The sequence below is a fragment of the Rhodoferax sp. TS-BS-61-7 genome (assembly GCF_002943465.1).
In the GTDB taxonomy this organism is placed as follows: Bacteria; Pseudomonadota; Gammaproteobacteria; order Burkholderiales; family Burkholderiaceae_C; genus Allorhodoferax.
In genome coordinates, this window is the sequence record NZ_PTQY01000004.1 from 223322 (window position 1) to 278607 (window position 55286).

The window sequence follows — 55286 nt, forward strand, 5'->3', positions numbered from 1 at the left end:
GCCAGCAAAGGCGCGATTGACAGCTTTACGGTGGGCCTAGCGCGCGAGGTGGCGGCCGAAGGTATACGCGTCAACGCTGTGCGCCCCGGCATCATCGACACCGACATCCACGCCAGCGGCGGCCTGCCAGACCGCGCCCAGCGCCTGGCACCCCAGGTGCCCATGCAACGCCCGGGCACGGCACAGGAGATTGCCAACGCCATCGTCTGGCTGCTCAGCGATGCGGCCAGCTACACCACGGGCGCGATACTGGATGTGGGCGGGGGGCGCTGAGGCCAGGCCACCCGCCTTCAGGGCGAGGGCAGACCAAACAGCCGGGCCCCGTTGTCCCACGCCACCTTGCGCGCTACGGCGGGTGGCAAGTCGCCCAGCCAGCTGCGGTACTCCTGCATCTGCGCTTCGTAGTACTGCCAGCGCGGGTTGATCCAGGTGTCCGACCCCAGCAAAAAACGGTCGGGGTAATCCAGCAAGAGCGCACGCCACTCCGGGCACAACATGGTGCCACCCTGCGCACTGGAACAGGTCAGGCCAGGGCGGTAAGACAGCTCTCCCATGAGCGCCGGGTATTGGGCCAGCAAAGCCCGTACCCGCGCCACGGGTGCGCCGCCTATGCCAGTGTGTGCCCAGATGAGGCGGGTGGCCTGGCCGGCGGAGGGCGTGGCCGCCATCAGCAAATCGATGGCTGCGTCGTCCACATGCGCCAGCACCACCAGGCCGCGTTGGTCGGCCAGCGCCATGAGCTGCTGCGCCACCTTGCCACGCGCGTTGGCACTGTCGTAGAGGTGGAATTCGCCAATGCCGCGGTAGGGGCCGGCGGCGGTGCCACGGGCCAGTTCGGCCTGCACCATGTCAAAAATTGTGGGGTCCTGGAACCAGTTGGCGTAGTCGTCGCGGTTGCGGTACAGGCGCACCAGCGGCACCACGGTGACGCCTGCGGCACGGGTCTGTGCGCCCGCCTCGGTCAGGGCGCGTGTGCCGTCGTTGGGCCGGGAATTGGCCACGATGGCACGCACCCCGCTGCGCTGCATACGCGCCAGCACATCGGGAATCGGGTGGGGCTGCTGCGCCTCCACGTTGTAGTGCAGGTGGGCGTCAAACAGCGGGCCCGTGTAGTCGGCGGCTTGCGCCTGGCCACTGGTGCCCACGGCGAGGCACAGCGCCGCACAACGGGTGCGCCAGGAAAAACGAGGGGGTGATTGCATGGCTGCCTCCGGCCAACAAAGTGTTTATGAGGTGGTGTGCGGGTTTGTAGCGTGTTTTCCCATTCCTTGCAGCGCACGGGTGCAGTACCATGCCGCCACCCTTCCCTCCCCAGGACACGCCGTATGGACCTCAAACCGCTGGTGACCTTGCTGGCCATCGTGAACCCGCTGGCCATCGTGCCCTTTTTCATCCATTACACACAAGGCTTTGACGCCGCCCAGCGGCGCCACACGGTGTGGGTCTCGTCCTTCAGCGCGTTTGTGGTGATTGCCATCAGCGCAGTGGCGGGTCTGCACATCCTGGAGTTTTTTGGCATCTCGCTGGCCAGCTTCCAGGTAGGCGGCGGCATGTTGCTGCTGACCAGTGCGCTCAACATGCTGAACGCCCAGCCCGCCGAGGCCAAGACCAACACCCACGAGCTGGAGGACGGCGCCGAAAAGGCCGCCATGGGCGCCAGCATTGCCGTGGTGCCGCTGACCATTCCGCTGCTCACCGGCCCAGCCACCATGTCCACCGTGGTGATTTATGCCGACAAGGCCAAAACCTTCTGGGCACTCAGCACGCTGGTGGGCTACGGCGTGGTGGTGGCGCTGGCCACGGCGCTGTGTTTCTCGTTGGCCGAACCGATTGCGCGTTTTCTGGGCAAAACCGGCATCAACGTGATGACCCGGCTGATGGGCCTGATTTTGGCGGCGCTGGCGGTGGAGGTGATGACCGACGGGCTGACCAAGCTGTTCCCGGTGCTGGCGGGTTGACCGGGCTGATCCGCCCAACCGCTTAGCCGCTGATGCCGGCGCGGCTCAGAAAGTCCCCCACCAGCTCCAGCCGCAACAGCGGGTTGTCCAGCTGCATCAGGCTTTGCTTGAGCTCGGGCGGCAGCTGCAGCAGCTCGCACCAGCGGTTGGCCACCCAGCCGCAATCATCCAGCCGGTGGGGCGGCAACAGCGCCGCAGGCAACGCGCCACCCCGGGCCTGCAGCTGGGCGATCACGTTCTGCAGGGCCTGCGACACCAGCTGAAGATCGGGCGGCACCGGCGTGGGCACATCGGCGGGCAGGGTTTGCACATCGGCCACCCACAGCCCGTGCTTCAAGCGGCTGCGCTGGGTGATGCGAAAACGCTCGCCGGCCGTGCAGCGCAGCACCATGAGCCCTGGCTGCGGGCTGGAAAACTCGGTAATGGTGGCCAGCGTGCCAATGTCGACAAAAGCCTCATTCGCAAAACCGTCGCCGCTGGGGGCCTGCGGGTCGGCGCGGCGCACCTCGCTGCCCTGGGTGAGCGCCACCACCCCAAACGGCGCACCGGTTTTGTGGCACTTGCCCATCAGGTCCAGGTAACGCACCTCGAAAATCTGCAGCTGCAGGCTGCCACCGGGGTAGAGCACCGTGTTCAGCGGGAACAGCGGCAGTTGGCGCAGGGCAAGCAGCTCGGGCATGGTGGCGTGGCGGGCCTTAGCGGGGTGGCAGGCTGGCCTGGGTTTGCTGCACCCACTGGTCGAGCTGCTGCACGGCGCTGTCCACCGCGGCGGTCAGCGCACGCACGCCACCGGCCGCGTCGGCGCTGGCTGCGGGCTCGCGCAGCACAAAGCTGCGCTGGGCCACCAGGGCGTCGCCACCGTGGGCCGGATGCGACAAGGTGGCACGCAAGCGCAGCACGCCGGCGCTGCTGGCCGCAGCGTCAAACAGCTGGCTGAACTCTTCGAGCTCCAGGCGCAGCGTGAGGGTGCCGGGCGGGGCCAGCACCCCATCGGCCAGGTTGAGCACCGCGCGGCGCTGGCCCAGGGTTTCGCGCACACGCTGGCGCAGCAGTTGGGCCGGGGGCATGCTCCAGCGCGCCTGCGCGTAGGGGCGTAGCTGCTGGGCGTCGCTGTAGCCCAGGCGGTAGACCACGGGCAGGTTGTCCAGCGCGGTGGGCGCATGCACCTCGCCCAGCGCCAGCGTGGGCAGCGGTGCCATGCGGTTGCTGGGCAGCTCTTGCACCAGGCCGGGGCCGAAGTCGTACACCGCCACCGCAGGGCCGCCCTTGGGCAAGGCGCCACAGCCGGCCAGCGTGGCCGCCAAAATCAAGCCAAACAGGGCTCTAGAGCCCATGGAATATGCGCAAACAGCTATCATTTTCATAGCAAACCAGTCTCTCTAGATATCAAGGGGCCGCGGCGGCCGGTGCCACAAAACCGCGCTCGCCCGGGCCCGGCGTGGCGCTGCCCTTGCCCCACAGCAAGGACTGTGGGTTGTCACCCACCGCGTCGGCCGCGCGGCCGACCTGGCGCACGGCGCGGGCAGTGTCATCGGTGGCGCGGTTCAGGCGGGGCAGCAGCTGGGCGTTGACCTGGCGGCTGGTGTGCGCCAGCGACTCGGTGCTCTGGGAAATTTTGTCCAGCGTGCCACCGGGCTCGTTCATGCGGCGCGACATGCGCTGGAACTCGGAGGCCGAGCTGCGCACGGCATCGGCGCTGGCGCCCAGCCGCTCCGAAGTAGCCTGCATGCTTTTGAGCGTGGCATCGGCCTGGGCCACCATACGCGGCAGGTTCATGGCGTCCGCACCACCCTGCGCGCCCAGCACCTGGTCGGCCCGGCGGGCCAGGGTGCTGACGTTGGCGGCGGCCTGGCCCATTTGCTGGATGGCGCCCATCAAGGCTTTCTGGTTCTCTGCGTCCAGCAGGGTGTTGACGCGCCCGCTGGCCTGCTCCATCTGCGTGAGCAGGTTGCCGCCTTGTTCGGTGAAGCGTGCCACCATGCTGGGGCGCATGGGAATGCGGGCCGGTGCGCGGCCGGTGGCGGCCAGCGGCGCGGGGCTTTCGCCTTTGTCGTCCAACTGCACAAAGGCCAGCCCGGTGACACCCTGGAAGCCCAGCGTGGCAAAGGTGGACTGGGTGATGGGGGCCTGCTCATTCACCGCAATGCGCAGCAAGACATTCCCACGCTGCACCGTATCCAGCGCAATGTCGGTCACCCGGCCCACCAGCACGCCCTTGAAGCGTACACCGGCCTGGGGCTGCAGGCCGGTCACGCCCTCGGGGCTGGAGATCTCGAACACCCGTTGCTCGGACGTGTCACGCGTGAGCCAGACGGTCAGTGCCGTGAGCAGCGCCGCCACCACCAGCACAAAAGCACCGGCAGCAAAGGCATGGGATTTGTTTTCCATAGATATCTGTCTTTCTACACGGCATTCGGGGTGGGGTGCAACAGGGCCTGCGCCCGGTGCCCGCGCCCACCTCGGAAAAAGTCATTCACGAAGGGGTGCTCAAAGTCCACCACCTCGCGCGGTGGTGCATCCACCACCACATGTTTGTCCGCCACCACGGCCACCCGGGTGCTGAGCTCAAAAATCGTGTCCAGGTCGTGTGTGACCATCACCACGGTCAGGCCCAGCTCGCGGTGCAGGCTTTGCAGCAGCGCGCAAAAACCGTCGGCACTGTCCGGGTCCAGCCCGGCGGTGGGTTCGTCCAGCAGCAAAAGCGGCGGGTCCATCACCAGTGCGCGCGCCAGCGCCACCCGCTTGACCATGCCCCCCGACAAATCGGCCGGCATCTTGTGCGCGTGGCGGGCGTCCAGCCCCACCATCTGCAGTTTGACCATGGCCACATCGCGCACCAAGTCTGCGGGCAAGGTGCCGAGTTCGCGCAGCGGAAAGGCAATGTTCTCCAGCACGGTAAAGGCCGAAAACAGCGCCCCGTGCTGGAACAGCATGCCCACGCGGCTGGCCGCACCGGCGCGGCCCAGCTCGGTTGCCGGGTGGCCCAGCACGGTCACACTGCCACGCGCCGGTGTTTCCAGCCCCAGCATTTGCCGCAGCAGCACCGTCTTGCCGCTGCCCGATCCGCCCACGATGGAGAGCAGCTCGCCCTGCGCAATCTGCAGGTCCAGGTCTTGGTGGATGACGGTGGGCACGCCCTCGGCGCGGAACACCGACCACAGCTTGTTGATGTCGACCACCCACGGCGCGCTCACAGGCCCACTCCCTTGAACAGCACCGCAAACAGCGCGTCCACCAGAATCACCACCGTGATGGACGTGACCACGGAGGCGGTGGTGCCCTCGCCCAGGCTTTGGGTGTTGGGCTTGACGCGCAGACCGTAGTGGCAGGCAATCAAAGCAATCAGCACCCCAAACACCGTGCTTTTGGCCAGCGCCAGCCAAAGGTTGGCAATCTGCACGGTCTTGGGCAGAGCAGTAATGAAGTAGGCCGGAGTGAGCCCCATAGCCAGGTCGGCCGCCAACATGCCACCCAACAACGCGGCCAGCGTGGTCCAGACCGAGAGCAGCGGCATGGCTACGGCCATAGCCACGGTGCGCGGCATCACCAGCCGAAAGCCCTTGGCAATGCCCAGCACACGCATGGCATCCAGTTCCTCGGTCACGCGCATGACGCCAATTTGGGCCGTGATGGCCGAGCCCGAGCGCCCGGCGATGAGGATGGCGGCGAGCACCGGCCCCAGCTCCCGGATCAGTGACAGGCCCAGGATGTTGACGATGAAGGCGTCGGCGCCAAACTGGCGCAACTGCTGCGACATCAGGTAGGCCAGCACCACCCCAATCAGAAACCCCACCAGCGCGGTGATAGGCATGGCGGTGGCGCCAATGCGGTAGAGATGCCCCGAGATATCGCGCCACGGCGCATGCAGCGGATGGCGCACCAGGCGCAACAGGTCCAGCAGCAGTTGTCCCAGCAGGCGCACCGCGCCAGCCAAGTGCTGGACCATGCCCATGACACGGCGCCCCAGACCCAGGTACACGGCATGCCAGGAATACGGCACGGGCGCAGGCGCAGGTGCGGTGAATTGCGCTACCCGCTCCAGCATCGTGCGTTGTTCGGGCAAAAGTTGCAGCTGTGCGGGCCACTGCTGGCCCCAGGCATTCCACAACAACTGGGCGCCTGTGTGGTCCAGGCGCTGCAGCATACGCAGATCCCAGGCGCTGCCGTCCTTCACTGACTGCAGCAGCCGTGCCGGCAAACCCTGCCACACGGCAGGCACCGCCAGTTGGTCGGCCGTCCAGCGCCCGTGCAACTGCAGCACCGACAGCGATGGCTCGGTGCGCATTTCAAGGCGGGGGGCGGTGTCCTCCACAGGGGCATTCAGAGAGTGGTTAAGGTGCGCATCGTACCCGCAAGGAAATGCAAGCAAAATAGGCCCCAGGAGACACCATGCCAAACCACGACCCATTACCCAACCCGCTCCACCACAGCAACCGCACGGGCGCATAGCGGCATGGGTACCGAGTGGGTCCATAGCGACCTGATGCACCAGATCGCGGCCGTGCTGTTTGGCCTGGCTTTGTTGCACACCTTTGGCGCCAAGTTTTTTGAAAGCCTGGCCCACCGCCATCCGCAGCACGCGGGCCTGTTCCATTTGCTGGGCGAGGTGGAGGTGGTGTTTGGCTTCTGGGCCTTTGTGCTGATTGCCTGCATGGCCCTGGTGGCGGGCAGTGGCCCGGCCATTGCCTATGCCGAGTCGCGCCAGTTCACCGAACCCCTGTTTGTGTGTGTGGTGATGGTGGTGGCAGCCTCACGCCCGGTGCTGGACGTGGTGGGTCGCAGCATGAATACGCTGGCCCGCCTGCTGCCACTGCCCCGGCCGCTGGCGCTGGCCTGGTTGGGCCTGGCGGCAGTGCCCTTGCTGGGGTCGCTGGTCACCGAGCCGGCCGCCATGACGCTGGCCGCACTCATGCTGGCGCCCCTGTTGTTCACCCCCGCCATGCCAGAGCGCCTGAAGTACGCGGCGCTGGGGGTGCTGTTTGTCAACATCTCTATCGGTGGCACGCTCACCGCCTACGCCGCACCGCCAGTACTGATGGTGGCAGCCACCTGGCAGTGGGACACCGCCTTCATGGCCAGCACGTTCGGCTGGAAGGCCGCGCTGGCGGTGCTGCTCAACGCGACGGTGATGGTGCTGCTACTGCGCAAGCCCCTGCGCGCCGCGCCGCCCGCAGCCCGCGCCGAGGAGGCCCCCATCCCCTGGGTGGTGAGCGCGGTGCATCTGGCCTTTCTGGCTGGTGTGGTGGTGCTGGCCCACCACCCGGTGCTGTTTCTGGGGCTGTTCCTCTTCTTTCTGGGCTACACCCAGGCCTATGCGCGCTTTCAGAGCCCGCTGATCCTCAAGGAGGGGCTACTGGTCGGTTTCTTTTTGGCCGGGCTGGTGGTGCTGGGTGGCATGCAGCAGTGGTGGCTGCAGCCGATTGTGGAGAGCCTGGCCCCCACCGCCTTGTTTTTTGGCGCCCTGGGGCTCACCGCGGTGACCGACAACGCGGCACTGACCTACCTGGGCTCACTGATCGTAGGCATCTCGGACCCGGCCAAGTACATGCTGGTGGCCGGTGCCGTGGCCGGTGGTGGCCTTACCGTGATTGCCAATGCCCCCAACCCCGCTGGCGTAGCGCTGCTGCGCGCGGGTTTTGAAGACCAGTCCATAGGCGCGGGCGGCTTGCTGCTCGGTGCCCTGCTTCCTACTGCGGTGGCTGCCGCCTTTTTTCTGCTTCTATGACCAACGACACCACCTTCGACTACATCATCATCGGCGCCGGCACGGCGGGCTGCCTGCTGGCCAACCGGCTCAGCGCCAACGCTTCCAAACGCGTGCTGCTGATCGAGGCTGGCCGCAAGGACGACTACCACTGGATCCATATTCCCGTGGGTTACCTGTACTGCATTGGTAACCCGCGCACCGACTGGTTGTTCAACACCGAGGCCGAGGCGGGCCTGAATGGCCGCAGCCTGCGTTACCCGCGTGGAAAAACGCTGGGCGGCAGCTCCAGCATCAACGGCATGATTTACATGCGCGGCCAGGCGCGCGACTACGACCAGTGGGCCCAGCTCACCGGTGATGCGAATTGGACCTGGGACAACAGCCTGCCCTACTTCAAGCTGCACGAAGACCACCACAAAGGCGCCGATGCCATACACGGCGCCAAGGGAACCGCCTCGCCGCTGTTGCACGACAGCGGCACCGACTACCGCAAGGTGCTGCGCCACCATCAGGCCGGCGGCGAATGGCGGGTTGAGAAACAACGCCTGCGCTGGGATGTGCTGGACGCCTTTGCCCAGGCCGCCACCCAGGCCGGTATTCCGGCCACCGACGACTTCAACCGCGGCAGCAACGAAGGCGTGGGTTACTTCGAGGTGAACCAGAAAGCCGGCTGGCGCTGGAACACGGCCAAGGCCTTTTTGCGCCCCATGTGTTACGCCCGCCCCAACTTTGAGCTGTGGACCAGTGCTCAGGTCGCCAAGCTGGTGGTAGAGCCGCAAGCCGAAGGTGCGGGCCTGCGCTGCACCGGTGTGCAGGTGTGGGACGGCCGCGAGATGGTGACCGCCACCGCCCGCGGTGAAGTGTTGCTGTGCGCGGGCGCCGTGGCCAGCCCCCAAATCCTGCAGCTCTCGGGCCTGGGCCCGGCCGAGTTGTTGCAGGCGCGGGGTGTGCCGGTGCTGCAAGACACCCCCGGTGTGGGCGCCAACCTGCAAGACCATTTGCAGATCCGCGCCGTCTTCAAGGTCAAGAACACCCCCACGCTCAACACCCAGGCCAACAGCCTCTGGGGCAAAGCCAAGATCGGGCTGGAATACGCCCTCAAACGCAGTGGCCCCATGAGCATGGCGCCCAGCCAGCTCGGCGCCTTCACCCGCAGCGACGCCAGCCAGCCCCACCCTAACTTGGAGTACCACGTGCAACCGCTGAGCCTGGACGCCTTTGGCCAGCCCCTGCACACCTTCAACGCCTTCACGGCCAGTGTGTGCAACCTCAACCCCACCAGCCGCGGCACGGTGCAGATCAAGACGGCAGACTTCAAAGACGCCCCGGCGATTGCGCCCAACTATCTGAGCACCGAGGCCGACCGCAAGATTGCCGCCGATTCGCTGCGCGTGACGCGCACCATCGTGGCGCAACCGGCGCTGGCCAAGTACCAGCCCGAGGAATACAAGCCAGGCACGCAGTTCCAGAGCGACGCCGAGTTGGCCCAGCTGGCGGGTGACATTGCCACCACCATCTTCCACCCGGTGGGCACGACCAAGATGGGCCGGGACGATGACGCCATGGCCGTGGTCAACAGCCGCCTGCAGGTGCGCGGCGTGGCCGGCCTGCGGGTGGTGGACGCGGGGGTGATGCCACTCATCACCAGCGGCAACACCAACTCCCCCACGCTGATGATTGCGGAGAAAGCTGCGCAGTGGATTGCGGAGGACGCAGCGCGTTGAGCGGTAGAGGGTTTGTCCTGATGCCGCTGCCCCCGCAGGGCGGATACATTGCATGGCAACGCAGACCTGACAGCAACTGCGAGGTCTGCCAAGACCAAGCTTGAAACGACGCCGAGGAGACGGCTAAAACCAACAACAAACCCTGCACACCACGATGCAGTTTTACAAAAGCACCGGTATCCCCGGTGCTTTTTTTATGCCTTTTTGGCCTCCAAGCCGCATGGAGTATGCGCAAACAGCTCCTGATTTCATAGTAAATAACCCCATTGAGCCGGATGCGACAATTCCCCCATGGAAATGTTTGTTGTCACGCTGGCCTCGCTGCTGGCCGGTTTTGTGGACGCGATTGTGGGCGGCGGCGGCCTGATTCTGACCCCCGCCCTGTTCGCCACCTTCCCCAACGCCCACCCGGCCACGCTGTTTGGCACGAACAAGGGCGCCTCGGTCTGGGGCACGGCCTTTGCCACCGTGCAGTACCAGCGCCGGGTGCAGATGCAGTGGCACGCCATTGCCCCCGCGGCCGCAGTATGTTTTCTGGCCTCGCTGGGGGGTGCCTGGTTGGTCACGGTGGTGTCGCCCCAGCACCTGCGCAAGGCCCTGCCCCTGGTGCTGGTGCTGGTACTGGCCTACACCCTGGTCAAAAAGGACCTAGGGCGGCACCACACGCCCCGGTTTGCGGGGCAACACGAAGCACTGGTCGCCTGTGCCATTGGCGCCACCATTGGTTTTTACGACGGGTTTTTTGGCCCCGGCACGGGCAGTTTTTTCGTGTTCCTGCTGGTGCGGGTGCTGGGCTACGATTTTCTCAACGCCTCGGCCAGCGCCAAGCTGCTCAACACCGCCTCCAACCTGGCGGCGCTGCTGCTGTTTGCCTACAAAGGCCATGTGTGGTGGCACTTTGTTGTGGCCATGGCGGTAGCCAATGTGCTGGGCAGCCTGGCCGGCACCCACATGGCGCTCAAACACGGCACGGGGTTTGTCCGTGGCATGTTCATCGTGGTGGTGTCGGCCCTGATTCTCAAGACCGGTTACGACGCGTTTGTGCGCGGCCTCTAGGCCGCGGGCTTAACGTGCTGGCGGCCAGGGCAGATCGGCCGCCACGCGGGGCCTGCCAATGGGCGCACCGGCCTGCCCTTTGCTCACGGCGGCCAAGTCTTCTTCGCTGGGGTACTGGCCCAGCAGCCAATAGTCAAACGCGCGGCGCGCAATCGGTGCGGCCGAGGCCGAACCAAACCCCGCGTTCTCCACAATCACGGCCAGCGCAATTTTGGGCGACTCCGCTGGCGCAAAGGCGACGTAGAGGGAGTGGTCGCGCTGGTGCTCTTCCATCGACGAGGCGTTGTACTTCTGGTTTTTACCCAGACTCACCGCCTGCGCAGTGCCGGTTTTGCCACCACTCACATACCCAGAACCCGCAAACACCCGCGTCCCGGTGCCCCCCTGCGTGACGCCGACCATGGCGTCACGGATGACCGCCACGTTCTCAGGCTTGTACCCCAGGTCTACCGGTGGCTCTGCGGGCACTGGCACGCGCACACGGGTGGTGGCGTCCTGGGTCGCAATCACCAGCTGTGGCTTGTGTTTCACCCCGTTGTTGGCCACGATGGCAACCGCCTGCGCCAACTGCAACATGGTGAAACTGTTGTAACCCTGGCCAATGCCCAGCGAGATCGTCTCTCCGGCGTACCACTTTTGTTGCTCGGGGCGCTTGTAGTAGCGGCGTTTCCATTCCTGGCTGGGCAACACGCCCCGCACTTCCCCATGGATGTCGATGCCGGTGTGCTGGCCAAAGCCCAGCGGCTTCATGAAGTCATGCATGGTGTCCACACCCAGCTCGTTGGCCAGCGAATAGAAGTACACGTTGCTGGACTCCACGATGGCGCGGCGCATGTCCATGATGCCGCCCTTCTCGTTCTCGGGGCTGCCAAAGCGGTTGCCACCAAACATGTAGAAGCCGGGGTCGTTGATGAGGGTCTGCGGCGTGCGCGTACCAGTCTCCAGCGCCGCCAAGGCCATGAAGGGTTTGTAGGTGGAGCCTGGCGGGTAGGTGCCACGCAGGGCGCGGTTGAGCAGCGGTTTGTCGATGGACTCGTTGAGCATCTGCCAGTTTTCCTGGTCAATGCCTTCGACAAACAGGTTGGAGTCAAACGTGGGTTTGCTCACAAAAGCCAGCACCTCACCGGTCTTGGGGTCCAGCGCCACCAGCGCCCCCCGGCGGCTGCCAAACATGTCCTCGATCAGTTTTTGCAGCTTGATGTCGATGGACAGCACCACCACATTGCCCGGCGTGGACGGGTTGCTGGCGAGTTTGCGCACCGCGCGCCCCCCGGCCGAGGTTTCGATGCGTTCCACCCCGGTCACGCCGTGCAGCATTTGCTCAAAACTCTGCTCCACACCCAGCTTGCCGATGTACTCGGTACCCCGGTAGTTGGCCTGGTCTTCGCTGTCCTCGATCTTCTCTTTCTCGGACTGGTTGATGCGCCCGATGTAGCCGATCACGTGGCTGGCCAGCTCACCATAGGGGTAGCTGCGGAACAGGCGGGCTTTGATCTCGACCCCCGGGAAGCGGAAGCGCTGCGCCGCAAAACGGGCCACCTCGGCGTCGGTCAGCCGGGTGCGGATCGGCAGGGACTCAAAGTTCTTGGACTCTTCCATGAGCTTCTTGAAACGGCGCCGGTCACGTGGCGTGATGTCGATCACGCTAGCCAGTTCGTCAATGGTCTTTTCCACCCCACCCGTCTTGGACGGTGTGACTTCCAGCGTGTAGGCCGAGTAGTTGGTGGCCAGCACCACACCGTTGCGGTCTTCGATCAGCCCCCGGTTGGGCACGATGGGCACGATGGACGTGCGGTTGCTCTCGGCCTGGGCGCGCAGATCGTCGTGGCGCACGATTTGCAAATACGCCAGGCGCAGGGCCAGCAACACAAAACAGCACAGCACCACCACACTGACCACAAACACACGGGTCCGAAAGCGGGCCAGGTCGGCCTGGACGTTGCGCAGCTCAGTCATGGTTTAGCTGCGATAGTCAAACCGGTCCGCCGCAGGGCCGCCCCAAGGCGAACCAGCCCCCTCGGAGGGGCAGTGCAGCACACGCAGTGGCAAGCGTGGGGGCCATATCACAACGGACGGTTGGCATCGGGATCGGGGGCGCGGCGCTGCGGGGCCAGCAACACAATGCTGGCCACGGGCCACAACGCAGCCTCTAGCACCGGCGCCAGCAGCACCCACCAGCCTGGAAACGTGCCGCCACCCAGCAGGCGCAGCAACAGCTCCAGGGCATGGGCCGCTACAAACAATGGAAACACCTGCGCGGCCTGCGAGGGCACGGTAAACCACAACAAACGGCGGTGCACAGTAATGGCCAGAAAACTCAACACCGTGTAGGCCATGGCATGTTGCCCCAGCAGGCCACCCTGGTGCACATCCATCAACAGGCCAAATACAAAGGCGGCCCCAATGCTCACGCGCAGCGGCTGGTGCACGGTCCAGAACACCAGCACCACGGCCAGCACATCGGGCGCCCAGGCCGCACGCCCCCACAAGCCCATGTTGTTGACCATATTAAGAAGCAGTGCCACCACCACGCTGCCCCAAATGAACAGGGGATTGGCGGGCAACAAAAGCTGCTGACCGGGACGCATGATCATCGCAAACCAGCTCCTTTGGGGGACGCCGCCAAGGCATCCGGCGCGGGCCGCGCAGGCATCTGGCTCGACAACGGATCCAGCACCAGCACATGGGTAGTGCCTGACACCATGGCCAGCGGCACACAGTAAATACGGGCAAACACCGCGTCCACTTGGCGCTCCACTTTTTCCACCCGCGCCACCGGTAAACCGGGCGGGTACACACCATCCACGCCGCTGGTGGTCAGCAGATCGCCCACGGCCACGTCGGCGTTGGCCGCCATGTAACGCAGCTCCAGCGCATCGGCATGGGTAGACGTATCACCAAAGGCCACACCGCGCGCACCCGTGCGTGCATTGAGCACCGGGATCGCATGGTCCCGGTCGGTGATCAGGGTGACCTCGCTCATGGCGGGGTAAACACGGGTGACCTGGCCGATGACGCCCATCTCATCCAGCACCGGTGAGCCCAGGGCCAGCTGGTGCATCAGCCCTTTGTTGATGACCACTTTGCGGGTGAAAGGGTCGGCCGCGTCGTACAACACCTGGGCGGCTTTGGCCGGTGCGGTGAGGCGGGGCGACAGGTCCAGCAGCTTGCGCAGGCGCAGGTTTTCCAGCTCCAGCTGCTCGACCTGGTTGGCCCGCAGGGATTGCAGGCTGAGTTTTTTACGCGCCTCTTCCTGGGCCGACTCGGCGGAGGCTACGGTGGTGAAGTAGGTGGTGGTGGTTTGCACCAGCAGCACAGGCTGCAAGGCCAGCCACTGCACCGGGTACAGCGCGGTGGCCAGTACCACGCGCAGGGGCTGCATCATCTTGAAGCGGGAATCGGCCACCATGAGAAACAGCGCCAAGGCGCTGCAGACGGCCAACTTGGACAGGGCCGAGGGGCCCTGGCGGAAGAAGGGGGGAGGATCTCTGTCCAGCGTACCGAGTGGCATCGCTGTGTCCGGTGCTGCTTATTCGCTCGTGAAAATGGAACCCAGGCGCTCCATCTGCTCCAGCGCAATGCCGCAACCACGCACCACACAGGTGAGCGGGTCTTCGGCCACCAGCACGGGCAAGCCGGTTTCTTCGGCCAGCAGGCGGTCCAGGTCACGCAACAGCGCGCCACCACCGGTGAGCATCATGCCGCGGTCGGCAATGTCGGCGCCCAGTTCGGGCGGGGTTTGTTCCAGCGCGTTTTTCACGGCCGACACGATGTTGTTCAGCGGGTCGGTCAGCGCTTCCAGGATTTCGTTGCTTGATATCGTGAAGCTGCGGGGCACGCCTTCGGACAGGTTGCGGCCGCGCACTTCCATTTCCTTGACTTCGGAACCGGGGAAGGCCGAGCCGATTTGTTTCTTGATGGCTTCGGCGGTGGGTTCACCAATCAACATGCCGTAGTTGCGGCGGATGTAGTTGATGATGGCTTCGTCGAACTTGTCGCCACCGACGCGGACCGAGCCCTTGTAGACCATGCCGCCCAGGGAAATGACTCCGACCTCGGTGGTACCACCACCAATGTCCACCACCATGGAGCCAGACGCTTCGGACACCGGCAGGCCGGCACCGATGGCAGCCGCCATGGGTTCTTCAATCAGGTACACATCGCTGGCACCTGCGCCCAGGGCCGATTCGCGGATCGCGCGGCGCTCCACCTGGGTGGAGCCGCAGGGCACACAAATGATGATGCGGGGGCTGGGCTTCAAGACGCCACGGGGCAGCACCATTTTGATGAACTGCTTGAGCATCTGCTCGGTCACCGTGAAGTCGGCGATCACGCCGTCTTTCATGGGGCGGATGGCTTCGATGTTGCCGGGCACCTTGCCCAACATGGCCTTGGCCTCTTTGCCGACCGCCTGGATGGTTTTTTTGCCCTGTGGGCCACCTTCGTGGCGAATCGCCACCACTGAGGGTTCATTCAGAACGATGCCCTGTCCGCGCGCCACAATCAGGGTGTTGGCGGTACCCAAGTCAATCGCCAGGTCGGTGGAAAAGTACCGACGGAAAGCTCCAAGCATTACGTATCCTCTCGGGCACGGAGGGCGCTTCGGCCGTCCGTCGCCATGGTTTTAGCAGTTCAAACGTGTAAGTTTGGCGTCAAATACCGCGTATCCACGGTACTTTTACCAAAGGCAGGATAATACCCCATCGCCTGTGAATAACTCGTGCAAAAGCCTGCGGCCAGACACGATTTACCCTTGGTTTCAACTCTTCTACACCCATGTCCCTGACATCTTCCGACATCGCCCGCATTGCCAATTTGGCGCGCCTGGAACTGGCGCCCGCCGAAACCGCGCGCCTGCAGACCCAAATGAACGACTTTTTCAGCATTGTGGAAACCATGCGGGCCGTCGACACCACCGGACTGGAGCCCTTGTCCCATCCTGTGGCAGCCATCCAGGACATCGTGCTGCGCCTGCGCGAGGACGTAGTGAGTGAGCCCAACCAGCGGCAGGCCAACCAACAAAGCGCCCCCGCGGTCGAACGTGGCCTGTTCCTGGTTCCCAAAGTCATCGAATAAGAAGATAGCCCGTATGTCGACTCCCCTTTCCCAAACCGCCCTGCATGACCTGTCTGTGCGGGAGCTTGCCCAGGCCCTGCGCGACAAGCAGCTCAGCGCGGTCGAAGCTGCCGAGTATTTTCTGCAGCGCGGCCAGGCCCATGCCGAACTTGGCGCCTTTGTCGCCACCGACACCGCCGCCACGCTGGCCCAGGCCCGTGCGGCCGACGCCCGCATTGCCACAGGCAGCGCAGGCGCACTCGAAGGCGTGCCCATCGCACACAAAGATATTTTTGTGACGCGCGACTTCGCCACCACGGCTGGTTCGCGCATGCTCAAAGGCTACCGCTCGCCATTTGACGCCACGGTGGTGGACAAGCTGGCACAGGCCGGCGCCGTCACGCTGGGCAAGCTCAACTGCGACGAGTTCGCGATGGGCTCCAGCAACGAAAACTCGGCCACTGCGCCCGTGGGCAGCGACAGCGTGCAGCCCGTGCGCAACCCCTGGAACACCACACGTATTCCCGGCGGGTCCTCGGGTGGCAGCGCCGCCGCTGTGGCGGCCCGCTTGGCACCTGCCGCCACGGGCACCGACACCGGGGGGTCGATTCGCCAACCCGCTGCGTTTTGCGGCGTCACCGGGATCAAGCCCACGTATGGCCGCGCTTCGCGTTACGGCATGGTGGCCTTTGCCTCCAGCCTGGACCAAGCCGGCCCCATGGCCCGCAGCGCCGAAGACTGCGCCCTGCTGCTCTCGGCCATGTGTGGTCCCGACCCGGACCGCGACTCGACCTCGCTCGACGTACCCGCAGAAAACTTTGCGCTCAAACTCAACGACTCCATCGAAGGCCTGCGCATTGGTGTACCCCAAGAGTTTTTTGGCGAAGGCCTGAGCGCCGATGTGCGCGCCAGTGTGGACGCTGCACTCAAGCAGTACGAAGCCCTGGGCGCCAAACTCGTACCCATCACACTGCCGCGCACCGAGCTGTCGATTCCGGTGTACTACATCATTGCGCCCGCCGAGGCATCGAGCAACCTGAGCCGCTTTGACGGCGTCAAGTTTGGCCACCGCGCCAAGGAGTATGGTGACCTGGCCGACATGTACAAGAAGACCCGCGCCGAAGGTTTCGGCGACGAGGTGAAACGCCGCATCATGATTGGCACCTATGTGCTGAGTCATGGCTACTACGACGCCTACTATCTGCAGGCACAAAAAATCCGCAGAATGATTGCCGACGACTTCCAGAACGCCTTCAAGGACTGCGATGTGATTGCCGGCCCTGTGGCCCCCACCGTGGCGTGGAAGATTGGTGAGAAATCCGACGACCCCGTGGCCAATTACCTGGCCGACATCTTCACGCTGTCCGGCTCATTAGCCGGTCTACCGGGCATGAGCATCCCTGTCGGTTTTGCCAAGGCCGAGGCCGACAAGGGCATGCCCATTGGCATGCAGCTGCTGGGCAACTACTGCCAGGAGGCGCGCCTGCTCAATGCCGCGCACCGCTTCCAGCAAGCGACCGACTACCACCTGGCCAAGCCCGCAGGATTCTGACCATGAGCGAGACCGTGAATACATTTGAAGCACAACAACAGGGCCGCCCTACCGGCCCGCTGGTGCACGGCTACGAAGTCATCATCGGCTTTGAAACCCACGCCCAGCTCTCCACCCAGTCGAAAATCTTTTCGCGCGCCAGCACGGCCTTTGGTGCCGAGCCCAACACCCAGGCATGCGCGGTGGACCTGGCCTTGCCTGGCACGCTGCCCGTGATGAACAAGGGCGCGGTCGAACGCGCCATCCAGTTCGGCCTGGCGATTGGTGCGCACATTGCGCCGCGCAGCATCTTTGCGCGCAAGAACTACTTCTATCCCGACCTGCCAAAGGGTTACCAGATCAGCCAGTTCGAAATCCCCGTGGTGCAGGGTGGCGCGGTCGAGTTTTTCCTGGGTGACGAAAAGAAGGCGGTGCGCCTGGTGCGTGCCCACCTCGAAGAAGACGCGGGCAAATCGCTGCACGAAGACTTCATTGGCCAAAGCGGCATCGACCTGAATCGCGCCGGTACGCCGCTGCTCGAAATCGTGACCGAGCCCGATATGCGCTCCAGCGCAGAGGCTGTGGCCTACGCCAAGGAACTGCACAAGATCGTGACCTGGATCGGCATCTGCGACGGCAACATGCAGGAAGGCTCGTTCCGCTGCGATGCCAACGTGTCGGTGCGCAAGCCGGGCAGCCCCTTAGGCACACGGCGCGAGATCAAGAACCTGAACAGCTTCAAGTTCATGCAGCAGGCTATCGACTACGAGGTGCGCTGGCAGATCGAGCAGATTGAAGACGGCCACGCGATCCAACAAGCCACCGTGTTGTTCAACCCTGACACGGGCGAGACGCGCGCCATGCGCACCAAAGAAGATGCGGCCGACTACCGTTACTTCCCCGATCCGGACTTGCCACCGCTATACATTTCAGAGCAGTGGGTGCAGGACGTACGTGGGCAAATGGCCGAATTGCCACGCAATATGGCGGCACGCTTCCAATCCGACTATGGCCTGAGCGACTATGACGCCACGCAGCTCACGCAGAGCCTGGCGCTGTCGTCCTATTTCGAGGCTGCGGCCAAGGCCAGTGGCCAGGCCAAGTTGGCCAGCAACTGGATCACCGGTGAGCTGGCACGCCGACTCAATGGCCAGGACTTGTCCCTTGAACAGTCCCCAGTGTCAGCGCCAACGCTGGCGCAGCTGGTCACGCGCATCAGCGACGGCACCATCTCCAACAGCGCCGCCAAGCAGGTGTTCGATGCGCTGTGGGATGGCGCTACCGATGTCGATGCCATCATTGAATCCAAAGGCCTCAAACAAATGAACGACACCGGCGCGCTCGAAGCCATCGTGCAGCAGGTGATCGACAAGAACGAGAAAAACGTGGCCGAGTTCAAGGCGGGCAATGACAAGGCGCTCAACGCGCTGGTCGGCCAGATCATGAAAGCCAGCCAGGGCAAGGCGAACCCACAGCAGGTGAACGACCTGCTGCGCAGCAAGCTGGCTTGACACGCCACGCCCCCGTAAAAAAGGCCTCTTGCGAGGCCTTTTTTACTTGCCGGCAGGGGCCATCTGGGCCCACAGCTGGCGCAAGCGCACCAGTTCGTCGTCAAAACGCGCGTTCAGGCGGCGCGCCTCAGCCTCTTGCTCTGCAATGAAGCGCTTTTGTACGCTCTGGCTCTGGGTGTTTTCTTCGAACTGGCGGCGCACATACGCAGGTGCCTTGGTCGGGTCCTTCTTGTAGAACTCCATCTCTTCGTCGATGGCCACGCGCTGGCGAGTGAGCTCAGTCAGGCGTGTGGTGGCGGCTTTGGCAACGGCCTCAATTTGGGCCAGCGCCTCCGCACGCTCCTGGTCATGCACCCCTTTGTTTGGGTAACGGGTCAGCAAAGCCCGGTCCCGACGCTTTTCTTCGGCCGCGCGACCGCGCTCCTCGGCTTCGCGTTTTTCCTTTTGCTCCAGCTCCAGTTTCTCCTGGGCGGTCAGCGAAGGCCCCACTTTGGCACGCACGGTGCCACTCGGGTTCAAAACCTTTTGTTCGCGGTCAATACATTCCACGATGGGGCGGTCTGCCGTAAGTTTGCGCCCTTTTGCATCGATGCAGGTGTACACCCCACCCGCCAAGGGTTGGCTCTGGGCCCAGACCGACGAACCTGCCACGGCGACAACGGTCGCTGCGGCCAAGCAGTGATAAATCCTCATGCGTCTCCTTCATCGACACCGTATCGCTGGCGGTAGGCCAGCACGCGCTGGTGGTCTGCATCCGAACCGGAAGCATTGCGTGCCGCCAGATACTGCATCAAATCGCCGAGCTTCGCAATTGCACAAACCTGCAGGCCCAGTTGACCGCGCACATACTGCACGGCGCTGTAAGGCACATCCTGGCCATTTTCAGTGGCTTTTTCCTGCCGATCCAAGGCAATGCATACGGCATGAGGCGTCGCGCCCGCGGCGCGGATGATGGCAATCGACTCGCGCGCGGCCGTGCCAGCCGACATCACATCGTCAATCACCAGGACACGGCCTTTCAGCGGCGCCCCTACCAGGGTGCCGCCTTCACCGTGGTCTTTGGCTTCCTTTCGGTTGTAGGCAAAAGGCACGTTGCGCCCGCGCCGCGCCAGCTCAATGGCCACGGCCGCCCCCAGAGGAATGCCTTTGTAGGCCGGGCCAAACACCATGTCGAATTCAATGCCGCTGGCCAGCAAGCGCTGGGCATAAAATTCAGCGAGACGCCCCAGTTTGGCCCCATCGTCAAACAGGCCAGCGTTGAAAAAATAGGGGCTCATGCGGCCGGCTTTGGTTTTGAACTCGCCAAAACGCAGTACCCCGCATTCCACAGCAAATTGCACAAATTCCAGGGCCAATGGGTCACGGTCCGACATGGGGGTTTCCTTGTTCAAATTAAGCAGTCTCAATCTCAACGGCATTCGCTCCGCCACCAGCAAAGGGCTGGAGGCCTGGCTTGCCACAACGCGGCCCGATTGTATTTGCGTGCAGGAAGTCAAAGCGCAAGCCGCTGATGTCGCTGGCAAATTTGAGTCCTTGAGCGGCCTCCAAGGGCATTTTCACTATGCAGAGAAAAAAGGCTACTCTGGCGTGGCGGTCTACACCCGCCATGAACCCAGCGATGTGGTGGTGGGCTACCAATCCCCCGAATTTGACGCCGAAGGCCGGTACGTTGAATTACGGTTTGACACTCCCCAGCGCAAGCTCTCCCTGATCAGCGCGTACTTCCCCAGTGGGTCGTCCGGCGAAGAACGCCAGCAGGCCAAGTTCCGCTTTCTGGATGAGTTTTACCCTCACCTGCAGGCACTGCGCAGCGAGCGCGAATTCATCTTGTGCAGTGACGTGAACATTGCCCACCAGGAAATCGACCTGAAGAACTGGAAAGGCAACAAGAAAAACTCCGGCTTTCTACCCGAAGAGCGCGCCTGGATGGGCAAGCTCTTGACCGACGGCGGCTTGGTGGACGTGTACCGCCAGCTGGAGCCCACCGCCACCGACGAGTGCTACACATGGTGGAGCAACCGCGGCCAAGCCTACGCCAAGAACGTGGGCTGGCGGCTGGACTACCATCTGGCAACCCCCGCCTTGGCGACGCTGGCCCGAAGCCCGCAGATTTACAAGACAGAGAAATTCTCGGATCACGCGCCCATCACGCTGGACTACGATTTTTCACTTTAAAAACCTGCAAGCACAAACACAAAGAGCCCTCGAAGGGCTCTTTGTGTTTGACTGATCCCGAAAGTGTCAGACTTGATGTTTGCGGCGACGGGCCACACCACCCAACAAAGCCAGGCCAGCAAGCAGCATGGCGTAGGTTTCAGGCTCGGGCACCGGTGTAGTGATCGCTACCTTGATTACCATGTCATCAAAGTCGCCGTCACGTCCTTTGTCGTTGAACAACAGCAAAGCACTCTTGGAGTCGTTAGCCATTACTAAGCCAATTGAATGGCTGCCGTTGGCAAACAGGTTCCAGCCGAGGTTGGAATTGAATGCAAACTTCAGGGTGCCACCGGCTACGGATGCCAGCGAGAAGGACGTCCCCATGGGCGAGCCGTTGTTAGTGAGGGCCCCTGCTGCCAAGGGCGAGATTGTGTACGCGCCAAAGGCGTTGTTGAATGCAGCCTCCTCGCCCAAAAAGGTGTAAGTCAGGTCGGCTGTACCGCTCAGGGACAAAGTCGCACCTTGTTGCATGCTGTCCAAGTTGTAAGCGCTGTAGTCACCCGCCAGCAGTGTCGGGTTAAAGGTACCGGGCAAACCGGCCAAGCTTGTCGTACTGCCACCGGCGAATGTCAGCGTAGCTGCCATGGCTGCCGGACTAGCCAACCCCGCCAGCAGTGCGACGGCAGCAGCCGCTTTTGCAATGAACTTCATACGTTCCCCAGAATTTGTAAGTAGTTGTGATTTTCAAGGGATGCTGCACCTGCAGCAATAGTCCAAAGGACCTAAGGTCTTGCCTTGCGGGCCCGTTCGTAGAGCGGCAGCACCTGGGGCAAATTCGCCTCGATCTGGGCAATCCGAGCATTGCCCGAGGGGTGGGTGGACAGCCATTCCGGCGGAGCACCCTTGTTGGCAACCCCCATTTTTTGCCACAGGCTCACTGCGGCGCGGGGGTTGAAGCCGGCGCGGGCCGCTAGCTCCATGCCCACCAAATCTGCCTCGGACTCGTCTTCGCGGCCAAACTTCAGGGTCAGCAGCTGTGCGCCGTACTGCGTCACAGTCTGACCGATGTCACCCATGCCCAGGACTTGGCTCAACAGACTAGCCCCCAGGCCGGTAGCGGCATTTTTGCCCATGCGTTCGCGCGCGTGTTCGCGCAAGGCATGGGCAATTTCGTGTCCCATGACCATCGCCACTTCGTCATCGGTGAGTTTCAGTTCATGAAGAATGCCGGTGTAGAACGCGATTTTCCCGCCGGGCATGCAAAAGGCGTTGATTTGCTTGGCGCCTATCAGGTTGACCTCCCACTTCCAGCCCTTTGCGCGCTCATTCCAGACGTTGGCAAACGGGATGATCTTGGTGGCAATCGCTCTCAAACGCCGTACTTGCGGGTCATCTGCGCCTGCCAATGCATTCTGGGCCCGAGCCTGGGACAGCATCTGCGCATATTGCTGCGCTGCGCCCTGCTCCACCTTGTCGGCAGGCACCAACTTGCTAAAAGCCGAGTTTCCACCCACGTTCACACCATCGCGCGTCTGCGCCCCCGCGGCGCATGCAACGCCCAATGACAGGACTAGGCCCAGCATGGCCCCGGAGAGATGGTGAAAAGTGCGCAAGGTCATGGCCGCTATTATTCCTGCATGTCTGTGCCACGTCCCACACCCTCTACACCAGCGCCAACAAGCTGGCTCGCGACCCTCAAGGTATATGCCGAACCCGCCTCGTTGCGCATGCTGGCCCTGGGCTTCTCGGCCGGCCTGCCCTTGCTGCTGGTGTTTGGCACGCTGAGCTTTTGGTTGCGCGAGGCCGGTGTGGACCGCACCACCATCGGTTTTCTGAGCTGGGTGGGGCTGGCCTACGGCTTCAAGTGGGTGTGGTCGCCGCTGGTGGACCGGTTGCCCATTCCCGTGCTGACGCGGCTGCTGGGCCGGCGGCGCAGTTGGTTACTGTTGTCACAAACCGTGATCATGGCCGCACTGGTCATGATGGCGCTGACCGACCCCACGCTGGCGCTGGCCCCCATGGTGTACTGCGCCGTGGCCGTGGCCTTTGGCTCCGCCACGCAGGACATTGCGCTGGACGCCTTCCGCATCGAATCCGCCGACACCGAGCACCAAGCCGCATTGGCCGCCACCTACCAGGCGGGCTACCGTCTGGCCATGATCTGGGCCGGTGCCGGGGCCTTGTGGATTGCCGCCCGTGCCGAGGTGCCCAACGCCGCGCTCTACCAATACGGTGCCTGGCGCACCGCCTACCTGGTGATGGCCGCCAGCATGTTGCCCGGCGTGCTGACCGTGCTGCTCTCCCGCGAACCCGTGCGCCAGGCACTGGCCCCGGCCCGCAATGCGGCCGAGTGGCTGCAAGGCGCGTTGGTTGCCCCCTTCACCGACTTTGTGGGGCGCTACCGCTGGCACGCGGCGCTGATCCTGGCGCTGATTGCCACCTACCGCATCAGCGACGTGGTGATGGGCATCATGGCCAACCCGTTTTACGTAGACCTGGGCTTTAGCAAGGACGAGGTGGCCGCCGTCAGCAAAGCGTTTGGCATTGTCATGACGCTGCTGGGCGCCTTCATCGGCGGGGTGATGGCCCTGCGCCTGGGCGTGATGCGGGTACTGATGCTGGGCGCCGTGCTCAGCGCGGGCAGCAACCTGCTGTTTGCCTGGCTGGCCACACGCGGCCACGATCTGAGCGCGCTGGTGTTTGTCATCTCGGCCGACAACCTCTCCAGCGGCATCGCCAGCGCGGCCTTCATCGCCTACCTGTCCTCGCTCACCAACGTCCAGTACTCGGCCACCCAGTACGCGCTGTTCAGCTCCATGATGCTGCTGTTGCCCAAGTTTCTGGCCGGATTCTCGGGGCAGTTTGTGGACCACTTTGGTTACCCCAACTTTTTCACCGCCACCGCCTGCTTGGGCGCGCCCGTGCTGCTGCTGGTGTGGCTGGCTTCACGCATCAAAATGGCACCTAGCCCCCGTTAATACTGCGCAAACAGCTATTATTTTAATAGCGTTATTTACCTAACTTTACCGGACCGACAAGCAGCCGGTATACGTCCGCAGTGGTGTGGCGATAGACTGCGACCATGCGCCAACACCTGCTCATGATCGAAGACGACGCCCGCCTCGCCACCATGGTGGCCGAGTACCTGGAGCAATCGGGATTTGCTGTCAGCCACTGCGGCGACGGCCTCAGTGGCCTGGGCCACCTGACCCAGCCCCCCGCCGGCGCCGTGCCCGAGCTGGTCATTCTGGACCTGATGCTGCCCGACATCGACGGCCTGGAAGTGTGCCGCCGCATCCGCTCCCTGCCCGCACCTGCCTCCAGCGTGCCGGTGCTCATGCTCACCGCCAAGGGCGACGCCATGGACCGCATCATTGGCCTGGAACTGGGTGCCGACGACTACCTGCCCAAACCCTTTGAACCCCGCGAGCTGCTGGCCCGCGTGCGCGCCATCCTGCGCCGCAAGGTGGAGAACGCAGCCCCCAGCGGCAAGGCACTGCGTTTTGGCAGCCTGGAGATTGACCGCGACGCGCGCACCGTCACCGTATCCGGCGTCGCCTGCGAACTCACGTCCTACCAGTTTGACCTGCTGGTGGCACTGGCCGAACGCGCCGGGCGTGTGCTCACGCGCGACCAGATCATGGAAGCCGTGCGCGGCCGCGAGCTCGAAGCCTTTGACCGCTCCATCGACGTGCACATGGGCCGCATCCGCGCCGCCATCGAGGTCGACGCCAAAGACCCCAAACGCATCCTCACGGTGCGTGGCGTAGGGTATGTGTTTGCCCGGCAACAAGACTAAGCCTGGTTTTCTCTCCCATGTTTTTCAAGCAGTTGTATGTGCGTATCTGGCTGGCCGTGGTGCTGGCTGTGGCCGTGCTCACCCTGCTGGTGGGTTGGGCCTGGCGCCTGACCACGGAGCCGCCACTGCGCGAAGTGGTGGTGCGCAATGAAGCGGGAGAAGTGATTGGCAACGGGCACGCGCGGCTGCGCCGCCCCCTGCAACGCGGGGACTACCCGCCCATGCTGCGCAGTGACACACCCGGCCCTGCCGGAGACCCGCCGCCAACGCCGCCCGACATGGACGCCCCGCCTGACGACGATATGCCGGGCCGCTTTGGCCGCGGCCCCGAGTTTCTGGTGCGCATGCAGGATGGTCAGACGGTCCATATGCACCTGCCACGTCCGCCAGCGTCCAGCTGGAAGGCCCCGTTTGGCTTCTTCTGGACCCTGGGGCTGGTAGGCATTGCCGTGGCACTGGCCACCTACCCGATTGTTCGCCGCCTGACCCGACGCCTGGAAACCCTGCGCCAGGGCGTGGAACGCTGGGGCGATGGGGACCTGGGTGCACGCGTAGCCTTGGGGGGGGATGACGAGGTGGGTTTTCTGGCCACCCGCTTTAACCACGCGGCCCAACAGGTGCAAAGCCTGGTGCAGTCCCACGAAGCCCTGCTGGCCTCACAAAAATCCTTACTGGCCAATGCCTCCCACGAGCTGCGCTCGCCTCTCGCGCGCATCCGCATGGGCATGGAACTGATGGGCAGCAGCCCCAGCCCCACGTTCAAGGCCGAGATCGCCCGCAACATCAGCGAGCTGGACCAGTTGATTGAAGAAATTTTGCTGGCCAGCCGCCTGGACGCCAAAGACGCCGACATGGGCACCGTGGAATCGGTAGACCTGGTGGGCCTGGCGGCAGAGGAATGCGCACGCACCCAGGCCAACCTGGACACCACCACCGCCACACTGGCCGTGCCCGGCATCACCAAGCTGCTGCGCCGCGCCGTGCGCAACCTGCTGGAAAACGCACGCCGCTACGGCGCCGGTGAAGTCACGCTGGTGCTGGGCCAGGACAACACCCACGCCACCCTCCAGGTGTGTGACCGCGGCCCCGGCGTACCCGAGGCTTTGCAAAACCGGATTTTTGAACCGTTTTACCGCTTGCCCGGGGCGTCCGAGCGCGAGGGCGGTGTGGGTCTGGGCTTGGCGCTGGTCAAATCCATCACCCAGCGCCATGGCGGCACCGTGACCTGCCGCAACCGGCCCGACGGTGGCGCGTGTTTTGAGATTCGCCTGCCGCTGCAGGCGCCCGCCAGCCCGCGCTAAGGCCGGTGGCTCAGGACGCGGCCTTTAAAAACAGGTCGCGGTCCGGGGCAAAGTTTTCATGCAGCGGTAAGAGGGCACCGCCCAGCGCACGCGCGTCCGACCCGATGCTGCCCGCAATCACGGTGGCGGGCCACAGGCCTTCCCAGTTGTAACGGCGCAGGGCCAAACCGGTTTCCTCAATCAAGCGCTGCAACATGCCGCGCGAAAACGAGCCGTCAATCACCACCGCATCAATGTCCAGAAACGCCGTGCCGCTCACCACACACTGGGCCAGGCCGAGTGCGGCGCTGCTGATCCAGGCATCGGTGTGCACGGCAAACGGCGCGGACATGGCGCGGTCGTCATACGCGGCGCTGGGGTCCAGGCCCTCGGCCTGGTAACGCTGCTCCAGCTCCCACAAGGAAGCATGGGCAATCAGCTGCTCAGGCATGCTGCCGGGAGCCGCCACCTGCAGGGGCAAGGAGGCCACGGCGCCCGCATTGCCGTGGATGCCACCGTGCAGGTGCGAGTTGAGCACCAGCCCGCCGCCCACAAAGGTGTCCACGAACAAATACAGAAAACTCTTGAGATCGCGCCCGCGGCCGGCCACCAATTCGGCCACACAGGCGGCCGAGGTGTCTTTGGCAAAACTCACCGGCGCGTCGGTCATGGCCTGCACCTGCGCGCACAGGTCAATATGGTTCCACTGGTCTGACACCGCTTCGGACAGGCCCAGCATCTTGTGCCAACCACCCAGGTTGAACGGTGCGGCCACGCCCACGCCTACCAGGCGCGGCGCCAACGCACCCAGGCCGTCCTGGATGGCACGCATGCGGGTTTGCACCACGGGCAGCAAAGCGTCAGCGTCGGGGAAATCGTAGGCCAGCGTCTCGCGCACACGCACCTTACCGGTGAAGTCCACCAGCAGCCAGTCGGCACTGCGCCGGCCAATCTTGATGCCCAGCGCAAACGCGCCATCCGGGTTCAGCGCCATGGGCACCGAGGGCTGGCCAATGCGGCCACGCACCCGCTCCTGTTTGATCAGCAGACCATCGTCTTCCAGGCGGGTGGTGATGAGGCCAATGGTCTGGGCAGTGAGGCCGGTGAGGCGCGCCAGGTCGGCTTTGGGCAGGCTGCCATTGAGGCGGATGGCGTGCAACACCACCCGTTCGTTGAACTGGCGCATGCCCACATGGTTGGAGCCCCGCGGCCGCAGGACCGGAGGGGAAGCAGCCACCGCCGTGTCGGGGCGGGTGGCAGGTGCGTTGTCAGCAAGGTTCATGGTGGGGCGATTTTGACCCATGAAGCGCCCCACCCGCCAAAACTTTTTGGCGCGCAGGGGTGATTCAGGCCAGCGCCGACGCGGGCAGATCCTCAACGACTTTGGCCCCTGTCATCACCGCCACGGTGTCACTCATGCTGATGGTTTTGGGGTTGACGACGCAGGCCCGTTTGCCCAGGCGCTGGATGTGGATGCGGTCCGCAATCTCAAACACATGCGGCATGTTGTGGCTGATCAAGATGACCGGTAGCCCCTTGTCGCGCACGCGGCGGATCAGCTCCAGCACCATATTGCCCTCTTTCACACCTAGCGCGGCAGTGGGCTCGTCCATGATCACCACGTGCTGGGCAAACGCCGCTGCACGCGCCACCGCCACACACTGGCGCTGGCCGCCCGAGAGCGTTTCCACCGCCTGCGTCATGGAGCGGATGCCGACCTTGAGGTCGTTCATACGCGAGATCGCCTCGTCCAGCATGCGCTTCTTGTCCAGCGAGCGGAACACACTGCCCAGCACGCCGGGGCGGCGCAGCTCGCGGCCCAGAAACAGGTTTTCGGCAATCGACATGGCGGGGGCCACGGCCAGGTCCTGGTAGACGGTTTCGATGCCATGGCGGCGCGCATCAATGGGCGAGCGGAAATGCACGGCCTGGCCGTCCAGCTCCATCGTGCCTTCGTCGGGCACCACAGCGCCCGACAGGGCCTTGATCAGGCTGGACTTTCCAGCGCCGTTGTCACCAATCACGGCCAGAATTTCACCGGCGCGCAGCTCGAAATCCACACCGTCCAATGCGGTCACACCGCCGTAACGTTTGACCAGGCCCGAGGCCTTGAGAATGATCTGGGGCGTGGCCATTAGCGGGCTCCCTTGCGTGAGAGTTGGTCTGCGGCCACCGCAAGGATGACCAAAATGCCGGTGATCAGGGTCTGGTAGACCGAGGCCACGTCCATCAGCGTGAGGCCGTTGCGGAACACACCCACAATGACGGCGCCCACCAAGGAACCCAAAATGATGCCGCGGCCACCAAACAGCGAAGTGCCGCCCAGCACCACGGCGGTGATGGCATCCAGGTTTTCGGTCTGCCCCGCTTGTGGGTCACCCACCCCGGTGCGTGCCACCGACAACAGGGCGGCGATGCCATACAGCACGCCGGCCAGCACATAGACGCCCAGCAGCACACGCTCGACGGAAATACCACTCAGGCGCACGGCCTCGGGGTTGTTGCCCACGGCGTACACATGGCGACCTGCCGCGGTGTCCCGCAACAAATGCCAAGCCAGCAGGTACATGCCCAGCATGACCACGGTACCCCAGGCCACGGATGTGCCACCCAGTGAAAAGGTATTCCCCAGCACCGTCATGCTCTCGGGCAGGTTGCCCACGGTTTGGGCTTCGGAGTAAATCTGGGTGATCGCAAACGCAATGTTCATGGTGCCCAGCGTCACGATGAAAGAAGGCAGCTTGACCCGGGTCACCAGCAGGCCGTTGAGCAGGCCAAACGCCGCCGTCACCAGGATGCCGCACAAGATACCCAGCACGGGTGGCATGCCAAGGTCCATGGTGAACTTGGTCATCACGATGCCGCCGAGCGCCATCACCATGCCGCAGGACAGGTCAATGCCGGCGGTCAGGATGATCAGGGTCTGGCCGATGGCCAGCAGGCCGACCACCATGACCTGCTGCAGCACCAGGGAGAGGTTTTCGCCAGTCAAAAAGCGGTCGGATTGCGTGGCAAAAAACACGCAGGCCGCCAGCAAGGCCAGCCAGGGCCCGAGCAAGGCCCATGGAATAGGTTTGGAAGAATTCGTTGCCATAGGGGCTTACCAGTTGGCGCGCTTCAGCGCAAATGAGAGAGGGAACAAGGGCCCGGCACTGTGGGTAACAGCCGCCGGGCCCCGGGCACTCACAGGGCGCGAGCCCGTGTCAGCTTACTTTTTGCCCCAGCACAGGTCGGTACCGGTCTTGACGTCTTTGCTGTCCACGCCAGCCACTGCTTTGCCGGCAATCAGGGTCACGCCGGTGTCCACATAGCCCGAAGCCTTTTTGCCGCCCTTGGCGTAATCCACACCGGCGGCCACACCCATGGCGGCCATCTTCAGAGGGTATTGCTGCGAGGTGGCGGCAATCACGCCCTTGCCCACGTCGGCCACACCGGCGCAACCGCCGTCCACCGACACGATCAACACGCCCTTCTCTTTACCGGCTTTCTTCAGTGCGTTGTACGCACCGGCCGCTGCGGGTTCGTTGATGGTGTAGACCACGTTGATGGCGGGGTCCTTTTGCAGGCAGTTTTCCATGGCGGTCTGGCCCTTGGCCTGGTTGCCATCGGTGTCGGCCGCGCACACGGTTTCTGCAGTCTTGGAGAGTTCGTTGGACTTGGCGTCATTCGCTTGCAGGCCAAAACCCTTCATAAAACCGTTGTGGCGCTGCGCACCCACGGGGTGGCCGGGGAACAGGTCCAACATGGCGATCTTGGCGGGCTTGCCACCCAGGGCGGCCTTGGCGTACTGGCCAATCAACTCACCGGCCTTGTAGTTGTCGGTGGCAAACAGGGCGTCGGCGCCTTCAAACGGGCTGTCCAGCGCAATCACTTGCACGCCTTTTTCCTGGGCTTTCTTCACGGCGGGCAGGATGGCGTCGCCGGACGAGGTGATCAGGATGGTCTTGGCGCCACGGGCGGTCATGTTTTCGATGGCGGCGATTTGCGAAGCGGTGTCGCCGTCTTTCTTGCCAGAGGCGCTCATCAGCTTGGCACCCAGTTTTTTGGCTTCGGCTTCGGCGCCTTCCTTCATCTTCACGAAGAAGGGGTTGGTTTCGGTTTTGGTGATCAGGCCAATGACGGGCTCACCGGCAGCGAAGGCCGACGATGCGGCCAGGGCCAATGCGGACAGGATCAGGGGGGTGGACTTCTTCATCAGGTATCTCCTCGGTCTGTGCGACCTTTTTCTGGCTGGATGGTCAGGGGAACGGGCCCCCGGGAAATTACGCTCTCTCACGGCGTGGCTGGACTATAGTTCCATTCATTTACTTAAATCAAGTTACTTTAATTATGGAAAACCCTAATCCACCGGTACTTTTTTTATCCCCCGTCGATACCCAGCAGCGCATAGCCGCCCTGCTCGCCACCGGGCAGCGCAAGCTGCTGGGCATCGTGGCGCCGCCGGGGGCCGGCAAGTCCACGCTGGCCCAGGCGCTGCAGACGCAGTACCCCGGCCAGAGCCAGTACCTGCCCATGGACGGTTTCCATTTGGCCCAGACCGAACTGGAACGCCTGGGCCGCGCCCAGCGCAAGGGCGCGCCCGACACCTTTGACAGTGCCGGTTTCATCGCCCTGCTGCAACGCATCCGCCAGCAAACCGCGGGCGAAACGGTCTATGCGCCCGACTTCAACCGCGCGCTCGAAGAGCCGATTGCCGGCGCCATCCCCATCACACCCGGCATCCCACTGGTCATTACCGAGGGCAACTACCTGCTGCTGGAAGACGATGGCTGGGCCGGCGCCCGCGCGTTGCTGGACGAGGTCTGGTACCTGGACGTGGACCCCGCGCTGCGCCACAGCCGCCTGCTGGCGCGCCACATGTTGTTTGGCCGTACACGCGAAGAGGCGCTGCAGTGGATGGCACAGACCGATGAACCCAACGCACGGCGTATTGAGGCCAGCCGGCACCGGGCGGATGGGGTGGTGACAGGGTGAAATGGAAATTTGGGCGCCCTGGCGGCCCCAAAAATGACGACGCAGGTCAAAAACCCCCATTTATTTGCAAAAAAGACTGCAAATTCACCCGAATGGGGGATACCGCTTTTGCCGGCCAAGGCAGAAAATTCATCCCAGCTGCTGTCACAGTTCACAAGGATCGAAGCGAAACCAGCCAAATAGGTTTCCTTCAACAGGTTCCAACGACGTCCCTTCGGGGACTTTACAAAGCCACCTTCGGGTGGCTTTTTTTTTCGGACCTATGGGTGGGCACAGTTTGATGCCAAATTGGCACTTGACGACCGTGGGTATTGCGCAAACAGCTACAAATAAGATAGCACCCGCTCGGGCGCAATGTCGTTCAGGCAGCGCGTATGGCCCAACGGGCAGTCGCGCGCAAAGCAGGGGGCGCAGTCCAGCGGGGGCTGGTAGGCCGAGTCGTTCTTGAGCCAGAGCACCGTGGCCCGCGCACTCAGCGGTGGGGTGTGCAGCGGGCTGGACGAGCCAAACACCGCCACCTGGGGCACGCCAAAGGCGGCGGCTACGTGCATCAGGCCCGAATCGTTGCTGACCATGGCTTTGGCCGAGGCTATCAGCGCAATCGCCTGGTCCAAAGAGGTCTTGCCGGCCAGGTCCACGCAATGGCCGGGCTGGCGGGTATTCACCGCGCTGGCGATCTCGGCACATACCACGGCGTCTTTGCCCGAACCCAAGAGCAACACGGGCAGCGCCAGCTGGCTGGCCAGCGTAGCAAAGTGGGCCGCGGGCCAGCGTTTGGCCGGGCCGTATTCGGCGCCAGGCGCCAGCACATAAAAACCTTGGGCCGGCAGGCCCTGCGCAGCTAAGGCCTGCTCGGCCGCGCCAGGGGCCAGTTGTAGCTGCGGCTGGTCGGCATCCAGTTCAGCGTCACCACTCAACGCCGAATAAAACGCCACCATGGGCGGGCGTTCGCCCTCCGGCGGGTTAGGCAGGCGCTGGTTCAGCAGGCCCCAGCGGACCTCGCCGGAGTACCCCACCCGTTTGGGAATACCGGCCCACCAGGGGATCAGCGCACTTTTGAGGGAGTTAGGCCCCACATAGGCCACATCGAAGCGGCCACGCAGACGGTGGGCCATGGCCCGGCGCGCCGCCCATTGCAGACCGCCGCGGGCGAACGGAAACTCCATCACCTCGGCCACCTGGGGCATGGCCCGGTACACCGGCGCTACCCAAGGCAAGGCACCCACGGTGAGCCGCTCACCACGCGCCGCCAAGCGGCGCATCAGCGGCTCGGTCATCACCGCGTCCCCAATCCATTGGGGCGCGATGATCAGGGACTTAATGTCCACCCGCGAAGTGCTCGCCGTCTTTCAGTTTGTAGACCGTACCGCAGTAAGGGCACTTGGCTTCGCCCGTGCGGCCTACATCCAGGTACACCTTGGGGTGGGTGTTCCAAGTTTTCATGTCGGCCAGCGGGCTGGGGCAGAACACGCCACCTTGGTGGTTCAGGTCTTTGGCCAGCAGTTCAATTTTTGCGTTTGTCATGGGTCTCAGACCTTCGTGAGCCAGTGGGCGTATTTCGGGTTGCGGCCGTTGACGATGTCAAAAAACGCGGATTGGATTTTTTCGGTGATCGGGCCACGGCTACCCACGTAGTCGCCCTTGCCCAGTTCAATGCGGTCCAGCTCGCGGATCGGCGTCACTTCAGCCGCAGTACCGGTGAAGAAGGCTTCGTCAGCGATGTAGACCTCGTCACGCGTGATGCGTTTTTGCACGATCTCCAGGCCCAGGTCTTTGGCGATGTGGAACACGGTGTTGCGGGTGATGCCGTTCAGCGCACCAGCCGACAGGTCGGGCGTGTAGATCACGCCGTTCTTGATGACAAAGATGTTTTCGCCCGCGCCTTCGGACACAAAACCCGAGCTGTCCAGCAGCAGGGCTTCGTCGTAGCCGTCGTCGGTGGCTTCCATGTTGGCCAGGATCGAGTTGGTGTAGTTGCTCACCGCCTTGGCCTGCGTCATGGTGATGTTGACGTGGTGGCGCGTGTAGCTGCTGGTCTTCACGCGGATGCCACGTTTCATGCCCTCTTCGCCCAGGTAGGCGCCCCAGGGCCATGCGGCCACCATCAGGTGGATGGTGTTGCCCTTGGGGGACACACCCAGCTTCTTGTCGCCGATCCAGGTCAGGGGGCGCAGGTAGCCGGATTCGAGCTTGTTTTCACGGATCACGGCGCACTGGGCTTCGTTCACCTGTTCCTGGGTAAACGGGATGGTCATGCGCAGGATCTTGGCGCTGTTGAACAGGCGCTCCGTGTGCTCCTGCAGGCGGAAGATGGCCGGGCCGTTGACGGTGTTGTAGGCCCGCACGCCTTCAAACGCGCCGCAGCCGTAGTGCAGCGTGTGGCTCAGCACGTGGATCTTGGCGTCGCGCCAGTCCACCATCTGGCCATCCATCCAGATTTTTCCGTCGCGGTCAGACATGGAGGGAGGAAGTACGCTCATCAGGGTGTCCTTGTAAGGGGTGGCTGCAAAGAATGCGAAACGCTGATTTTACGGGGCCAGCGCCGCATCGTCGGTCTGCGCAGCGGGTGCCTCCGTGGCCGGTCGTGTCAGCTCCCAGCTCTGCAGCTTGCCGCCCAGAAACACACACAACACACTGGACTGCGAAGTGTCGGTCCAGCGGAACCGCTCGGGCTGGGTGTCCTTGGGCGACTCCAGCAAACCCAGCGACCGCGTCAGCGCCACCATGTGCAGCAACGGCTGGCCCGCCGCCAGCTTGGCGTGCAGCATGACCGCGCTGTCCACATGGCCGATGGGGCGGTTGGCCGCCTTCTTGAGAATCTGCAGCATGCGGGTGAAGTGCAGTAGCTGCCACATCACCAGCCCGCCCGCCACCAAGGCCAGGCCTGCCCAGCCATAGGCCCGGTAACCAGCCACTGCGATCACCAATGCCACAACGGGCACCACAATTTTTTGAATTTGCATCCGCCTATTTTCGCAGGCCGGGCCATGCCACCTGAACCTGCAGTCCGCCCAGCAACGCCGACGACTGCACAGTCACCTGCGCCCCGGTCACATCGGCAATCCGGCGCACGATAGACCAGCCCAGGCCGCTGCCAGGCTGCGTGTGCCCCAGCACCCGGAAAAACCGCTCGCCCAGGCGCTGCATGTCGGCACTGGCCATGCCTGGGCCGCTGTCGTGCACCTCCAGCACCACCCGCTCGGGTGTGCAAGCCACACGAACCAGCACGCGCGCACCGTCGGGGCTATAGCGCAGGGCGTTGTCCAGCAGGTTGCGCAGTAGCATGGTCAGCCAGGTCACCTGCGCGGAAACGGCACAGGCCGCATCCCCATCCGCCTCCAGCGCCAAGTCCTGCCCGTGGGTTAGTGCCGCAGGGGCTAGGTCTGCGGCCACCTGCTGGGCCAGAGCCCGCAGATCGCAGACCTCTGCCGCGGGCACCGTGGTTCCGGCTTCCAGGCGGGCCAGCGCAAGCAACTGGTCCACCAAATGCGCGGCCCGGTCACACCCGGCCAACGTGGTCTGCAAAGCCAGGTCGCGTTGGGCTGCATCGGCCCCGGCACCCAAAGCCACCTGGGCTTGGGCGCGGATGGCCGCAATCGGCGTGCGCAGCTCGTGCGCGGCATCCGCCGTAAATCGGCGCTCGCTTTGCACCATGCGCTCAATGCGGGCCAGCAGGCCATTGAGTTCAGCCACCAGCGGTTGCATCTCAGACGGCACATCGGGTACCACCACCGGGCTGAGGGCATCGGGCGCACGCTGGCCCAAGGTGTGGCCCAGTGTGCGCAGCGGCAGCAGCGCCCGGTGCACCGCCCACCACAGCAAGGCTGCGAGCACGGGCAAGGCCAGCGCCATGGGCAGCAACATGCCGCGCAACATGGCCCAGACGATGTCATTGCGCGAGTCGACCTGCTCGCCCACGTACACCTGCACATCGCCCTCGGCGCCACGCGTGGCAAACACACGCCAGTTTTCACCGCCGTGGCGCACGGTGGCAAAGCCGCGGCGTTCATCGCTCAGAGGCTCGATTCCAGCGTTGGCCGAGCGCATGACCAAGGTGCCTTCATGGAACACTTGAAACGCCACGCGTGCGCTGTATTTGTGCAAGGCCGGCGCATCGGCCACGGTATCGTCTTCCAAATCCAGCGGCTGCACCACCAAGATGGAGGCCGCCTGGGCCAGGTGGCTGTCCATGAGTTCGTCGACTTCGTGGCGGGCGTCCACCCACGTCCACGCGGCCACAGCCAACCACACCAGCGTCAAGGAAACAGACAACAGCACCAGCAGGCGCAGTTGCAAGGAGCGGCCGGCACCCATGCTCAGGCGCCCGGCTGCGGGTTGACGCGGTAGCCCACGCCGCGCACGGTCTGAATCGCATCGGCCTGGAGCTTGCGCCGCAGGTGGTGGATGTGCACCTCAATGGCGTTGCTCTCCACCTCGTGGCCCCAGCTGTACATCTGCTGCTCCAGCTGCTCGCGCGAGAGCACCCGCCCTGCACTGCGCATCAGCGCATGCAACAGATCAAATTCGCGGGTGGACAAGGTCACCTCCGCACCTCGCCAGAGCACCCGGCGGGTGCCGGGCTCCAGCGCCAAGGCGCCCATCTGCAAAACCTCTTGCGCCACCCCGTGGGAGCGCCGCACCAGCGAGCGCAGGCGCGCCGCCAGTTCATGCAAGTCCACAGGCTTGAGCACATAGTCATCGGCCCCAAGATCCAGCCCGCGGATGCGGTCGGGCACGGCATCGCGGGCCGTTAGCACCAGCACCGGGGTGGACACGCCAGCGCTGCGCAAAGCCTGCAACACATCCAAGCCGTCCTTGCCTGGCAAACCCAGGTCCAGCACGGCAGCGGTGTACTCGCCGCCCGACAACTCGCGCTCGGCCGCCATGCCGTCGCGCACCCAGTCCACCTGAAACCCCAGCTGGCGCAGCCCGGCCCGCAGGCCATCGCCCAACATGGCATCGTCTTCGGCAAGCAACACGCGCATTCAATGGACTCCGTGGGTACTGGTCAGACGATTGTGCATGGCGGTTGCTCAGTCGTCCTCGTCATCACCTTGCCCACTCATCACAGCGCTGAGCGCTGACCCGGAGATCAGCCCTTGGGGCGACTGCTGCCACTCCCAAGTCCAGTACGCCAACACGGCACACAGCAGCAAGGCCGCCAACCAGCCGTGGTTGCGCTTGGCGAGGTCCGGGCCCGCTCCATCGGCACGGCCGGTCACCATCTGCGTCACCAGATTCTTGCGGCGCAACACACTTAAGGCCACGATGGCGGCAATGTGCGCCAGCACCACGGCCAGCACGGTGTTGCCAAAGAATTCGTGCACGTCTTCGATCCAGTCGCCCCCAAGAACGTCACCCCATTCGTTATAGGTGGCGTAACCCGACAGCGTGAGTGGCAGCACCAGCACCAACAAGGCCACAATGGCCAGCGCCATGAACAGGCTTTGCCCCTGGCGCCAGTTCACCGCCGGGGGTGCGTCCACTTTCGCAGTGGTGTTCACGGCGGCCTTGAGCGATTGCGCCCAGGGCCAGAGCGCGCTGAGCTTTCGCCATAACAAAGCTAGGCCCGCCTGGCGCGGCCCCAGCAGACCGTACAGCACCCGAAAGACCAACAAGCCCGCCATGGTGTAGCCCAGCGTGACGTGCAGCAGGCGAAAGCGCTCACCATCGGCGGTGAGGTAAGCACCCAGAAAGCTCAGGGCAAACAGCCAGTGAAAGACGCGGGTGGGCGCGTCCACCACACGGCGGCGCGCGGCTTGTCCGGGTGCGGCGGTAGATGGAAAAGTGGTGGTGGTCATGGTGAGCCTCGTCAAACAGGGCAAAGAGATGGAAGGTCAGGCAGACCGTCAGTCGGACCAGTTGCGGCGAAAGCGCGCATCCAGGCCTTTGGGAAAGGTAATTTCGCGTTCACTGAAGCTGCCTTTGTCGGCCCGCGTGTGGCAGGCGATGCAGTTGGCCGCGCTCTTGACCGCAGCCTGTTTCCAGATGGCGGGGTCCAGCTCGTCGTGCTTGCGCACAAACCAGGCGGAGGTGGTGATGCGGTCCTGCGGTGGCTGCTCGCGCACCCGCTTGTAAGTACCGGCGTTCACCTGCAGCCACTGGCTGATCTCGCGCACACTGGCTTCGTCCAGCGACGCGTCGGTGCCATAGTGTTTGTCCAGCGAACCCATGACCCGCTTCCAAGACGCTGCGGGCAACATGCCCGCCGGGTAGGCGATGTGGCAGGCCGCACATTCGGCCTGGTACTTGGGCAGGGGCGGCACCATGGGGCCTTTGGAGTCAGCCCAGGCGCTACCCACTGTCAAGCCGGCCAAGGCCAAAATCGCTATCCATTTAGGAGCTGTTTGCGCATATTGCACGGGGTCTAGAGGTCTGTTTGGCATAAATTTCTTTGGGGTTGGCGTCCCGTGGGCCGTCAGCGCTTGAGGCTGATCAGCCAGGCCAGCACATCGGCCTTCTCGGCGGCGGTGCACTCGCGGGCCAGCACGTCGTTGCAATTGCGGCGGAACCACTTCTCGCTCTTGGCCGGATCGGTAAAACGCTCGGGGTTAAACGCGGGTGCTAGCGGGGTAATGGCTTTGCCCGTGCTCGCGTGTTTGGCGTCGCCAGTGGGCAGTGCGTTGTGGCAGGACGCGCAGCTCCACTCACGGCCGTGTTTTGCATTGAAAAACTGCTGCCCTTGGCCCGGGTTGGGACTGCGGCCGGCCTGGGTGGACAGGGCGTTCAGTTGCTCAGCGGGGCTGCCGGCCCACACAGCAGTGGTGCACAAACCGGCAGCCAACAAAGGCAGCAGAGTGCGACGAAAACGGTGCATAAAAACCTCCATGCCTTGCATGGTAGGAAGCACACATTAACGGGGACTTAAGGCAATAAAAGACGCCTCCCATGGGGGACGCGCTGCCGAGGGTGCCTGTGCGTTAACCCAGCCCGCGCACCACGTTCATGGCTTCTTCCACCCGGTCCACGGCGTGGATGGTCATGCCGTCTATGGGCTTTTTGGGCGCATTGGCTTTGGGCACCACGGCCACGGTAAAGCCCAGCTTGGCGGCTTCCTTCAGGCGCTCCTGCCCGCGCGGCGCGGGGCGCACCTCACCGGCCAGCCCCACTTCGCCAAAGGCGATGAAGCCCTTGGGCAGCGGCTTGCCGCGCAAGGACGAGGTGATGGAGAGCATCACCGCCAAGTCAGCCGCGGGCTCGCCAATGCGCACACCGCCCACGGCGTTGATGAACACGTCCTGGTCCATACACGCTACGCCAGCATGGCGGTGCAACACGGCCAGCAGCATGGCGAGGCGGTCTTTGTCCAGGCCCACCGACAGGCGCCGTGGCGACGGACCGCCGCTGTCCACCAGCGCCTGGATCTCGACCAGCAGCGGGCGCGTGCCTTCCAGCGTCACCATCACACAGCTGCCGGGCACCGGCTCCGCGTGCTGGCTGAGGAAGATGGCGCTGGGGTTGCTCACGCCCTTGAGGCCTTTTTCGGTCATCGCGAAGACGCCAATCTCGTTGACTGCGCCAAAGCGGTTTTTGATGGCGCGCACCAGGCGGAACTGGCTGTGCGTGTCGCCCTCGAAGTACAGCACCGTGTCCACCATGTGCTCCAGCACACGCGGGCCGGCCAGCGCGCCTTCTTTGGTGACGTGGCCCACCAGCACGATGGCGGTGCCACTGGCCTTGGCGGCGCGGGTCAGGTGGGCCGCACATTCGCGCACCTGGGCGACCGAGCCCGGCGCGCTGGTGAGTTGTTCGGAATACACCGTCTGGATAGAGTCGATCACCGCCACATCCGGGCGGTTCGCCTCCAAGGTGGCGAGGATTTTTTCGAGCTGGATTTCGGCCAGCACCCGCACCTGGCTGTGGTCCAGCCCCAGACGGCGTGAGCGCAGCGCCACCTGCGCCCCACTCTCTTCGCCCGTCACATACAGGGTGTTTTTGCCCGAGCGCTGCAGAGAATCCAGCGCCTGCAAGAGCAGCGTGGACTTGCCGATGCCGGGGTCGCCGCCAATCAGCACCACACCGCCCTCCACCATGCCGCCGCCCAGTACGCGGTCCAGCTCTTCGTGGCCGGTGGGGGTGCGCTCTACATCGGATGCTTCAATGTCGGACAACACCGCCACTTCGGCAGTTTTGGCCAGCGAGGCAAAGCGGTTTTTGGCCGGGCCCTCGCTGCTGGCCACCGATTCGATCAGCGTGTTCCAGGCGTTGCAGTGCAGGCATTTGCCCAGCCACTTGGGGCTGGTGCCGCCACATTCGTTGCAGGTGAAGACGGTTTTTTCTTTGGCCATGGGCGCATGATACTGTATATAAATACAGATCCACAACGCCCCAGCCGCCGCCACAACTCCTATTTTGATAGCTGCTTGCGCATACCCTGCGGGGCTTAGAGGCCAATTTGGCCTAAAAATCAGGCGGGGCGCGGGATGCGCTCGCGGGCGCGGCGCACCTTGTCTGCGCTGATGGCGAGCTTCACGGTCTCGAAGTTCACCGGCGCGACGATGCTGGTCTCAGCACCCGCCGCCTCGATGGCCTGGTAGCGGGTGATAGGCATGCTGTTTTTGTCCATCACCGCCACCACCCAGGGCGTGGTGGCCTTGGTGCCGCGCTGCACGGCCACGGCGGTGTCGCCATTGGCTAGCAGTAAATAGGTGCCGGGCGGGTAAAAACCCACGGCCGTGGCCATGGCTGCACCCACCGCCGCCGCGTCGCCTTCGGCGCCCAGGTAGATGGACTTGGCCGCCCCCAGCGGAGATAGGGGCGAGCGGGTTTTGCGCGCGGCCATCTTGGCCACAAAGGCGTCGGCCGTGCTCAGAATCTTGCGGGCGCGCAGGTTGCGCGGCAGGGCTTCGGCCGTGTCGGGCGCGTGGTGCCAGCGCACCAGGTCCAGTGTGTCGGGGTCGTCCACCCCAAAGGCCTGCAAGATGGCGGCGCTGCGCTCGGGGTGTTCGCGGATCAGGGTGCGCTGCCAGTCAGTCAGCGGGGTGGCCTGGCGCGCCAGGCTGTCCTGGTCGCGCGCCATGGCAATGTTCATGGTCAAGGCGGCGTCCACCAGGCTGCGCCGCGTATGCGGGTCCAGCCCCAGCTTGTGCGCCGTGAGCGCGCTGACCACGCCGCACAGCAGGGCGTGGGTGGCGCAGTAGCCCAGGCTGTCATCGGCCAGGGCCTGGAACAGGCAGAACAGGCTGTCGTCGGCATCGGCCTCCAGCAGGGCCAGCAGCTTGCGCGCAATGCTGTCGAGCCGACCCAACGGGTTGATGGCCAGGCCGCCCTGGTACAGGATGCCGCGCAGCACCTCCTGCAAGTCCAGCCAACCACCACTGAGCTGGGCGCCCACCACATAGTCGGCCTCGCGGATCTCGCTGGGCATGCCAGCGTCGGCAATCGTCATCACGTCCACGCCGTCGCGCAGCATCTCGTGCACCATGCGTTCGTAGGCGCGCTGCCAGGCCAGCGCATCGCTGGGGGTGGACGAGGCATTAAAAGCGTTGAGCTTGTCACGGTGCTGCTCGGAGACCACGGGCTGGCCCTTGCGCAACAAAAGCTGGCCGGTGTCGCTCCAGATATTGACCGGGATGGGGCGCCCAATGGCAAGCAGGGCGACCGGAATGGGGACGTACTTCAAGGCGGGCGCTTCAGTCAGCCACCACCACGGGCACGCGCAGGGCCAGTGCACACATGAGCTCATAACCCACGGTGCCGGCACTGGCGGCCACCTCGTCGATGGACAGCACCGTGCCGTTGGCGGCGCGGCCCCAGAGCGTGGCCTCGCTGCCCATGCCGGCCTGGGGCACGGGCTCCAGGTCCACGGTGACCATGTCCATGCTCACGCGGCCCACGGTGCGGGTGCGCACACCGTCCACCAGCACCGGGGTGCCGGTGGGGCACAGGCGCGGGTAGCCGTCGGCGTAACCACAGGCCACCACACCAATACGCATCGGCCGATCGGCCACAAAATTAGAGCCATATCCGACCGTATCGCCCGTGGACAGTGCGCGAACAGCTATGATTTTTGCAGCAAGCGTCATCGTGGGCAGCAGGTCCCAGTGGGCGGCGTTGTGCGCGGGGTAGTCGGGTGCACTGCCATACACGGCAATGCCGGGGCGCACCCAGTCCGACACCAGGCCGGGGCCGGAGTGGCGCAGGGTGGCGGCGCTATTGCTCACGGTGCGCTCGCCGGGCAGGTCATCGGTGGCGGCCTTGAAGATGGCCATCTGCGCGTCTATGCCCTTGGGGCCATCGGCATCACTGAAGTGGGTCATGAGCGAAATCTCGTCCACCTGCGGCAGCGCGTTCAGCCGGGTCCACGCCGAGCGCACCTGGTCGGGCTGGAAGCCCAGGCGGTTCATGCCGGAGTTGACTTTGAGGAAGACGCGGTGCGGCTCATTGGTCTTGTGGATGGCCAGCATGTTGATCTGCTCTTCGCAGTGCACCGTGTGCCACAGGCCCAGGCGCGAGCAGAGCTCCAGGTCGCGCTGGTCGAACACACCTTCTAATAAGAGGATGGGGCCGCGCCAGCCCAGCTTGCGCACACGCTGGGCCTCGTCCAGGTCCAGCATGGCAATGCCGTCGGCACCGCGCAGCCCGTCAAACGCACGCTCGATGCCGTGCCCGTAGGCGTTGGCCTTGACCACCGCCCAGACCCGCGCATCCGGTGCCGCGCGGCGCACCACCTCCAGGTTGTGGCGCAGCGACTCGGGGTGAATGGTGGCTTGGATGGGACGGGGCATGGGGGCTCGATGAGGGCGTGAAACTACGAAGATTTTGACATTGGCCGGCATGCTATAACCGCAGCACGTTTGGAGACCTACAACAATACCTAGCGCATTAGTCACGCTAATGTGCCTTATCCCCCACCCATGAAACGCGGTTTTTACACCATCATGTCAGCGCAGTTTTTTAGCTCGCTGGCCGACAATGCCTTGTTTGTGGGAGCCGTGCAGTTGTTGCGTAGCAGCGGTGCACCGGAGTGGCAACAAGCCGCCCTGGTCCCCATGTTTGCCCTGTTTTATGTGGTGTTGGCACCGTTTGTTGGCGCCTTTGCCGACGCCATGCCCAAGGGCCGGGTCATGCTGATCAGCAATGGCATCAAGATTGTGGGCTGCCTGTTGATGCTGTTTGGCACCCACCCCCTGATGGCCTATGCCATCGTGGGCCTGGGCGCTGCGGCCTACTCCCCCGCCAAGTACGGCATCCTGACCGAGCTGCTGCCTGCCAGCCAACTGGTCAAGGCCAATGGCTGGATTGAGGGACTGACGATTGCGTCCATCATTCTGGGTGTGCTGCTGGGTGGCCAATTGGTCAGCCCCATGATCTCGCAGGCGCTGCTTTCGTTTGACTTTCCGTTCATCACCACCAGCATCGACACTGCACCCGAGGCCGCGATTGGCATCATGATTTTTGTGTACCTGGCTGCGGCCTGGTTCAACACGCGCATCCCCGACACCGGCGTGTCCCTGCGTGCCATGCCCAAAAACCTGCTGACCCTGCTGCCCGACTTCTGGAGCTGCAACACCAAGCTGTGGAAAGACCGCCTGGGCCAGATTTCGCTGAGCACCACCACCCTGTTCTGGGGCGTGAGCGGCAACCTGCGCTACATCGTGCTGGCCTGGGCCTCGGCGGCGCTGGGTTACAGCGTGACGCAGGCCTCGGCATTAGTGGGGGTGGTGGCGATTGGCACCGCCGTGGGCGCGGTGGCGGCCTCACTGCGCATGCGGCTGGAGCATGCGGTGAACGTGATGCCGCTGGGCATTGCCATGGGCCTTTTGGTGATTCTGCTGAACTTCATCAACAATGTGTGGGTGGCAGCACCCTTCCTGATTTTGCTGGGCGGCCTGGGCGGCTTTTTGGTGGTGCCCATGAATGCACTGCTGCAGCACCGCGGCCACAACCTGATGGGCGCGGGCCGCTCCATTGCCGTGCAAAACTTCAACGAACAGGCCTGCATTTTGGGCCTGGGTGCGTTCTACAGCCTGTCCACCGGCATGGGCCTGTCGGCCTTTGGCGCCATCACCGTGTTTGGCGTGGTGGTGGCTGGCTTTATGTGGTGGATCAAACGCTGGCACGAGCGCAACTGCCGCGAACACGCGGCCGAAGTGACCCACCTGCTGGACATCGCCCGCAACGACAACCTGCACGGTTAGTCCGGGGGCGCCGCAAGCTCCGAAACTTCGGGCGCGGCGTACTGCACCTGGTCACGGCCCAGCTGTTTGGCCACATAGAGCGCCCGGTCGGCTGCGGCGTAGATGCTCTCCACCACCACCTTTTGCCCCTGCGCGGTGCCGCTCACGCCAAAGCTGGCGGTGATGGGCAGCTCCACCCCCAGGTAGACCAGCGGCGTAGAGCGCACCAGCAGGCGCAGCTTCTCGGCCACATCACAGGCGCCCGGGCGTGCGGTGTCAGGCAGCAGCACAATGAACTCCTCGCCGCCCAGCCGCGCTACGGTGTCGGTGCTGCGCACGCCACGCAGCAGCACAGCCGCCACGTGCTGCAGCATGGCATCGCCCACCGGGTGGCCATGCACATCGTTGACTTTTTTGAAGTAGTCCAGGTCCACCATCACGCAGTGGGTGTGCACCCCTGCGCGCACCGCGCGGTTGAGCTCCATTTGGGCCTGGTGCATGAATTCGCGCCGGTTGAACAGGCCGGTGAGGGTGTCGTGGTCGGCCAAAAAGGCCAGTTCGCGTTGCTGGGCCACCAGCGCCTGGTTGCTGCGGCTAAGCTGGCGGCGCAACATGACGGCCTTGGCAAACTGGTTCCAGACCATTAACGAGGCTACCAGGGCCAAGAGGGGGCAAAAAAAGGCCACGATGCTCAGGCTGTTGTTGTGCATGGGCGGAATCGGTGCGTGGCGCAGCAGGTAGGCAAACACTAGGTAGGTTCCCAAAAACAAGGGCACCGAGATGGCGGGCCGCATCAGCGACAGGACGCCGAACATGATGCAGATCAGCATAAAGCTCGACAGGCCAGCCCCTGCGTTGGCCACCAGATCGGCGATGCTGAGGTAGGCGCCCAGGTAGATATAGCCAATGGACACCAAGATTTGCAGCGAGATGGCAGCAGCCGAGGCGCGCGCTTGGCGCAGAAAGTAGTGGGCGGCCACACCCCCCAGCGCCACCAGGGCGGCGGCCGTCCAGTGGGCCCGCCCCACCGTGCCAGCCCAGGCCTGGAGCTCGGGGTGATCTGCAGGCGCCTGGTACAGATCAAGCAAAAAGGCCATGGCAGCGTGCAGCGGCACCATGAGACACGCCACCCAGCGAAAGCGGCGCAGGGACTCCATGGTGCCCTCGCCCTGCACCAGGTCGTATTCTTGTTTGGTTAGCCGTGCCCAGTCCGCGTACGGCTGGTGCCAGGGGGCTTTGTTCACCGCATCTCCTTGATGGCCGGAATCTTCTCAGCAAAATCCGGCAGGGACAAGTGTTTTCACACATGCTATCGTGGGTGACCCGCCACCTGAGAAAGCCCCAGACATGTCTTCCGTGTACGACTTCGACGCCCTGCAAATCAACGGCCAGTCGGTCCCCCTGAAGCAATATCAGGGCAAGCCCCTGCTGATCGTCAACACCGCCAGCGCCTGCGGCTTTACCCCACAGTTCGCCGGCCTGGAAGCGCTGCACAAGGCGTATGGCGACAAGGGCCTGGTGGTGCTGGGCTTCCCGTGCAACCAGTTTGGCGCACAGGACAAGGGCAGCAACGACGAAATTTTCGAGTTCTGCCAGCTCAATTACGGCGTGAGTTTCTCCATGATGGCCAAAATCGATGTGAATGGCGGCGACGCCCACCCGCTCTACCAGTGGCTGGTCAAGGAGGCCCCGGGGTTTCTCGGTACCAAGGCCATCAAATGGAACTTCACCAAATTCCTGATCGGCAAGGACGGCCAGGTGCTCAAGCGCTACGCCCCCACCGACACACCGGCCAGCCTGGCGCAAGACATTGAGGCGGCGCTGGCGGCGTGAGCCCCCCTCTGTAGCTGTATCCAAGCCGCAAGGCTTGCTTTAGACTCACCAACATCGTGGCTCTTGCGAGGGGCAGTCGGCATGGCTTCTACACCGTCATTGCGTACACGCCCCAGCCTGCTGCGGGGCTTGCCAGGCACGGCCTGGGTGCTGGCCCTGCTGTGGGCGGCCCCTTGGGCCGCGCTGGCTGACACCAGCAACGGTTTTGGTTTGTTGCTCGATGTGGGTCTGACGCTGGACGACAACGTGACCCGCGCCAAAGAAGGCAACGACCGGCTCAGCGACAGTGCCTATGCGGTCAATGTCTCCAAGGGCCTCACGCTTCCCGTGTCGGCCCAAAGCCGCCTGTTGCTGACGGGCATCGTGGGCGGTGAGCGCTTCCAGACCTACGCCGGCCTGAGCCACCTGGACGCCGCCGTGGAAGCCGAGCTGCAGTACCGCGAGTCCTCCGAGTTTTCTTCCCCCACCCTGGGCCTGTTTGCCAAGTTCAAGTTCGAGGACTACGAATCGGATGTCCGCGACGGCCACCGCTACAGCCTGGGGCTGTCCATCAGCCAGCCCCTGACCGACCGGATCAGCTGGTCTGCCGCACTGGCCAGCAACCAGCGGCTCAGCACCAGCAAGGTGTTCAGCACCGTGGACACCTCGGCACGCGTGAACCTGGACTACGCGCTGAGCGCCCGCAAGGCCCTGTACCTGGGTGCGGAATACCGTGTGGGTGATGTAGTGTCCACCGGCCGCGCCTCGCTGGAGAACGTCACCATCTCCAAGGTGTTTGTGCTGGACAACGCCTTCACCGGTGGCCAGTTTTTCAGCTACAAGATCCATGGCAGCACCTGGCTGACCACGGTGGGCTACAACCACTCGTTGGGGCCCAACGGGTCCGTCGATGTGGCCTGGAGGCGCGTGGAGTCCACGCCGGAGCTGCGGCCCAGCTGGGCCACATCACCGCGCAGTTACATCAGCAACCAGCTGCTGGCAACGTACCTGTTGCGCTTTTAAGGGAGATCCGCATGCCGTGGCAACGTAACGTATCCCTCGGCCTCTGTCTGGCATTGCCCTGGATTTTGGTCGCCTGCGGCGGTGGCGGAAGCTCAAGCGACGTAGACCCCAATGCGGCCCGCACCACGCTCCCCACCAGCGGCCCCGACAGTTTTTTGCTGTTTCCCAACCCGCAAAAACAGGACGATGGCACGCTGCAAGTGGCCTCACTGGCCTACGCTACCGCGTATTACGAGGCCATCGACCCCGCCAATGAGCGCGACACGCTGGCCAAGTTCAAGGCCAAAAACCTGTTTGGCACCGCAGCAGGCACGCTGGGCGAAGAGACCGTGATCGTCGGCGACCAGCGCGACCTGGGCTATGGCCGCAAGATGACGGCGCGCCAAAATCCTGACGGCACCCTGGCCTTTGTGGTGGAAAACTACATGGTGGGGGCCTACGGCGCGTACAACGCACTGAACCTGGAGGCCGCTGTGATGCCCGAGGCCAAATGGCACCTGGGCACCAATGCCATCGAGTTCAGCCCCGGCCCTGGCGGCACCATCAAGTTCGTCAAGTTCTACACCTACGACCCGGTGACCGGTGCGCGCCTGATGATGGGCAACCTGGACGGTCGTGGTGCCAAGGCCATGCCCACGGTCTGTGCCTCCTGCCACGGCGGCCGGGGTGACCCCCTGACACCTGCTTTGGCGGGCAAACCCTTGTTTCCGCGGCTGATGAACGTGAAATCGGCGGTGGATGTGGTGGCCCCCAACCAGGGCGGTGTGCGGGGGGATATCGCAGCCCAGTTGCATCCGCTGGAACCCGCCTCCTTCGACTTTTCCAGCCTGCCAGGCTTCACGCGCCTGATGCAGGAGGCCAAGATCAAGACGATCAACAAGATGGTGCTGTGCTCCCTGCCTATTACGGCGGCAGCCGGGGGCGAAGATGCCTGCCGCCGCACGGCCATTGGCAATGAATACCAGGGCACGGTGGCCGAACACCTCAAAGACATGTACGGCGGCGCCGGCCTGCCCCAGACCAACAGCGCCACCACCGACACCTATGTGCCCGCTGGCTGGGCCGGGCAGTCGGCGCTGTACCTCAACACCCAGGCACAGGCCTGCCGGGTCTGCCACCTGCTGCGTGGCAATGGCAACCAGTCCGACATCGACTTTGCCACCTTTGCCAAGTTTGATGGTTACTCAGCCCGTATCAAGGCCCACGTGCTGGACCGCGGCAACATGCCGCTGGCCAAGCTGATTTACGACAACTACTGGGCCAGCAGCAGTACCTACACCCCCATGGGCACCTACCTGGCGGGATTGGGTATGGGCTACACCAACACGACCACCCAGCCAGGGGCTCCGGTGGCCGACCCGGGGCCGGACCGTGTGGTCAAGGCGCTGGTCACCACACTGTCAGCCAGCATGAGCCTGTATTCCAACATCTACCAGTGGAGCATATCGCCCAGCTCGCCCACTGCGGGTGCCACACTGACTAACGCCACCAGCCTCAACCCCACCTTCACCGCGCCGGGGGACGGCACCTACTGGGTGATGCTGCGCACCGGCAAGGGTGCGGCGCAGAGCGCAGATGTAAAACTGGTGATCGTAGTAGACAGCGCCCTGACGTATACCCCGTCCGCCCTGCGCTTCAGTGACATCAAAACCATTTTGCAAGGCGTTGGCACCTGCACCGTCTGCCACACGTCGGGGATGGGTAACTCCGGCCAGCCCCCCATCTGGTACTCCAACTTTGACCGCGATGCAGACAACGACATTGACGCCACTGACGACCATTGGTTCTACACCGAGCTGCGCGGGCGCATCAACTTCACGGACATCGTGGCCAGCCCGCTGCTGCGCAAACCTTCGGGCAACCACCACAACGGCGGCCAGCTCACGGGCTTTAACACCAGCCTCACGCCAGGAGCCGTCGGCCGGGTGAACTACGACACCTTCGTGAACTGGATCTTGAACGGCGCGCCCGAGTAGGAGGCAGCCGCGCACACAGCTGGCTCAATACCCGCGCCGCGGCCCGCTGTAAGCGTCGGTGGCGAACACAAATGGTGTCTTGCGCCCCACCAGGGTTTCGATGAGGGCCAGCTCTTGGTCGGTGTGGTTCAGGAACGGGGCGTTGCGGATGTTCTTGCCCTTGCCGCCGTCCTTCACGATGTAGAGCGGACGGTCATGGTGTGATGCGGTCACGCTTTCCCGGCTCTCCGGGTCGTCATTGGCCTGCACCTCGGTAGCGCCGTAACACGTACAAAAGTAAGTTTGCTCGGGGTCAGACTCCACATAAAAACCGGTGCCCCGGATGCCGATGGTGGAGGTGGAGGTGGTGACCCGCATGGGCGAGTTGCGCGACACCGACAGGAGCTTGCCCGTGACCATGCGCAAACCACCTATCAGCAGCCCGGTGATGGAGGTGTCGGCCGGCGCGCCGGTGGGGGCTTCAATGACCAGCTTGCTGTCACCGCGCAAGATCATGGAATGGGTGTTGACCACAAAAATGACCTGGCTGTCCTTGGCGGTCTGCAGGGTGTCGCCGGGTTTGATGGGGGTGCTCAGCGTGGCGGGCTGGTCGTTGACACGCACATTGCCGCTGAGGCTGTAAATGGACTGTCCGGGTGGCAGTTTGCTGGGACGGTTGCCAAACAGGCTTTGCGCCTGGGCCAGCCCCATGGCGGGGCCAAAGAATCCGGCGGCCAGCGCCTGGATCAGCCACTGGCGGCGCGGGTCATCAATGTGGTCGGACGGGTTCATGGGGCCCCCTGGGTCAAACGTGTGCAACCTGCGGCACCCGACACGGGCGACCACTCGCCAAGATTATGCGGCGAACGCCGGCACCGTGGCAGACAAAGCCGCATCCAGCACCTCCACCCAGTGCCGCACCGGTGTGGGCGTGCCACCCTGCAAATGGGTGATACAGCCTATGTTGGCACTGACGATGACTTCGTCCGCCGCGGGCGCCAGGTGGCCCAGCTTGCGGTCGCGCAGCTGGGTGGAAATCTCGGGGTTCAGCACGGAATAAGTGCCGGCCGAGCCACAGCACAAGTGGGATTCGTTGGCGGCGATGCGCACCGCAAAGCCCAGCGCCGCCATGTGTGTCTCCACACCCCCCTTGAGCTTTTGCCCGTGTTGCAAGGTGCAGGGCGGGTGGAACACCAGCGCGGGCTGCTGCCGTGCGCCCTCGCCCAGCCGGGCTTTCAACGCGGGCAACAGCTCGGGCAACAGCTCGCTAAGGTCACGCGTGAGCGCGCTGATGCGTGCGGCCTTGTCCGCGTACTGCGGGTCATCGCGCAGGATGTGGCCGTACTCTTTAACCGTGACGCCGCAGCCCGAGGCATTCATCACCAGCGCATCGGCGCCCTGCTCCACATGGGGCCACCAGGCGTCGATGTTGGCGCGCATCTGGGCCTTGCCACCGTCCTGGTCGTTGAGGTGGAACTTGACGGCACCACAACACCCCGCCTTGGCCACCCGCTGCACCTGCACCCCAGCCGCATCCAACACACGGGCCGTGGCGCTGTTGATATTGGGGGCCATGGCAGGTTGCACACAGCCTTCCAACATCAGCACCTTGCGTGCATGTTGTTGCGTTGGCCAGGCACCAGCACGCTGCGGTGCGGGCACCTTGTTTTTGAGCACCTGCGGCAGCAGCGGGCGCACCCATTGCCCCAGCTTCATGGCAGGCGCAAACAGCGGCGAGGGTAGCCCTTCTTTCAGCGCCCAGCGCACCGCTTTTTCGCCCAGCGGGCGCGGTACCTTGGCGTCCACCATCTTGCGGCCGATGTCCACCAGGTGGCCGTAGTCCACCCCGCTGGGGCAGGTGCTTTCGCAGTTGCGGCAGGTCAGGCAGCGGTCCAGGTGCATCTGGGTGGCACGTGTGGGTGTCTGCCCCTCCAGCACCTGTTTCATCAGATAGATGCGGCCGCGCGGGCCGTCGAGCTCATCGCCCAGCAGCTGGTAGGTGGGGCAGGTGGCGGTGCAGAAGCCGCAGTGCACACACTTGCGCAGGATGGCCTCTGCGGCCTGGCCATCGGCCGTGTTTTGGTATTCGGGGGCGAGTTGGGTTTGCATGGTCAGCGCTCACAGGTCGGCGCACAGGCGCCCCGGATTGAACAGGCCCAGGGGGTCAAACGCCGCCTTCAGGCGTCGGGTGATCGCATCCTTGGCCGCGTTTTTGGCATCAAATTGGCACCCAGCCCTTATGGAATCTGCGCGAGCAGCTACAAAAACAGTAGCATTCCCACCGGCTGCGCGGGCCGCAGTCTGCAACTGGGCACCGGCCTGCTGGGGCGCCCAGAGCCAGCGCAGCCCGCCCTGCCATTCCACCAACTGTGGCCAGGGCAGGTCCAGCACCGGTGCGGTGGGCGCCACCGACAGGCGCCATAACGCCAGCTCGGGCGCAGGCGCGTCGGCAAAAAACGGCAGGCGCTGGTCGCGGCACAGGGCCCAGTCGGGGCCGGCCTGGGCGTTGTCCATGCGCTCGCCCGGCACCTCGGCCAGCATCTTGCGGCAGGCCGCCTCTACCGCTGCCACGGCACCACGCAGGCGCACAAACAGCAGGTCTTGCCCGCCACCGGGCGCCGTGGGGTCATGCACCCAGCAGCTGGCGTTGAGCGGCAGCGGCTCGCCACCCCAGCGGTGCAATTGCTCCAGCGCCGTGGCCTGGTCCAGACCAAACACCAACGTAGCCTCGGCCGGGGCCACTGGCAAGACCTTGAGCGATACCTCGGTGATCACCCCCAGTGTGCCCATGGCACCGGCCATGAGGCGCGAGACGTCGTACCCCGCCACGTTTTTCATGACTTGGCCGCCAAAGGTGAGGTGCTCGCCCTGGCCGTTGATCAACTGCAGGCCCAACACATAGTCGCGCACGCTGCCCACGGTGGCGCGGGCCGGGCCGGCCAGGCCGCTGGCCACCATGCCACCTATGGTCGCTACGCTCCCTGCGGTGGCGCCACCGTCCATGAAGCGCTCGCCCAAGGGCTGCGCGCGGGTCGCCACGCTAGCGCCAGACCAGGCGAAGTGGGGTGGCTCAAACGGCAGGCACTGGCCCTTTTCGGCCAGTGCAGCTTCCAGTTCGGCCAGCGGCGTACCGGCCGCCACGGTCACCACCAGTTCACTGGGGGCGTAATCCAGGATGCCGGTGTGGCTGCGCGTGTCGAGCAGCTGCGCGGGCTGGATGGTGCCGACAAAGTCTTTGCTGCCGCCGCCACGGATCTGCAGCGGGGTGCGTTCGGCCACGGCGGTGCGGACCTGGTCCAACAGTGTTTGGAGAGAGGGTGCGGCTTGCATGGCGCCGATGGTAAGGCGCCACCCCGCCGCTGGGCGTGAATTTTTTGGCGCCTGCACCACCAAAAATTTGGCAGCGCTGGGCCCGCGTTCAGTCGACGAAGAAATTGACCGGCAGACCCGGCACGTCCACCCGCAGGGAGAACACCGCACCCGAGAGTGGCATCTGCGCCAGCTCGGCCGCGCTGCGGCCGTGGCGGGCCGTGGTTACGTACAGGGTCTTGAGGTCTTCGCCGCCAAAACAGGGCATGGTGGGGCACTGCGCAGGCACCGCGATCTCGGCCAAGAGCGCACCATCGGGGGCGAACTTGCAGATGCGCCGGCCCTCGAACATGGCAGCGTAGTAGTTGCCCTCCACATCCACGGCCGCACCATCGGGGCGGCCCGCGTAACTGGTGGTCTCAAAGGTCCAGCCCGCCGGCTTGGGCGCGCACTGCTGGAAGCTGCGTTGCCCATCCAGGGTGTTGGTCTGCAAGTCGTAGTCCCAGGCGTGCACCACATGGTTGGGTGTGTCGGACCAGTAAATCGTCTGGTTGTCGGGGCTCCAGGCCAGGCCGTTGCCGGTCAGGGCACCCGCAGCATGCTGCACCACCTCGGGCAGGCCACGGCGGCAGTCGATGGAAAACAACGCCGCCGCGCGGCTGGCCTTGGGTTCGTCGATGGTGCCGACCCAGAAGCGGCCCAGCGCGTCGCACTTGCCATCGTTGGCGCGGATGACGGCCGTGTTGTAGGGCAACGTGACGATGGGCTCCAGTGCTCCGCCCCACTCGCGTGCGCGGAACACGCCGTGGCGCAGCGCCACCACGAGCCCGCCCGACGCAGCGGGGGCAATACATCCGGGCTCGGTGGGCATGTCCCAGCGCTGCACCGTGCCCATGTAGACATTGGCGCGCAGCAGAGCTTTGCCCGGGATGTCGACCCAATACAGCTGCTGTTCGTGCGGGTGCCAAAAGGGCGACTCGCCCAGCTCAAAGAGGTCTTGGCTCAAGGCTTGCCAGCTCATACCGTGCGCTCCACTTCAATACGCATTTCGCACGAATAGGTTTGGCCCGCCTGCAAAATGACCACGCCCAGGTCCTCGGCACGCGCGCCGGTCTGGGTCATGAGGTTGAGCGCGTTGTTCACATGGCTGACCGGCTCCACGGCGATGTTGTCGCGCTGCGGGTGGGTGTAAACCACCAGGTGGCGCAGCGCCGACGACACACGCACGCGCATCACGCTGTCCTGCAGGGTCAACACGCCGCCCCAGCCATCAAAACAATGGTCCACTGTCAGCGCTTCCACGGTCTGGTGCAGCCCAGGGTGGTCCACGCGGTGGGTGGGGAGTTTGTCCGAACCCATCTCCCAGCGGCCGGTGGCCGAGAACTGCACTTCGGTGCCCGGGCGTTTGGGGAAAAACGGGTGCCAGCCCAGCCCCACCGGTGCGGCCACGGGCGACTGGTTGGTGATGGAGAGCGACATCTCCAGCGCCCCGGCTTCCAGCTTGAAGGCCTGGGAGCAATCAAAGTCAAACGGCCAAGCTGCATCGGCCCGGTGCTCCAGCGACAGCAGTGCAAAGGTGTCGGACGACTCCAACACCGCCCAGGGGCGCTGCCAACCCACACCGTGGATGGCGTGGGGCTCGGGGTCAAAGTTGCGGACCAGCGGATGGCTGGTGCCCGCCCATTGCAGCTGGGCCTGGCCAATGCGGTTGGAAAACGGCACCAGCGGGTAACTGCCGGACTGGCGCACCGCCTGCATTTGCGCGCCGGGCACGGAGCTCAATACGGGATCGGTCCCCAACCACAGGCCGGCAATGCTGCCGCCCAATTCAGGCTTGATGTCGCACAGCAAATCGCCGTGGCGCAGGGTGAGTGTGGAAGTCATGGCGGGATTGTGCACCGCGAAGCGGCCAAAAAAAGGCCCGGTAGGACCAAAGTCCGACCGGGCCGATGTCTCAAGAAGAATTGAAACTAGTTCGTAACCGAATCCTGGGGATTAACGGTTGTAGGCTGTTTCGCCATGGCTGGAGATGTCCAGACCTTCGCGTTCGTCTTCTTCGCTGACGCGCAGACCAATCACCAGGTCCACCAGCTTGAAGGCGATGAAGGAAACCACAGCAGACCACACGATGGTGACCAGCACGCCTTGGGTCTGGATCCAGACTTGGGTGCCGATGGAGTAGCCTTCGGCCACTGCATTGGTCACGTAGTCGTACACGCCAGTGCCGCCCAAGGAAGGCGAAGCGAACACGCCAGTCAAAATGGCACCAACGATACCGCCGACGCCGTGCACACCGAACACGTCCAGGGAGTCATCGGCACCCAGCAGGCGCTTCAGACCGTTCACACCCCACAGGCAGGCAAAACCGCCCACCAGGCCGATGATGATGGCGCCCATGGGGCCCACAAAACCGCAAGCAGGGGTAATGGCAACCAGACCAGCCACGGCACCGGAAGCGGCACCCAGCATGGAGGCTTTGCCACGGGTCAGGGCTTCACCGGTAATCCAGGCCAAAGTGGCGGCAGCGGTGGCCAACAAGGTGTTGATGAAGGCCAGGGCGGTCAGGCCGTTGGCTTCCAGGTTGGAGCCGGCATTGAAGCCGAACCAGCCAAACCACAGCATGGCAGCACCGACCATGGTCAAAGTCAGGCTGTGAGGGGCCATGGCTTCTTTGCCGTAACCAATACGTTTGCCGACCACGTAGGCACCGACCAAGCCGGCAACCGCGGCGTTGATGTGCACCACAGTGCCGCCCGCGAAGTCCAGCGCGCCCTTGGCCCACAGGAAGCCGGCTGCGCCCACCACTTTTTCCAGCGACGCAGCGTCAGAGATCGCGTCAGGGCCGGCCCAGTACCAAACCATGTGTGCCATGGGCAGGTAGCTGAAGGTGAACCACAACACGCTGAAAGCCAGCACGGCGGAGAACTTGATACGTTCGGCGAACGCGCCAACGATCAGTGCGCACGTGATGGCGGCAAACGTTGCCTGGAAGGCCACGAATGTCAGTTCAGGAATGACCACGCCTTTGCTGAAGGTTGCTGCCACGGATTCCGTGGTTACGCCCTTGAGGAACAGCTTGTCCAGTGTGCCAATGAATGCACCGTCGCCACCGAAGGCCAGGGTGTAACCGTAGACCGCCCACAGGATGTAGATCAGTGCACTGACCACGAACACCTGCATCAGCACGGACAGCATGTTTTTGCTGCGCACCAAGCCGCCGTAGAACAGGGCCAGACCAGGCAATGTCATGAAGATCACCAAGGCAGTGGCCGTGGTCATCCAGGCGGTGTCACCTTTGTTAGGGACCAGTGGAGCCGCAGCCGGTGCTGCAGGAGCCGCCTCAGCCGCGGCGGGTGCCGGGGCAGCAGCAGGAGCCGCCGCATCAGCGGGGGCAGCAGCGGCCGGTGCGGCAGCCGCGGGGGCTTCGGCGGGTTTGGCGTCTTGGGCCAGGGCAAAGGATCCGGCCGTCAGCAGGCTCAGGCCCAAGGCCAGGGAAGCAAGCAATTTTTTCATGTTGTGGGCTCTCTTTCTGGTTACAGCGCTTCTTTGCCGGTTTCGCCGGTACGAATGCGCACAACCTGTTCCAGGTTGTAGACAAAAATCTTGCCGTCGCCGATCTTGCCGGTGCGGGCAGCACCTTCGATGGCTTCGATCACGCGGTCCACCAAAGCGTCGTCAATCGCCGCTTCAATCTTCACCTTGGGCAAAAAGTCCACCACGTACTCTGCACCGCGGTACAGCTCTGTGTGGCCTTTTTGACGACCAAAGCCTTTGACTTCGGTCACGGTAATACCTTGCACACCAATGCCAGACAAGGCTTCTCGCACCTCATCGAGCTTGAACGGTTTGATAATGGCCGTTACGAGTTTCATGTGTTCACCTCAGCTTGATAACAGTTGAATACAGACACCGGGTCTGGCTGGTCTGCCTCTCCATACGTCTGGAGATACACCCCATAAAGCAGAAGGCATGCCAAGTTAAAAGTCCCTCAAATCCGCGGGGCCGCGCCCCAAATGGCGCGGACTGGAGTAACATACCTGTACATAAATACAGCATGCACAGCATTGGTGCAAACACACTGCATGCACTGTGATGCGGCGCACCGTTTTGGGAGTATGGGTCCATGAGCTTGTCTTTGGTGCAGGGGCGCGCCCTGCTGGGGCTAGACGCGGTGCAGGTCACGGTGGAGGTGCACCTGGCCAATGGCCTGCCCAGCTTCAGTCTGGTCGGTTTGGCCGATGTGGAGGTCAAAGAGGCGCGCGAACGGGTGCGCTGCGCCATCCAGAACAGCGGGCTTGAATTTCCCCATAACAAAC

General features: G+C 64.0%; 56 protein-coding genes (2 of these 56 running past the window's edge). 18 read left to right on the forward strand and 38 right to left on the reverse strand.

From position 1 onward, the window contains the following. A protein-coding gene (locus C5F53_RS12695) for an SDR family oxidoreductase (protein WP_105261938.1) crosses the window boundary here: on the forward strand, positions 1–273 show its 3' portion. Its footprint begins 474 nt before the window's first position; the window shows 273 of its 747 coding nt (coding positions 475–747); the start codon falls outside the window, past its left edge; it ends in the stop codon at positions 271–273. 17 nt (positions 274–290) lie between these two features. Here C5F53_RS12695 and C5F53_RS12700 read toward each other — a convergent pair whose 3' ends face one another. Continuing rightward, on the reverse strand, positions 291–1202 hold the full coding sequence (locus C5F53_RS12700; protein WP_105261735.1) for an amidohydrolase family protein: 912 nt from the start codon (positions 1200–1202) through the stop codon (positions 291–293). Between the two features lie 123 nt (positions 1203–1325). Here C5F53_RS12700 and C5F53_RS12705 point away from each other — a divergent pair, with 123 nt between their 5' ends. Next, positions 1326–1958 (forward strand): MarC family protein, encoded by a 633-nt coding sequence (locus tag C5F53_RS12705; RefSeq protein WP_105261736.1) that lies wholly within the window; start codon positions 1326–1328, stop codon positions 1956–1958. Positions 1959–1980: 22 nt separating this feature from the next. On the opposite strand, the gene C5F53_RS12710 is transcribed toward C5F53_RS12705, so the two are convergent. From C5F53_RS12710 to C5F53_RS12730, 5 genes are read right to left on the reverse strand one after another with little or no spacing between them, the layout of a single operon-like run. Further along, on the reverse strand, positions 1981–2637 hold the full coding sequence (locus C5F53_RS12710; protein ID WP_105261737.1) for an LON peptidase substrate-binding domain-containing protein: 657 nt from the start codon (positions 2635–2637) through the stop codon (positions 1981–1983). A 16-nt stretch (positions 2638–2653) separates the two neighbouring features. After that, a complete protein-coding gene (locus C5F53_RS12715) occupies positions 2654–3292 on the reverse strand; it encodes an ABC-type transport auxiliary lipoprotein family protein (protein WP_236635360.1) in 639 nt (212 codons plus the stop codon). A 52-nt stretch (positions 3293–3344) separates the two neighbouring features. Continuing rightward, entirely contained in the window at positions 3345–4346 is a 1002-nt protein-coding gene (locus C5F53_RS12720; RefSeq protein ID WP_105261738.1) for an MlaD family protein, read from the reverse strand. A 14-nt stretch (positions 4347–4360) separates the two neighbouring features. Continuing rightward, entirely contained in the window at positions 4361–5152 is a 792-nt protein-coding gene (locus tag C5F53_RS12725; protein ID WP_105261739.1) for an ABC transporter ATP-binding protein, read from the reverse strand. After that, the gene (locus C5F53_RS12730; RefSeq protein WP_236635361.1) at positions 5149–6270 is read right to left on the reverse strand and encodes an ABC transporter permease; all 1122 of its coding nucleotides are present in this window, start codon (positions 6268–6270) and stop codon (positions 5149–5151) included. Before C5F53_RS12730 ends, C5F53_RS12725 begins: the two co-directional genes overlap by 4 nt. A 141-nt stretch (positions 6271–6411) precedes the next feature. Here C5F53_RS12730 and C5F53_RS12735 point away from each other — a divergent pair, with 141 nt between their 5' ends. From C5F53_RS12735 to C5F53_RS12745, 3 genes are all read left to right on the forward strand, one after another. Further along, positions 6412–7683 carry a putative Na+/H+ antiporter gene (locus C5F53_RS12735; RefSeq protein WP_236635362.1) on the forward strand — a complete coding sequence of 424 codons (1272 nt, stop codon included), beginning with the start codon at positions 6412–6414 and terminating at the stop codon, positions 7681–7683. Continuing rightward, entirely contained in the window at positions 7680–9389 is a 1710-nt protein-coding gene (locus C5F53_RS12740; protein ID WP_105261742.1) for a GMC family oxidoreductase, read from the forward strand. The genes C5F53_RS12735 and C5F53_RS12740 overlap by 4 nt, the downstream gene beginning before the upstream one ends. Positions 9390–9680: 291 nt before the next feature. Next, complete coding sequence (locus C5F53_RS12745) at positions 9681–10445, forward strand: TSUP family transporter (protein ID WP_105261743.1); 765 nt, start codon at positions 9681–9683, stop codon at positions 10443–10445. Positions 10446–10454: 9 nt separating this feature from the next. On the opposite strand, the gene mrdA is transcribed toward C5F53_RS12745, so the two are convergent. The 4 genes from mrdA to C5F53_RS12765 all read right to left on the reverse strand — a co-directional run bounded on the left by mrdA (position 10455) and on the right by C5F53_RS12765 (position 15018). Then, positions 10455–12401 carry a penicillin-binding protein 2 gene (mrdA, locus tag C5F53_RS12750; protein ID WP_105261744.1) on the reverse strand — a complete coding sequence of 649 codons (1947 nt, stop codon included), beginning with the start codon at positions 12399–12401 and terminating at the stop codon, positions 10455–10457. A gap of 107 nt (positions 12402–12508) precedes the next feature. After that, positions 12509–13039 (reverse strand): rod shape-determining protein MreD, encoded by a 531-nt coding sequence (gene mreD, locus C5F53_RS12755; protein ID WP_105261745.1) that lies wholly within the window; start codon positions 13037–13039, stop codon positions 12509–12511. Next, positions 13036–13956: a rod shape-determining protein MreC gene (gene mreC, locus C5F53_RS12760; RefSeq protein ID WP_105261746.1), complete on the reverse strand. Its 921-nt coding sequence runs from the start codon at positions 13954–13956 to the stop codon at positions 13036–13038. Before mreC ends, mreD begins: the two co-directional genes overlap by 4 nt. 18 nt (positions 13957–13974) lie before the next feature. Then, complete coding sequence (locus tag C5F53_RS12765; RefSeq protein WP_105261747.1) at positions 13975–15018, reverse strand: rod shape-determining protein; 1044 nt, start codon at positions 15016–15018, stop codon at positions 13975–13977. A 203-nt stretch (positions 15019–15221) separates the two neighbouring features. Here C5F53_RS12765 and gatC point away from each other — a divergent pair, with 203 nt between their 5' ends. The 3 genes from gatC to gatB are packed head-to-tail and all read left to right on the forward strand — an operon-like array spanning position 15222 to position 18542. Next, positions 15222–15521 carry an Asp-tRNA(Asn)/Glu-tRNA(Gln) amidotransferase subunit GatC gene (gene gatC / locus C5F53_RS12770; protein ID WP_105261748.1) on the forward strand — a complete coding sequence of 100 codons (300 nt, stop codon included), beginning with the start codon at positions 15222–15224 and terminating at the stop codon, positions 15519–15521. A gap of 13 nt (positions 15522–15534) precedes the next feature. Then, complete coding sequence (gene gatA / locus C5F53_RS12775) at positions 15535–17052, forward strand: Asp-tRNA(Asn)/Glu-tRNA(Gln) amidotransferase subunit GatA (RefSeq protein WP_105261749.1); 1518 nt, start codon at positions 15535–15537, stop codon at positions 17050–17052. 2 nt (positions 17053–17054) lie between these two features. Then, complete coding sequence (gene gatB / locus C5F53_RS12780) at positions 17055–18542, forward strand: Asp-tRNA(Asn)/Glu-tRNA(Gln) amidotransferase subunit GatB (RefSeq protein ID WP_105261750.1); 1488 nt, start codon at positions 17055–17057, stop codon at positions 18540–18542. Between the two features lie 42 nt (positions 18543–18584). Here the strand turns inward: gatB and C5F53_RS12785 are convergent, their stop codons facing one another. After that, the gene (locus tag C5F53_RS12785) at positions 18585–19235 is read right to left on the reverse strand and encodes a DUF4124 domain-containing protein (protein WP_105261751.1); all 651 of its coding nucleotides are present in this window, start codon (positions 19233–19235) and stop codon (positions 18585–18587) included. Continuing rightward, entirely contained in the window at positions 19232–19915 is a 684-nt protein-coding gene (gene pyrE / locus C5F53_RS12790; RefSeq protein WP_236635363.1) for an orotate phosphoribosyltransferase, read from the reverse strand. Before pyrE ends, C5F53_RS12785 begins: the two co-directional genes overlap by 4 nt. A 10-nt stretch (positions 19916–19925) precedes the next feature. On the opposite strand from pyrE, the gene C5F53_RS12795 reads away from it, so the two are divergent. After that, positions 19926–20717: an exodeoxyribonuclease III gene (locus tag C5F53_RS12795; RefSeq protein ID WP_105261941.1), complete on the forward strand. Its 792-nt coding sequence runs from the start codon at positions 19926–19928 to the stop codon at positions 20715–20717. Between the two features lie 66 nt (positions 20718–20783). Here the strand turns inward: C5F53_RS12795 and C5F53_RS20560 are convergent, their stop codons facing one another. Together C5F53_RS20560 and C5F53_RS12805 are read right to left on the reverse strand one after the other, a co-directional pair. Continuing rightward, entirely contained in the window at positions 20784–21410 is a 627-nt protein-coding gene (locus C5F53_RS20560) for a PEP-CTERM sorting domain-containing protein (RefSeq protein WP_236635364.1), read from the reverse strand. Between the two features lie 71 nt (positions 21411–21481). Next, entirely contained in the window at positions 21482–22318 is an 837-nt protein-coding gene (locus C5F53_RS12805; protein ID WP_105261752.1) for a M48 family metallopeptidase, read from the reverse strand. Positions 22319–22336: 18 nt separating this feature from the next. On the opposite strand from C5F53_RS12805, the gene C5F53_RS12810 reads away from it, so the two are divergent. The 3 genes from C5F53_RS12810 (at position 22337) to C5F53_RS12820 (ending at position 25799) form a co-directional block, all read left to right on the forward strand. Further along, a complete protein-coding gene (locus tag C5F53_RS12810; protein WP_105261753.1) occupies positions 22337–23677 on the forward strand; it encodes an MFS transporter in 1341 nt (446 codons plus the stop codon). A 104-nt stretch (positions 23678–23781) separates the two neighbouring features. After that, a complete protein-coding gene (locus tag C5F53_RS12815; protein WP_105261754.1) occupies positions 23782–24498 on the forward strand; it encodes a response regulator transcription factor in 717 nt (238 codons plus the stop codon). 17 nt (positions 24499–24515) lie between these two features. Then, positions 24516–25799 carry a HAMP domain-containing sensor histidine kinase gene (locus tag C5F53_RS12820; RefSeq protein ID WP_105261755.1) on the forward strand — a complete coding sequence of 428 codons (1284 nt, stop codon included), beginning with the start codon at positions 24516–24518 and terminating at the stop codon, positions 25797–25799. Between the two features lie 10 nt (positions 25800–25809). Here C5F53_RS12820 and C5F53_RS12825 read toward each other — a convergent pair whose 3' ends face one another. From C5F53_RS12825 to C5F53_RS12840, 4 genes are all read right to left on the reverse strand, one after another. Further along, a complete protein-coding gene (locus C5F53_RS12825; protein WP_105261756.1) occupies positions 25810–27060 on the reverse strand; it encodes an ROK family transcriptional regulator in 1251 nt (416 codons plus the stop codon). A gap of 64 nt (positions 27061–27124) precedes the next feature. Then, positions 27125–27913: an ATP-binding cassette domain-containing protein gene (locus C5F53_RS12830; protein ID WP_105261757.1), complete on the reverse strand. Its 789-nt coding sequence runs from the start codon at positions 27911–27913 to the stop codon at positions 27125–27127. After that, positions 27913–28872 (reverse strand): ABC transporter permease, encoded by a 960-nt coding sequence (locus tag C5F53_RS12835; protein ID WP_105261758.1) that lies wholly within the window; start codon positions 28870–28872, stop codon positions 27913–27915. The genes C5F53_RS12830 and C5F53_RS12835 overlap by 1 nt, the downstream gene beginning before the upstream one ends. A 114-nt stretch (positions 28873–28986) precedes the next feature. Continuing rightward, positions 28987–29973, reverse strand: coding sequence for a sugar ABC transporter substrate-binding protein (locus tag C5F53_RS12840; RefSeq protein ID WP_105261759.1), 987 nt, complete (start codon positions 29971–29973; stop codon positions 28987–28989). 134 nt (positions 29974–30107) lie between these two features. Between C5F53_RS12840 and C5F53_RS12845 the strand changes: the two genes are divergently transcribed. Next, a complete protein-coding gene (locus tag C5F53_RS12845) occupies positions 30108–30752 on the forward strand; it encodes a nucleoside/nucleotide kinase family protein (RefSeq protein ID WP_105261760.1) in 645 nt (214 codons plus the stop codon). A gap of 323 nt (positions 30753–31075) precedes the next feature. Here the strand turns inward: C5F53_RS12845 and waaF are convergent, their stop codons facing one another. From waaF to alr, 12 genes are all read right to left on the reverse strand, one after another. Continuing rightward, the gene (gene waaF / locus C5F53_RS12850; protein WP_105261761.1) at positions 31076–32080 is read right to left on the reverse strand and encodes a lipopolysaccharide heptosyltransferase II; all 1005 of its coding nucleotides are present in this window, start codon (positions 32078–32080) and stop codon (positions 31076–31078) included. Continuing rightward, positions 32070–32276 (reverse strand): zinc-finger domain-containing protein, encoded by a 207-nt coding sequence (locus C5F53_RS12855; RefSeq protein WP_105261762.1) that lies wholly within the window; start codon positions 32274–32276, stop codon positions 32070–32072. Before C5F53_RS12855 ends, waaF begins: the two co-directional genes overlap by 11 nt. 5 nt (positions 32277–32281) lie before the next feature. Beyond that, positions 32282–33232, reverse strand: a complete 951-nt coding sequence (locus C5F53_RS12860; RefSeq protein ID WP_105261763.1) for a branched-chain amino acid transaminase — start codon at positions 33230–33232, stop codon at positions 32282–32284. 48 nt (positions 33233–33280) lie between these two features. Continuing rightward, positions 33281–33715, reverse strand: coding sequence for a glycerate kinase (locus tag C5F53_RS12865; protein WP_105261764.1), 435 nt, complete (start codon positions 33713–33715; stop codon positions 33281–33283). Between the two features lie 4 nt (positions 33716–33719). Then, positions 33720–35066 (reverse strand): ATP-binding protein, encoded by a 1347-nt coding sequence (locus C5F53_RS12870; protein ID WP_105261765.1) that lies wholly within the window; start codon positions 35064–35066, stop codon positions 33720–33722. A 2-nt stretch (positions 35067–35068) separates the two neighbouring features. After that, the gene (locus tag C5F53_RS12875; protein WP_105261766.1) at positions 35069–35737 is read right to left on the reverse strand and encodes a response regulator transcription factor; all 669 of its coding nucleotides are present in this window, start codon (positions 35735–35737) and stop codon (positions 35069–35071) included. Between the two features lie 48 nt (positions 35738–35785). Further along, positions 35786–36553 carry a cytochrome b/b6 domain-containing protein gene (locus C5F53_RS12880; protein ID WP_105261767.1) on the reverse strand — a complete coding sequence of 256 codons (768 nt, stop codon included), beginning with the start codon at positions 36551–36553 and terminating at the stop codon, positions 35786–35788. A 48-nt stretch (positions 36554–36601) separates the two neighbouring features. Then, a complete protein-coding gene (locus C5F53_RS12885; RefSeq protein WP_201740845.1) occupies positions 36602–37138 on the reverse strand; it encodes a diheme cytochrome c in 537 nt (178 codons plus the stop codon). Positions 37139–37170: 32 nt separating this feature from the next. After that, complete coding sequence (locus C5F53_RS12890; RefSeq protein ID WP_236635365.1) at positions 37171–37569, reverse strand: DUF1924 domain-containing protein; 399 nt, start codon at positions 37567–37569, stop codon at positions 37171–37173. A gap of 103 nt (positions 37570–37672) precedes the next feature. Further along, positions 37673–39040: a DNA repair protein RadA gene (gene radA, locus C5F53_RS12895; RefSeq protein WP_105261768.1), complete on the reverse strand. Its 1368-nt coding sequence runs from the start codon at positions 39038–39040 to the stop codon at positions 37673–37675. Between the two features lie 119 nt (positions 39041–39159). After that, positions 39160–40374, reverse strand: a complete 1215-nt coding sequence (locus tag C5F53_RS12900; protein WP_146097352.1) for an HD-GYP domain-containing protein — start codon at positions 40372–40374, stop codon at positions 39160–39162. A 10-nt stretch (positions 40375–40384) separates the two neighbouring features. Beyond that, positions 40385–41479 carry an alanine racemase gene (gene alr, locus C5F53_RS12905; RefSeq protein ID WP_105261770.1) on the reverse strand — a complete coding sequence of 365 codons (1095 nt, stop codon included), beginning with the start codon at positions 41477–41479 and terminating at the stop codon, positions 40385–40387. A 129-nt stretch (positions 41480–41608) separates the two neighbouring features. Between alr and lplT the strand changes: the two genes are divergently transcribed. Next, on the forward strand, positions 41609–42892 hold the full coding sequence (gene lplT, locus C5F53_RS12910; RefSeq protein ID WP_105261771.1) for a lysophospholipid transporter LplT: 1284 nt from the start codon (positions 41609–41611) through the stop codon (positions 42890–42892). On the opposite strand, the gene C5F53_RS12915 is transcribed toward lplT, so the two are convergent. Next, positions 42889–44115: a GGDEF domain-containing protein gene (locus C5F53_RS12915; protein ID WP_105261772.1), complete on the reverse strand. Its 1227-nt coding sequence runs from the start codon at positions 44113–44115 to the stop codon at positions 42889–42891. The genes lplT and C5F53_RS12915 overlap by 4 nt on opposite strands. 103 nt (positions 44116–44218) lie before the next feature. On the opposite strand from C5F53_RS12915, the gene C5F53_RS12920 reads away from it, so the two are divergent. From C5F53_RS12920 to C5F53_RS12930, 3 genes are all read left to right on the forward strand, one after another. Further along, the gene (locus C5F53_RS12920) at positions 44219–44704 is read left to right on the forward strand and encodes a glutathione peroxidase (protein WP_105261945.1); all 486 of its coding nucleotides are present in this window, start codon (positions 44219–44221) and stop codon (positions 44702–44704) included. A gap of 81 nt (positions 44705–44785) precedes the next feature. Next, a complete protein-coding gene (locus tag C5F53_RS12925; RefSeq protein ID WP_146097353.1) occupies positions 44786–45706 on the forward strand; it encodes a hypothetical protein in 921 nt (306 codons plus the stop codon). A gap of 11 nt (positions 45707–45717) precedes the next feature. Continuing rightward, positions 45718–47682 carry a hypothetical protein gene (locus tag C5F53_RS12930; protein ID WP_105261774.1) on the forward strand — a complete coding sequence of 655 codons (1965 nt, stop codon included), beginning with the start codon at positions 45718–45720 and terminating at the stop codon, positions 47680–47682. A gap of 24 nt (positions 47683–47706) precedes the next feature. On the opposite strand, the gene C5F53_RS12935 is transcribed toward C5F53_RS12930, so the two are convergent. The 7 genes from C5F53_RS12935 to glnK form a co-directional block, all read right to left on the reverse strand. After that, positions 47707–48453 (reverse strand): hypothetical protein, encoded by a 747-nt coding sequence (locus tag C5F53_RS12935; RefSeq protein ID WP_105261775.1) that lies wholly within the window; start codon positions 48451–48453, stop codon positions 47707–47709. 63 nt (positions 48454–48516) lie between these two features. Continuing rightward, positions 48517–49770, reverse strand: coding sequence for a glycolate oxidase subunit GlcF (gene glcF / locus C5F53_RS12940; RefSeq protein WP_105261776.1), 1254 nt, complete (start codon positions 49768–49770; stop codon positions 48517–48519). 9 nt (positions 49771–49779) lie between these two features. Further along, positions 49780–50991, reverse strand: coding sequence for a glycolate oxidase subunit GlcE (glcE, locus tag C5F53_RS12945; protein ID WP_105261946.1), 1212 nt, complete (start codon positions 50989–50991; stop codon positions 49780–49782). 88 nt (positions 50992–51079) lie between these two features. Then, positions 51080–51991: an SMP-30/gluconolactonase/LRE family protein gene (locus tag C5F53_RS12950; protein ID WP_105261777.1), complete on the reverse strand. Its 912-nt coding sequence runs from the start codon at positions 51989–51991 to the stop codon at positions 51080–51082. Next, a complete protein-coding gene (locus tag C5F53_RS12955; RefSeq protein ID WP_105261778.1) occupies positions 51988–52854 on the reverse strand; it encodes an aldose 1-epimerase in 867 nt (288 codons plus the stop codon). The genes C5F53_RS12950 and C5F53_RS12955 overlap by 4 nt, the downstream gene beginning before the upstream one ends. Before the next feature lie 111 nt (positions 52855–52965). Next, positions 52966–54483, reverse strand: a complete 1518-nt coding sequence (locus C5F53_RS12960) for an ammonium transporter (RefSeq protein ID WP_105261779.1) — start codon at positions 54481–54483, stop codon at positions 52966–52968. A 20-nt stretch (positions 54484–54503) separates the two neighbouring features. Next, positions 54504–54842, reverse strand: coding sequence for a P-II family nitrogen regulator (gene glnK / locus C5F53_RS12965; protein ID WP_094476942.1), 339 nt, complete (start codon positions 54840–54842; stop codon positions 54504–54506). Between the two features lie 251 nt (positions 54843–55093). Here glnK and C5F53_RS12970 point away from each other — a divergent pair, with 251 nt between their 5' ends. After that, a protein-coding gene (locus C5F53_RS12970) for a YifB family Mg chelatase-like AAA ATPase (protein ID WP_105261780.1) crosses the window boundary here: on the forward strand, positions 55094–55286 show its 5' end (the start). Its footprint extends 1352 nt past the window's final position; only the first 193 of its 1545 coding nucleotides appear in the window; the start codon lies at positions 55094–55096; its stop codon lies beyond the right edge, outside the window.

What these genes read in the sequence shown, in the direction of transcription:
- C5F53_RS12700 (WP_105261735.1), bottom strand. Translation starts at nt 1,202, where the DNA reads ATGCAATCACCCCCTCGTTTTTCCTGGCGCACCCGTTGTGCGGCGCTG.
- C5F53_RS12705 (WP_105261736.1), top strand. Translation starts at nt 1,326, where the DNA reads ATGGACCTCAAACCGCTGGTGACCTTGCTGGCCATCGTGAACCCGCTG.
- C5F53_RS12710 (WP_105261737.1), bottom strand. Translation starts at nt 2,637, where the DNA reads ATGCCCGAGCTGCTTGCCCTGCGCCAACTGCCGCTGTTCCCGCTGAAC.
- C5F53_RS12715 (WP_236635360.1), bottom strand. Translation starts at nt 3,292, where the DNA reads ATGGGCTCTAGAGCCCTGTTTGGCTTGATTTTGGCGGCCACGCTGGCC.
- C5F53_RS12720 (WP_105261738.1), bottom strand. Translation starts at nt 4,346, where the DNA reads ATGGAAAACAAATCCCATGCCTTTGCTGCCGGTGCTTTTGTGCTGGTG.
- C5F53_RS12735 (WP_236635362.1), top strand. Translation starts at nt 6,412, where the DNA reads ATGGGTACCGAGTGGGTCCATAGCGACCTGATGCACCAGATCGCGGCC.
- C5F53_RS12740 (WP_105261742.1), top strand. Translation starts at nt 7,680, where the DNA reads ATGACCAACGACACCACCTTCGACTACATCATCATCGGCGCCGGCACG.
- C5F53_RS12745 (WP_105261743.1), top strand. Translation starts at nt 9,681, where the DNA reads ATGGAAATGTTTGTTGTCACGCTGGCCTCGCTGCTGGCCGGTTTTGTG.
- mrdA (WP_105261744.1), bottom strand. Translation starts at nt 12,401, where the DNA reads ATGACTGAGCTGCGCAACGTCCAGGCCGACCTGGCCCGCTTTCGGACC.
- mreD (WP_105261745.1), bottom strand. Translation starts at nt 13,039, where the DNA reads ATGATCATGCGTCCCGGTCAGCAGCTTTTGTTGCCCGCCAATCCCCTG.
- mreC (WP_105261746.1), bottom strand. Translation starts at nt 13,956, where the DNA reads ATGCCACTCGGTACGCTGGACAGAGATCCTCCCCCCTTCTTCCGCCAG.
- C5F53_RS12765 (WP_105261747.1), bottom strand. Translation starts at nt 15,018, where the DNA reads ATGCTTGGAGCTTTCCGTCGGTACTTTTCCACCGACCTGGCGATTGAC.
- gatC (WP_105261748.1), top strand. Translation starts at nt 15,222, where the DNA reads ATGTCCCTGACATCTTCCGACATCGCCCGCATTGCCAATTTGGCGCGC.
- gatA (WP_105261749.1), top strand. Translation starts at nt 15,535, where the DNA reads ATGTCGACTCCCCTTTCCCAAACCGCCCTGCATGACCTGTCTGTGCGG.
- gatB (WP_105261750.1), top strand. Translation starts at nt 17,055, where the DNA reads ATGAGCGAGACCGTGAATACATTTGAAGCACAACAACAGGGCCGCCCT.
- C5F53_RS12785 (WP_105261751.1), bottom strand. Translation starts at nt 19,235, where the DNA reads ATGAGGATTTATCACTGCTTGGCCGCAGCGACCGTTGTCGCCGTGGCA.
- pyrE (WP_236635363.1), bottom strand. Translation starts at nt 19,915, where the DNA reads ATGTCGGACCGTGACCCATTGGCCCTGGAATTTGTGCAATTTGCTGTG.
- C5F53_RS20560 (WP_236635364.1), bottom strand. Translation starts at nt 21,410, where the DNA reads ATGAAGTTCATTGCAAAAGCGGCTGCTGCCGTCGCACTGCTGGCGGGG.
- C5F53_RS12805 (WP_105261752.1), bottom strand. Translation starts at nt 22,318, where the DNA reads ATGACCTTGCGCACTTTTCACCATCTCTCCGGGGCCATGCTGGGCCTA.
- C5F53_RS12810 (WP_105261753.1), top strand. Translation starts at nt 22,337, where the DNA reads ATGTCTGTGCCACGTCCCACACCCTCTACACCAGCGCCAACAAGCTGG.
- C5F53_RS12815 (WP_105261754.1), top strand. Translation starts at nt 23,782, where the DNA reads ATGCGCCAACACCTGCTCATGATCGAAGACGACGCCCGCCTCGCCACC.
- C5F53_RS12820 (WP_105261755.1), top strand. Translation starts at nt 24,516, where the DNA reads ATGTTTTTCAAGCAGTTGTATGTGCGTATCTGGCTGGCCGTGGTGCTG.
- C5F53_RS12825 (WP_105261756.1), bottom strand. Translation starts at nt 27,060, where the DNA reads ATGAACCTTGCTGACAACGCACCTGCCACCCGCCCCGACACGGCGGTG.
- C5F53_RS12830 (WP_105261757.1), bottom strand. Translation starts at nt 27,913, where the DNA reads ATGGCCACGCCCCAGATCATTCTCAAGGCCTCGGGCCTGGTCAAACGT.
- C5F53_RS12835 (WP_105261758.1), bottom strand. Translation starts at nt 28,872, where the DNA reads ATGGCAACGAATTCTTCCAAACCTATTCCATGGGCCTTGCTCGGGCCC.
- C5F53_RS12840 (WP_105261759.1), bottom strand. Translation starts at nt 29,973, where the DNA reads ATGAAGAAGTCCACCCCCCTGATCCTGTCCGCATTGGCCCTGGCCGCA.
- C5F53_RS12845 (WP_105261760.1), top strand. Translation starts at nt 30,108, where the DNA reads ATGGAAAACCCTAATCCACCGGTACTTTTTTTATCCCCCGTCGATACC.
- C5F53_RS12855 (WP_105261762.1), bottom strand. Translation starts at nt 32,276, where the DNA reads ATGACAAACGCAAAAATTGAACTGCTGGCCAAAGACCTGAACCACCAA.
- C5F53_RS12860 (WP_105261763.1), bottom strand. Translation starts at nt 33,232, where the DNA reads ATGAGCGTACTTCCTCCCTCCATGTCTGACCGCGACGGAAAAATCTGG.
- C5F53_RS12865 (WP_105261764.1), bottom strand. Translation starts at nt 33,715, where the DNA reads ATGCAAATTCAAAAAATTGTGGTGCCCGTTGTGGCATTGGTGATCGCA.
- C5F53_RS12870 (WP_105261765.1), bottom strand. Translation starts at nt 35,066, where the DNA reads ATGGGTGCCGGCCGCTCCTTGCAACTGCGCCTGCTGGTGCTGTTGTCT.
- C5F53_RS12875 (WP_105261766.1), bottom strand. Translation starts at nt 35,737, where the DNA reads ATGCGCGTGTTGCTTGCCGAAGACGATGCCATGTTGGGCGATGGCCTG.
- C5F53_RS12880 (WP_105261767.1), bottom strand. Translation starts at nt 36,553, where the DNA reads ATGACCACCACCACTTTTCCATCTACCGCCGCACCCGGACAAGCCGCG.
- C5F53_RS12885 (WP_201740845.1), bottom strand. Translation starts at nt 37,138, where the DNA reads ATGCCAAACAGACCTCTAGACCCCGTGCAATATGCGCAAACAGCTCCT.
- C5F53_RS12890 (WP_236635365.1), bottom strand. Translation starts at nt 37,569, where the DNA reads ATGCACCGTTTTCGTCGCACTCTGCTGCCTTTGTTGGCTGCCGGTTTG.
- radA (WP_105261768.1), bottom strand. Translation starts at nt 39,040, where the DNA reads ATGGCCAAAGAAAAAACCGTCTTCACCTGCAACGAATGTGGCGGCACC.
- alr (WP_105261770.1), bottom strand. Translation starts at nt 41,479, where the DNA reads ATGCCCCGTCCCATCCAAGCCACCATTCACCCCGAGTCGCTGCGCCAC.
- lplT (WP_105261771.1), top strand. Translation starts at nt 41,609, where the DNA reads ATGAAACGCGGTTTTTACACCATCATGTCAGCGCAGTTTTTTAGCTCG.
- C5F53_RS12920 (WP_105261945.1), top strand. Translation starts at nt 44,219, where the DNA reads ATGTCTTCCGTGTACGACTTCGACGCCCTGCAAATCAACGGCCAGTCG.
- C5F53_RS12925 (WP_146097353.1), top strand. Translation starts at nt 44,786, where the DNA reads ATGGCTTCTACACCGTCATTGCGTACACGCCCCAGCCTGCTGCGGGGC.
- C5F53_RS12930 (WP_105261774.1), top strand. Translation starts at nt 45,718, where the DNA reads ATGCCGTGGCAACGTAACGTATCCCTCGGCCTCTGTCTGGCATTGCCC.
- C5F53_RS12935 (WP_105261775.1), bottom strand. Translation starts at nt 48,453, where the DNA reads ATGAACCCGTCCGACCACATTGATGACCCGCGCCGCCAGTGGCTGATC.
- glcF (WP_105261776.1), bottom strand. Translation starts at nt 49,770, where the DNA reads ATGCAAACCCAACTCGCCCCCGAATACCAAAACACGGCCGATGGCCAG.
- glcE (WP_105261946.1), bottom strand. Translation starts at nt 50,991, where the DNA reads ATGCAAGCCGCACCCTCTCTCCAAACACTGTTGGACCAGGTCCGCACC.
- C5F53_RS12950 (WP_105261777.1), bottom strand. Translation starts at nt 51,991, where the DNA reads ATGAGCTGGCAAGCCTTGAGCCAAGACCTCTTTGAGCTGGGCGAGTCG.
- C5F53_RS12955 (WP_105261778.1), bottom strand. Translation starts at nt 52,854, where the DNA reads ATGACTTCCACACTCACCCTGCGCCACGGCGATTTGCTGTGCGACATC.
- C5F53_RS12960 (WP_105261779.1), bottom strand. Translation starts at nt 54,483, where the DNA reads ATGAAAAAATTGCTTGCTTCCCTGGCCTTGGGCCTGAGCCTGCTGACG.
- glnK (WP_094476942.1), bottom strand. Translation starts at nt 54,842, where the DNA reads ATGAAACTCGTAACGGCCATTATCAAACCGTTCAAGCTCGATGAGGTG.